We start from the raw sequence: 57,671 nt of genomic DNA, 5'->3' as shown, positions 1-57,671 counted from the left end.
GATTATCGGGAAAACCGTGTGAGAATCGCGCCTATGTTTCGGCCGTGTGACACAAGCGTTTCCGAGTGTCACCGATCACCGAAATCGGCGCGCGCGAGTGGTGAGGTGAGAGCGTCGCCACACAGCATGGCCCCCACCTCACGAGTCGGCAACTCGAGGCGCGGAATCAGTTCCAGGTGTCCTCGAGCATGCGCGGCTTGCACGCCTGCCACGCACCGACCAGCAGCACGAAGACCGCGACCACGAGGAAGCCGAACGGGGCCAGCCATCCTCCGGTCATCGAGTGCAGCGCGCCGAACAGCAACGGGCCCAGGCAGGCCACGGTGTAGCCGACGCCCTGGGTGAAACCGGACAGGGCGGCCGAACCCGCCGAGGTGCGGGTGCGCAGGTTGATCAGGGTCAGCGCCATCGGGAAGGTGGACGGGCCGAGGCCGACCGCGATCACCCACAGCAGCGGCGCGCTCATGGGAGCGAACAGCAGGCCCGCGAAGCCGATGAAAAAGAAAGCGGCGCAACCGATCACGATGGGGAACGGGTTGGCGATGCGGCCCACCACAATGGGTGCGGACAGTGCGGCCACCAGGCCGATGAGCGCGAAGATACCGACCATGGAACCACCGAAAGCAGCGCTCGCGCCGGCGTCGCCGAAGATCGTCGGCATCCACGCGAACAGCGAGTAGGTGATCAGCGAGGTCGTGCCGAACATGAGGGCCATGCCCCACGCCAGCGGGGACTTCCACGCCTTGCCGGTGGATTCGGCGGCGTCGGCGGGCAACTCGGTGGTGTCGGCCACCGCGGCCTGACGGCGTACCCGCAGCACACCCAGCCACGGCAGGGCGGCGGCGAAGGCCAGCAGCGCCCACAGGCCCAGCGAGATCCGCCAGCCGTGCGCTTCGGCGACGGGCACCGCGACCAGGGCGGGAATGACCGTGCCCAGCTGCACCATGACGATATAGACGGCCGAGAGCAAGGCGAGGCGATCGGAGAAGTACCGCTTGACCAGCGGCGGGATCACCACGTTGCCGATACCCATACCGGTCAGCGCCAGGGCCGAGAAGACCAGCAGCTCCCAGGTGTCCGGCACGAACGCGCGCACGGCCGACCCCACGCCGGTCATGAGCATCGCGAGCAATGCCGTCAGTTCGAGGCCGAAGCGGCGGGTCATGATCGGGGTCAGCAGACCCGCGACCGCGAACATGGCGGTCGGGATCATGCCGAAGATGCCGACGATCGCCGTGGAGTAGCCGATGTCCTGGCCGATCTGGGCGGCCAGGGGGGTGAATGCGGTCACCGCGACGCGCAGCGTGAGCGCGGACATGAGGATGGCCGCCAGAACAAGCAGCCGCCCCTCGGTGAGTGCCCGCTTGGTGCGGACCGGATGGGGGGCGGTGGCTTGCTGCTGGCCGGGATGGGTCGAGGGTCGATTCAGCGTCGCAGTCACCGCGAAATCATAGGATGACCCGATGATGTGATGCAACGAATGTGAGGCACGGTACGCTGGCAGACGTGCAACCCGTCCGGCGCACCAGCCTCATCGCCCAGGTGACAGAACAGCTGCGTGCCGAAATCCGTTCCGGCCGTTGGCCCGTCGGTTCCCGCATCCCCACCGAGCCGGAGCTCACCGAGCTCACCGGCACCGGCCGCAATACCGTCCGCGAGGCGGTCCAGGCGCTGGTGCACGCGGGCATGGTGGAAAGACGCCAGGGCTCCGGGACCTATGTCATCTCCACGTCGACGCTCGGTGGAGCGCTCACTGAGTACTTCGCCGAGTCGCAGCAGCGCGACATCCTCGAGCTACGCCAGGCGCTCGACACGACCGCCGCGTCCCTGGCCGCGCGCCGCCGCGACGATATCGACATCACCAATCTCGAACGGCTGCTGGAAGAACGCCGGGTCCAGTGGGACACCGACTTCGAGGCCGCCATCGACGCCGATGTGCAACTGCATCGGGCGATCGTGGTCGCCAGCCACAACGCGGTGTACCTCGAGTTCTACGACTCGCTGCTACCCGTCATCGAGGCCGGGATCCGGTCGCGGTCGGAGAAGGCGGGCGAGGCGTACCACGCCGAGCACACCGAGCTGGTGCGCGCGGTCATCGACGGCGACTCCGAGCGCGCGGCCCGCGCGGCCAACTGCTTCCTCGGCTCCCTCATCGCCGAATATCCTGACGCTCGCTAAGAATTCATCGGTAACCGAAAGGTCACCATGTGAATTCCCCCAAGGTGAGCCGGAATTACCCCCAACGTCACCGAAAGCGACGTCGGCGTAACCGTGCCTTCGTACGGTTGAGCGCGACCGCAAGGGACCCCTCCGGACCGAATTCATTGTCCGGAGAACACGATGAGGGGCGGTCGTCATCTCGAGAGGAAGCGCTCATGGCAACTGCAGCCGCGCCGGAAACGACCGACTTCAAGTACCAGAAACGCGGCCGGTGGCTCGACCACTGGGAGCCGGACAACAATGAATTCTGGGAAAACGGGGGTAAACAGACAGCCCGCAAGAACCTGATCTTCTCGGTATTCGCCGAGAATCTCGGATTCAGCGTCTGGGTTATCTGGGGCTCCATCGTCACCGCCATGGGAGCGGCCGGATTCGAGTTCCTGGCCGGGCTCGGCAAGGGCAATCCCACCGCCGTTTCCAACGCGCTGCTGCTCACCTCCACCCCGACCCTGGTCGGCGCGGCGCTGCGCATTCCCTACACCTTCGCCATCCCCAAGTTCGGCGGCCGGGCGTTCACCATGTTCAGCGCGGGCATGCTGCTGCTGCCGACGCTGGGCATCGCCTACTTCGTGAACCAGCCGAGTACGCCCATGTGGGTGTTCATGCTGCTGGCCGCCCTCGCCGGCGTCGGCGGCGGCAACTTCTCGTCCTCGATGGCGAATATCAACTTCTTCTTCCCCGAGGGGAAGAAGGGTGCGGCCCTGGGCATCAACGCCGCGGGCGGCAACCTCGGCGTGGCGCAGACCCAGCTGTTCGTACCGCTGATCATCACCCTGGGCACGTTCATCTTCGCCAAGGATCCGGGCGGCTACCGCTTCGGCATCACCCTCGCCGTGCTCGTGTGGATTCCGCTCATCCTGGTCTCCATGTTCGGCGCGCTGCGGTACATGGACTCCATCACCGGCGCGAAATCCGATGGCAAGTCCTACCGGCTGGCGCTCACCAACAGGCACACCTGGGTCATGTCGGTGCTCTACATCGGCACCTTCGGGTCCTTCATCGGCTTCTCCTTCGCCTTCCCGACCCTGCTCAAGGCCAACTTCCCGGACCTGGCCAAGATCGACTGGATGAGCACCATCGGCAACCTCGCCTTCCTCGGCGCGCTCGTGGGCTCCATGAGCCGGCCCTTCGGCGGCTTCATCTCCGACAAGGTCGGCGGCGCGAAGATCACCCTCTACGTGTTCGGCGGCATGTCCCTGGCCACGCTGATGATCATGGCGGCGCTGGCGGCCAAGAGCTTCCCGCTCTACCTGACCGCCTTCCTGATGCTGTTCATCCTCACCGGCATCGGCAACGGCTCCACCTACCGCATGATCCCGTCCATCTTCAGCGCCGAGGCCAAGCGCCGGGCATCGGAAACCGGCCAGGATCCCGCCGAGGCGCTCATCTCCGCCAAACGGCAGGCCGGTGCGGCCATCGGCGTCATCGGCGCGGTCGGCGCGTCCGGCGGCTGGCTGGTGCAGCAGGCACTTCGACTGTCCAACATCAACTTCGGCAGCATGAACCCCGCCTTCACCGCCTACGCCGTGGTCTTCCTCGGCATGGCCGCCGCCACCTGGTGGTTCTACCTGCGCGCCAGCTTCGCCACCGACCGCGTCCCCTCACTGGCCTACGCCAACGTGTAACCCCAAGACCTGGAAGGGTATTCGTCGCACCCGACCGGAAAAAGACTGTCGCGCCGAGGGATTACCCCACTCGGCGCGACAGTCGTTCCAGGACTCGGATCCTCAGAGCAGCAGGCGGATCATGTCGGTGGTGCGGGCCAGGCCGGGGAAGGCCTCGGGGGTGGAGCGGGGGTGCAGGGCGTGGACGGCCAGACGGAACATGACTGCGCGGACCAGCATTTGGGGCCATTCGGGGAGGTCGCGCCAGCGGTCGAGGAGGCCGTCGTCGGCGCCGCCCCAGGAGAGGGCGTCTACGACGATCACCGCTGCTGCCCAGGGGGCGGGACGCCAGTAGGGGGTGATGTCGGTGAGGCCGGGGGCCAGGGGGCCTGCGAAGAGGACTGTGCCGAACAGGTCGCCGTGTACGAGTTGGGCGGGGCTGGTCACCGGTTTGCGGAGAGTGGACAGTTGGGTGATCAGTTGCAGGCTGCGCTCGCCGTCGGGAGAGGTGGCGGGGAGCATGCCGCCCACTTTGAGGCTGCGCAGGGGGACCGCTTCCCAGGCGGCGCGGTCGGCGGCGGCGAAGACGTCCACGTCCACCCACGGGGCGATGGGGGCCTGCACCAGGAAGCGGGGGCGCTCCAGTTGCTGGGTCACCTGGTGTAGTCGCAGGGATACCGAGACCACCTCGTCGTGACGGGGTTCGGGGACGCCCTCCAGATAAGTGTCGGCGCGCCAACCGGATACGACGTAGCGGCCGTCGGTGGCGCGGACCGGGCGCGCCAGGCGGATGCCGTCCACCCGCAGCGTCTCGCGCACCTTGGCCGACCAGGCGGCCCGCGCGTGATCGGTCACGGGGCTGAGCACCACGTCACCGCACAGCCAGCCGCCGTCCCAGTTCCCCAGCGGAACCGGCACGACCTCGCGCAACCCGAAGGTCGAGCGCACATGCTCGGGAGGTTCCACAGCAGTCATGGTCACGCGCGTACGGTACCGCCGCAACAACTTACGGCCAGGCAGCCACACCGAGCGGGCGCTCGGTCGGAATAGTCCGGTTATCTGCCTGTACCCCGGCGCGGAGTACCCCGATCGCGCCGGAGCGATGTACCACCGGTGGGCGACCCCGGCCGCATTCACCTCCGGGCGAGATCGAGGCCTCGAGCGAGATCAGGTAGGGTTCCGGACATGCTCATCGAATTCATGCGCCTGCGCCTCGCCTGATCCGGCGCACTCCGCAGCCCGTCGCGGCTGCCAGCGTGGCCACGCAATCGGCGTCGCGCCACGCTCGTGCTGCCGAGGAATCCTTTTCTCCTCGACAGGAAAACGTATGAGCACCACCCATTCCGGCACGCCCACCTTCGTCTTCGTGCACGGCTCCGGATCCAGTTCGTTCATGTGGACGACCATCCAGCGTGAGCTGGCGCTGCGCGGGCAGCGCAGTCTCGCGGTCGATCTTCCGGGACACGGATTCGACGCCCAGTTCCCGGTGCCCTACCAGGCGCCGCAGCAACTCGACCGGCTCGCCGTCGAACCGTCCACCCTGGCCGGGGTCACCCTCGAGGACAATGCCGCCGCGGTGCGCACCGCGGTCGAACGCGTCGCCGAACACGGTCCGGTCGTCCTGGTCGGCTCCAGCCTCGGCGGAACGAGCATCAGCGTTGTCGCCAACCAGATCCCCGAACTCGTCGATCGGCTCGTGTACATCTCCGCCTGGGCGTGCACCACGCTGTCGAATCCGGTCGAGTACATGGGCGAACCCGAATTCGCGGACAGCCTGCTGCTCGAACTCGCCGGCATGAACATCGGCGATCCGATGACGCTCGGGGTCGGCCGGGCCAACTATCGCGGCGCCGACCGCGACCAGCTCACCCGGTTGCACACCGCCCTGATGGAAGACCGCAGCGAGACCGAGTTCCTCGCCTTCCTCAACACCCTGCAACCGGACGAATCACTGGCCGCCATGACCGGTGACGCCCGCCTGCATCCCGACAGCGGCGGCCGGGTCCGCCGCCGGTACGTGCGGCTGACCCGCGACCGATCCATCCCGCTCGCCATGCAGGACCGGCTCATCGCGGAGGCGGACGCCGCGACACCGGGCAACCCCTTCACGGTGCACACCCTCGACACCGGGCACGCGGGCTTCGTCTACCAGCCGGAGGCAGTGGCACAGCTGCTCCTCGAATGACGAAGAGCCCGGTGGGAATTCACATTCCCACCGGGCCCCGCGAATCGGGTGACCTCAGGCGCAGGCCGACCACACCTGGAGGTGACCCGGCACGTTGTACACCGTGCGGGACCGGTCGATCGCCTTCGACTCGGCCTCGGCGATGCCGCTGCCACCGGCCGGCACCGCACCGAACGAGATCGCCGAGGCCGCCGCGAGGACGGCGGCGGCCGTCGCACGGCGACGCGACGAGACAGCGGACCGAACCGGCCCCTGGACGCTCTTGTGGACTCCCCCCACGATCCATGGCGCGGCGATCCGTGCCGCCGAAACCTGAGCAAACGGCCGCGATCGGTCGGCGAGTTGACATCGCTGCAGGTCAGGAGCGTTCTCGGTGAGAGCGCGGGTGACGTCAACGCGAGTTGTCGTGGGCGATTCCGCAGGTGAGGCTGGAGGTATGGATTACCTCCAATACCTCCGGTTCCTGCCCCTCGAATATCAACAGCGCGCGACGCTCGCGCCGACGTCCACGTGGTGGTCGTGGCGGGACAGGCAGGTGCATGTGGCGCGGGCGGTTCGCCCTGAAGCGGCGGTGCGGGTGCTCGGGATTCACGGCGGCGGTGGGCATGCCGGGATCATCTGGCCGCTGGCCGCGCTCGCGGCGGAGGCGGGCGTGGAGGCCATGGCCATCGACCTGCCGCTCTACGGTGACACGATCGAACCCCGGCCGGAGGCCGTGCGGTACCGCGACTGGGTCGAGCTGCTATGCGAATTCGTTCGGGCGGAACACAATACCGACGGGCGGCCGCTGATCCTGTTCGGGGCCAGTATGGGCGGGATGCTCGCCTACGAAATCGCCGCGCGCACAGGGACTGTGGCGCATGTGGTGGCCACCTGCCTGCTGGATCCCGCCGATCCCGCGGCGCGCCGGGCCATGGTTCGCCTGCCGCTGCTCGGTGGTCCGGCCCCACGGCTGATGCGGTCGATCACGCCGATACTCGGGGATGTGCGGGTGCCGGTGCGGTGGCTCGCAGATATGAAGAACATGAGCCTGGATCCGGAACTGTCGCGGCTGTGCGGACGCGATCCGAAGGGCGGCGGGGTACGCCTGCCGCTCGGATTCCTTTCCGACTACCTCGATTTCGCGCACACGCCGCCGGAGACCTTCACCGCCGCACCGGTCACGCTGGTGCACCCGGCGGCGGACCGCTGGACCCCGCCGGAGCTGAGCCTGCGCTTCCTCGCACGGATTCCGGAGCGTACGCGGGCGGTGCTGCTGGAAGGCTGCGGGCACTTTCCCATCGAGGAACCGGGGCTGGGGCAACTGGCGACCACGCTGCGCGAGGTGCTGGCCACCACCGCCGACACCGCCCGGTGACGGTCATCCCGCCGGTTCGGCGGTGAGCCGGTGCACCAGCATCATGAGCCGGTCGACATCCGGGCGGTCGCGTGTCAGCACACGGTGCACCTGGGCGTCGACGGCATGGACCAGCGTGCGGGCCAGATAGTCCGGATCGCCGCCACCCCGGCCCAACCGGACGAGGTGGAACGAGATCTCCTGTGCCAGATGGTCTTCGAAGGCCCGCAGCGCCGCCAGCTCCACCGGCAAGCGGGGCGCGGCGCGGTGCATCAGGGCATGCAGGCCGGGACGGTCCCGATGCAGATCCACCACCGCCGCCAGGATCGCGCGCATGGTCTCATCGAAATCCGGTGTGGTCGAGCGCAATTCACTGAAGACCGCGCCGAGCCGCACGCCCGCCTCGCGCACATGACGTTCAGCCAGCGCGTGCAGCAGCGCGTTCTTGTCCGGAAAGTATTGGTACAGCGTGCCGATCGACAAACCGGCGCGTTCCGCGATCCGATTCGTGGTCGTCGACCAGCCCTCACGATCGAACATCTGTGCCGCCGCCTCCAACAGCGTGGCCACGGTTTCCCGGGACCGGCGCTGCCGGGGGCGTCGGCGCGGACTCTCGCTCACCGCCGTACGTCAGCCGTCAGTAGGTCGGCAAGGAGGTGTCGATCTGGTTGGCCCAGGCCGTGATTCCGCCCTGGACGTGGGTGGCGTCGGAGAAGCCCGCGTTCTTTAGGGCGGCCAGGCAGTCGGCGGAGCGGATGCCCGTCTTGCAGTACAGGACGATGGGGCGGTTCTGCGGGAGGGTGGACAGGGCCTCGCCGGTGAGGATGCGGTCCTTGGGGATCAGGGTCGCGCCCTCGATATTGACGATGTCCCACTCGACCGGTTCGCGGACGTCGATGAGGGCGATGTCCTTGCCCGCGTCGAGCATGTCCTTGAGTTCGCGGGCGGTGATGGTCGAGCCGATGGCGGCGGCCTGGCCCTCCTCGGAGACCACGCCGCAGAAGGCGTCGTAGTCGATGAGTTCGGTGATCGGCTGGCGCTCGGGATCGCGGCGGAGCTTGATGGTGCGGTAGGTCATGTCGAGTGCGTCGTACACCATGAGACGACCCAGCAGCGGGTCGCCGATGCCGGTCAGCAGCTTGATCGCCTCGGTGACCATGATCGAACCGATCGACGCGCACAGCACGCCCAGCACGCCGCCCTCGGCGCAGGAGGGAACCATGCCCGGCGGCGGGGCCTCCGGGTAGAGGTCGCGGTAGTTGATGCCGCGACCGTCGGGGGCGTCCTCCCAGAAGACCGAGACCTGACCCTCGAAGCGGTAGATGGAACCCCAGACGTACGGCTTGCCGGCCAGGACGGCGGCGTCGTTCACCAGGTAGCGGGTGGCGAAGTTGTCGGTGCCGTCGACGATCAGGTCGTACTGCCGGAACAGGTCGATGGCATTCTCGGGTTCGAGGCGAATCTTGTGCAGCTCCACCGTGATTCCGGAATTGATCTCCAGAATCGAGTCGCGGGCGCTGTCCGCCTTGGAACGGCCGATATCGGATTCGCCGTGAATGATCTGGCGCTGCAGGTTGGAGGCGTCCACCTCGTCGAATTCGACGATGCCGAGCGTGCCCACACCAGCGGCCGCCAGATACAGCAGCGCCGGGGAACCGAGCCCGCCCGCGCCGATCACCAGCACGCGCGCGTTCTTCAAACGTTTCTGCCCGTCCACCCCGAGGTCCGGGATGATCAGATGACGGCTGTAGCGGGCGACCTCGTCCTTGGTCAGCTCCGCGGCCGGCTCCACCAGGGGCGGCAGGGGCTTGTTCGTTGACACGTTTGCGGACTCCTCAGAATCGAATTCGCCGAGAACTCGCGGCGCATACGTGCAACACCACGACCCGGAGCGTTCTTCCCAAGCCTAGGCGGCGTCAGCCACGCGGATACGGCCAGGGGTTGAAGCGACAGGTCTTACCGTCCGAGGGCACCACGCCGTCCGGATCCAGCTTCGCGATGTCGTTGTTCTTCGTGCCGAAGGTCTGCTGCATCATGATCGGCGCCAGCCCGCCGTCGGCGTCGCACGGCTGATGCTGGTGGTAGCCGATCGCGTGCCCCACCTCGTGGTTCACCTGATACTGGCGGTAGGAGCCGATATCGCCCTCGAAGGCGAGCGCGCCACGCACCCAGCGCACCTCCGACAGCACCACGCGATCGAGATCGGAGTTGTAGCAGGAGGAGTCGATCGGGATCTCGAAACCGCACGCGGAACGGGTGGACTCCCGGGAGGTCAGGGAAATCCGGAAATCCGGGTCACCGGCGTCGAGCCGCTTGAAACCGAAACGCGAATCATGGGTCCAGCTCTTGGGATTGGCGAGGGTCGCGTCCACCATCTTGGCCACGGCCTCGTCACCGCCGTAACCGGAGGTGTCGACCCCGTCCTCGATTTCCACCGTGTAGGTGAAGACGTGATCCGAGCCGGTGCCGACCTGAGCGCTGGTGCCCGGCACCACATGCCAAGTCCCCTTGCCGGTTTCGGTGAAGGAACCCCCACCCGGAACCGCGCCCGTCGGCAGATCGACCGCGTATTTCCCACTCCCGGGCGGCGGCCCGCCGAGCACCGGCGTCGTATCGTCGCGAGCGCTGAGCGGACCGAAAGTCGGTAGCCCGGTGACACTTCCGCCATCACTGCGGACCGCGTCCACCGCCACCAGCACGGTGACCACCAGCAGCACCGGCAGCGCGTAGGCGCGCCAGCCGTAGGTGGAGACGAACCGGCCCAGGGCGCTCTGTTTCTTGGTCTCACGTTCGGGGCGCTTGCGGCCGCGGCCCTCGGGCGGGGCGGTGGGATCCCAGTGGGCGCGCAGCGGCTGATGCGGCAGCGGCAGGCGATCGTCGGTGGTGGCCAGAACGCCGCCCGGAGTGCCGGGACCTGCGCCCGGAGCGCCCGGACCTGCGCCGGGAGGCGTTCCGGCCGGGCCGGTGTACCCGGTTCCGGCAAGGCCGGTCGATCCTTCGGGGCCGGATATCCCGCCCGGACCCGCCGGTGGCTGACCGGCGTCGGTGTAGAGGCCCAAGGGGTCGTAGACCGGCCCCGTGGGTCTTCCGCGCCGCCGGGAACCGGCTGCGCGGGGCGCGGTGGCCCCGACCGGACGGCGTGAATCGCGGCCACCGGTATATCTGCCCCCATGGTCGGTCACGATCACCAGGTTCTCACAGAGTGAGCCCGGGCACCCACGGGCGGGGTCCGAGGGGGGTCCGGCTGGTCTTTGTCACCAGCCATCGGGTAAGAAAAGCGGCACATCTCACAAATCGGCACATGTGTTCCACTTCTGTGACCCGGCTCGCATAATCGACGAAACGTTCCGCGCATGCGGAGATATATCGACCTAGTGCAGTTGCCGGATTCGACGCGTCGAGATCGGGAACAACCAGCACACCAATATTCGGAACCTGGATCGGCATCGGGAGCCCGAGCGAGTATCGTTCGTGGGATACCCGGTGACATCCTTCCCGCCGGGAATCAACTGGGAGATCGGAATGACTGACCTCGTGGACCGGATGACCACGCACCGCTTGGCATCCGAGGCCATGGCGCCGACTAAGCGCGGCACCCGCCTGCCCCGCGAGGCTCGCCGCGCCCAACTACTCGCGGCCGCCGGCGAGGTATTCGTGCAACGCGGCTACCACTCGGCGGGCATGGACGAGATCTCACAGTGCGCGGGCGTCAGCAAACCCGTTCTCTACCAGCACTTCTCCAGCAAGCTCGAGCTCTACCTCGCGGTCCTGCAGAACTATGTCGACGCCCTGGTGTCGAGCGTGCGCCAGGCGCTGCGCTCCACCACCGACAACAAGCAGCGCGTCCGCGCCGCCGTGCAGGCCTACTTCGACTTCGTCGATCACGAAACCCAGGGCTTCCGGCTGGTTTTCGAATCCGATCTGACCAATGAGCCGCAGGTGCAGCGCCGCGTGGAACAGGCCACCGAAGCCTGCGTCGACGCGGTGTTCGACCTCGTCGCCCACGACTCCGGCCTCGACCCCTACCGGGCGCGGCTGCTGGCCGTCGGCCTGGTCGGCGCGAGCCAGCTCAGCGCGCGGTACTGGCTCGAGGCGGATCGGCCGATCCTCAAGGAGGACGCCGTGGAAACCACGGTGGATCTGTGCTGGGGCGGCCTGAAGCACGTGCCGCTGCACCCGATCGACTGAGCAGACCGACCGCGTAGACCAAAATTTCTGCCCCGCCGAATGATTCGGCGGGGCAGAAGTTTTTTGTCCGGATTCAGTCGGCCGATCCGGGTTTCCCGGTGCAGTCGGCCGGCGAAAATCAGACCGCGGCGAAGCCGACGCGGCCGGAGGTCGAGGTGCCGATCTCGACGTAGGCGACCTTGCTGGCCTGGATCAGGAATTTGCGGCCCTTCTCGTCGGTCAGCGTCACGACGCCGCCCTCACCCTGCAGCGCGCCGGTGACGATCGCCTCCACCTCGGCGGGGGTCTGCGAGCTGCTGATGACGAGCTCACGCGGGCTATCCGAAATGCCGATCTTGACCTCCACGGCCAACCTCCGAACCTAGAGTCCTGTGCTGTCCTCGCCAACGCTAGCGCAGCAGTCAACCGGTCCGGAGCCCAGCGCCCTGCGCTGTCAGCGAACAGCTAGCCCAGACCCAGCACCCGCATGCGCTCGGCATGACTGGCCTGCATGTGCTCGAACAGGGTCGCGATGCCGTTCAGGTCGCCGGTGGCGGTGAGCACCAGCTCGGTCAGATCGTCGCGCTGCGCCATCACGTACTGCGCCTGCGTGATGGCCTCGCCCAGCAGGCGGCGTCCCCACAGGGTCAGCCGGTCGCGCTCGGAGCGGTTCTGCGCGACGGCCGTACGCACCTCCTCGATGACGAACTCGGAGTGGTTGACCTCGGCCAGCACGTCACGCACCACGTCGGCGACCTCGGGAGCCAGGGCGCCGGCGATCTCGGTGTAGAAGTCCGCGGCGATACCGTCGCCGACATAGAACTTCACCATCGATTCCAGCCAGGTGGAGGGGTCGGTGGAGTCGTGATATGCGTCCAGGGCGCGCACGAACGGGGCCATGGCGTCGAACACGTCCACGCCGCGTTCGGCCAGCGCCTGCTCGAGGGTTTTGAAATGTTCCATCTCGTTCGCGGCCATCTTGGCGACCGCGACCTTCCCGCGCAGGGTCGGCGAGAGTTTGGCCTCTTCGGCCAGACGGTAGAAGGCGGAGATCTCACCGTAGGCGAGAACGGCGAACAGGTCGGTGACTCCGGGATGGGCGGCGGCGATGCGGCCGTCGGCCGAACCCTCTCCCAGGCCGAGCGCAGTGGACGAATTTGCTCCCATGACAGACCACCCTAGTCCGTGCCGACCCGGACCATTCACCCATCGGCGGGCACACTGCCGGCGTACCCTCGAGATGTTCGTAAGCGCTTGCGGCACAACATAGCTCATGATCGAACCGGAATCTCGGGGCGACCGGTACGAACTTTTCACCAGGCGGAGAAACCACCATGCCTACCGCAATCCAGAACCTCATCGTGCTCGGCGACAGCCTCTCCGACATCGGCATCAAACGCGAAGCGCCCAGCGGCATGTTCGCCCGCGCCGGCGGCATGATGCGCACCAACGAAGTCGGCCGCTACAGCGACGGCAAGAACTGGACCGATTTCGTCGTCGAATGGATGGGCGGCGAACCGCTCATCCGAGAAGACCAGACCACCACCGAACACGCGACCGCACCGCATCGCCGGCTGACCAAGGAATGCCTGGTCCTCGGAACCGACCGAGGCGCACTGGCACCCGTCCGCTACGCCAACTACGCCGAGGGCGGAGCCATCGCCACCTCGGATTGGAAGGTCCGTCCCAAGGCCGGGGCACTCGGCTTCCTGAAGGAACAGGTCGACCGATATCTCTCCGACCGCCAGAAGCTCGGCGCGAACTACACCGGCGACACCCTGCACATCGTGTGGATCGGCCTCAACGACATCATCACCGCCGGACGACCCGACGGCCTCGAACTCGAACCGCAGGCCGCCAGCACCCAGGAGCCGGTCAAGGTGCCCTCGCAGTCGACCAAGGGCACCGGCATCACACCGCTCGTCCAGGAGATCAACCACGAGATCAACCGCATCGCCGACGCGGTCGGCGCGGGACACGAGCACTTCATCCTCATCGACCTGCCCGATCCCCGGGTCTCGGTGCGATTCCAGGAGAAGGTCGCCGACAAGGGCGAGGGCGCGGCCGCCGCCGAAGCACGCCAGGTGTGGCGGTTCAACGACCTGCTCGCGCACCTCACCAAATACTGGCCGTCCACATCCACGCTGACGCCCCGGGTGAGCTCCGACCCCGCCGAACTGAAGAAGGGCGCGGTGTCGTCCTTCACCGCCGCCGACGTCACCCCGGTCGGCGGCGCCGATCAGGCCAAGATCACCCTGGTGCGAATGGCCGAGTGGATGAACGTCGTCTCCGGCAATCCGAAGAACTTCGAACTCCAGGCGCTACCGCAGGTGCACGGGCCGGTCCGCTACCTCGGCGCGGCCGAACCCATGCGGGATCCCGGCCTGCGCCGCGCCCTCACCACCAGCGATCTCGCCCACCCGACCGAAGCCGTCTACCAGCTCATCGGGCGGCAGATCATGGACACCGCGATCGCCAAGGGCTATCAGCTGGGCAAGCTCGACGCGCAGTCCTGGGCCCAGAAGCGGCCCTACCCAACGATTCCCGGGATCTGAGCTCAGGCCTGATCGCGCAGGAACTTGTCCAGATAGGTCCACGTGGTGTCGCGGGCGATGAGAATGCCGAGGTGCGAACCGGGTGCGGTCTCGTACCGCACCTCCGGCGAACCGGTCAGCGTCGTCAGACCGTGCTCGACCGCGGCGGCCGCGGTGATGGCGTCGTTCGGGCCACCGACCAGCAGCACGGGGACAGTCACATCGGCGAGGGCGATCCGCCGTTCACCCAGGTGGACGACGCCCTTGCCGATGTCGTTGTTGAGCATGAAGCGGCCCCACAGCTGGTTGTAGAAACGGCCGGGGTAGCCGGGCAGGGCGTTCTGGAAACGATCGGTCACCTGCATCCGCGCCAGCGTTTCGGTATTGCCGAGGTTGCTCGCGATGAAGAAGGGGCGCTTGAGTTCCCGATCCCAGGCGGTCGCGCGGTAGGCGAAGCGGGTGATCTGTGCGGAGACGCCGCCCATCGCGCGAATGGCGGCGGTGGCGGTGCGGCCGCCGTCGATCCGCATCAGCGCGCGCAGTTCCTTCACGCCGACCATGTGGTCGTAGCTCAGCGGCGAGCCGACCGCGGTGACCGAGCGGATCGGCAGCGTCTGATCCGCGGCCGCGGTCAGCAGCGCCAGGGTGCCGCCCAGCGACCAGCCCACCAGATCCACCGGCTTACCGCCGCGATCCGCGGAGACCTGACGGATCGCCTCGGGCAGGATGTCGTCGATCCAGGTCTCGAAACCCATGGCACGGTCGTCGAAGGTGATGTCGCCGTAGTCGACCAGGTAGGGGGCGCGGCCGGAGTCCACCAGGAACCTGGCCAGGCTCTGCTCCGGGCTCAGGTCGAAGCAGAAGGCGGGCGCGGCCAGCGGCGGCACCAGCAGCACGGCCGCATCGTCGTCGTTCGAGCCGTCGTAGCGGCGCAGTTCGCGGTGCGGCGCGTCCGACAGCACGGTCGCGGGGGTGGGTTCGGGGGCGCCGATCCCATCACCGAAGGTCAGGGCCCACGCATTACGGGCGGCGGTCGTCACGGTCTCAGCGAGGCTCACCCGCACAATTTCGCACATGCCGATACACGCTGTAACACTCATGTGAGCAATCCAACTGCGCGCACCCGGCGGCGTGCCCGTCCCGTGACCGAGTTCCGGTGCGCCGCAATCATTAACGCCGATGCGAAGCAGTGCGCACAACCGGTGCGAATCCCGGTAATCCCGCCGACCAGCGCAATAACGCCACTCGATAGCGGTGGCGGAAATAGGGGCGAAGACCGTATCACGCTACAATCACCGCGGACAGCGAAAATTCTGGCCCGAACGAGTTTGCCGGCGACACCGCGAACCCGGGTACGGGAGCCCGCAGTCCATGGAAAATGTGCGCGCACTCCGATCCTTCAGCAAATGCGCCGCGCCAGGTAGATGCCAAGAATCCGGCAGCGATCCGGACGGTATCCCGCAGCGGCGAGAGAACGGATCAAGTGGTCGTCGCGGACCGACCGGGTCCGCCCCACACCTCGTGCGCGCGAGACGCGATGACGAGGAAAGGCAAGAACCTGAGCAAGATCACCGTAGAGCAGGAACCGGGCGTGGCCGACACGCTGCTGACCGCGGAGCTCGACGAAACCCACACCCCGCCCACCTTCGCCGAGCTGGGCGTCCGCGACGAAATCGTCCGCGCACTCGCCGAGAAGGGCATCGAACGCACCTTCGCCATCCAGGAACTCACCCTGCCGCTCGCGCTGGCCGGTGAGGATCTCATCGGGCAGGCCCGCACCGGCATGGGCAAGACCTTCGGGTTCGGCGTGCCGCTGCTGCACCGCGTCGCCTCGGCCGGATCCGGCACCATTCCGCTGGACGGCACCCCGCGCGCGCTCATCATCGTGCCGACGCGCGAACTGTGCATGCAGGTGAACGAGGACCTCGAGAACGCCGCCAAGCACCTGAAGAACGCCGTCGGCAAACCGCTGCGCGTCACCGCCATCTACGGCGGACGGCCCTACGAGACCCAGATCGCCGCCCTGAAAGAAGGCGTCGACGTGGTCGTGGGCACGCCGGGGCGACTACTGGACCTGGCGGAGCAGGGACACCTGATCCTGGGCAAGGTGCAGGTGCTGGTGCTCGACGAGGCCGACGAAATGCTGGACCTCGGCTTCCTGCCCGATATCGAACGCATCCTCAACATGGTTCCCGAGCAGCGGCAGACGATGCTGTTCTCGGCCACCATGCCCGGGCCGATCATCACCCTGGCCCGCACCTTCCTCAACCGGCCCACGCACATCCGGGCCGAGGAACCGCACGACTCCGCCGTGCACGACCGCATCGCGCAGTTCGTCTACCGGGCGCACGCACTGGACAAGAGCGAACTGGTGGCGCGCATCCTGCAGGCCGAAACCCGCGGCGCGACAATGATTTTCGCGCGCACCAAGCGGACCGCGCAGAAGGTGGCCGACGATCTGGCCGACCGCGGCTTCGCCGTCGGCGCGGTACACGGCGACCTCGGGCAGATCGCACGCGAGAAGGCGCTCAAGAAGTTCCGCGAAGGCAAGATCGACGTGCTGGTCGCCACCGACGTGGCCGCCCGCGGCATCGACATCGACGATGTCACCCACGTCATCAACTACCAGTGCCCCGAGGACGAGAAGACCTACGTCCACCGCATCGGCCGCACCGGCCGCGCGGGGCGCACCGGCGTCGCCATCACCCTCGTCGACTGGGACGAACTGAACCGCTGGTCGAGCATCAATTCGGCCCTCGACCTCAGCATGCCCGAACCGGTCGAAACCTACTCCCGCTCACCGCACCTCTACGCCGAACTCGGCATCCCCGAGGGCGTCACCGGCACCGTCCGCGCCAAGAAGCCGCAGCGCGACGACGACGCGGTCGTGGTGGAACGCGAATCCCGCAGCCCCCGCAACCGCAACCGCCGCCGCACCCGCGGCGGACGCACGGTCGACGCGGACACCACGGTGAGCACCGAATCGACTGCCCCCGAAGCGGATTCGCCCGCCGCCGAGGGCGAGTCGGAGAAGTCCGGCCGCCGCCGGCGGCGACGTCGCCGGGGCAAGGGCAACGGCGAGCAGGCCGCGGCCACGCCGGTGGAAACCACCGAAACCACCGAAACCGCAACGGATTCCGCCGACTCGGACGCTCCCGCCGAGCGTTCGGGCCGCAACCGCCGTCGCAACCGCCGCAACCGCGGCGCGGACGCCACCGTCGAGTCCACCGCGAACGGCACCGCCGCGCCGACCGGCACCACGGCCCGTCCTGCGGACACCGGCACGGAAGCCACCGAAACCGTCACCACCGCAACGGATTCGGCCGTCGACGAGCAGCCCACCGGCCGCACCCGCACGCGGACCCGCCGCGGCAAGGGTTCGGGCGAGGCCCCAGCCAACGGCACCGCCGAGACGGCGAACACCGTGCGCGACACCGAATCCCGCACAACCGTCCCGAACGGCGTCCTGTTCTCGCATTCCGAGAACAACGGTGCGGCCGCGAACACCAACGGCACCGTGACCGCCACTCCGGCGAGCACGGCAACCGCAGAGACGGCTCCCACCACCGAGGCACCGGCCCGCACCCGCAAGCGCAAGGCTGACGCCGACACCGCGGTGGCCACGGAAAGCACTGCCGCCGTGGCGGATACCGCCACCTCGGACGCCTCCGAAGCCCCGCAGAAGGCAACCCGCACCCGCCGGGTGGCCAAGAAGTCCAGCGACGCCGCAGCCGAAACCGCCGAGGCGACTGCCGGTACGGCTCCGGCCGAGCCGACCACCGAAGCCGCGCCCCGCAAGCGGACCAGCCGGGCCAAGGCGTCGGACGAGGCCGCCACCGAGGCGAACGGCACCGCTCCCAAGCGGACGTCCCGAGCCAAGGCGTCGGGTGAGACCGCCGATGCGGACACATCGGCGAACGGCGCCGCACCCAAGCGAACCCGCCGCGCCAAGGCATCGGCGGAAGCGGATGCCGCACCCGAGGGCCTGTTCGAGGCCGCCGAGGTGTCGAACAGCGATGCGCCCAAGCGGACTCGCAAGGCCAAGGCGGCAACCGAGACCAGTACGACGGCCGAGGCTGCCGAGGTCTCGTCGGACGTTCCGGTCCGGCGGACCCGCAAGAAGGCGGCGGCCGAAGCCACCATCGCAGCCGAGGATTCGGCAGGCGCCGACGCCTCGTCCAACGACGTCGCTCCGAAGCGGACCGGCCGCACCACCAAGGCGGGCGGGGTGAGCACCGCTTCCGAAGGCGCAGCGAACGCATCGGCCGAGGCTGAGGTTGCTCCGGTCAAGCGGTCACGCCGCACCGCCAAGGCCGCGGCCGAGGTGAGCGCGGAGGACGGCGACTCTGCCGTGGTCGCCTCGGGCGCTCCGGCCGACGCGCCGAGCGCTCCTGCCAAGCGGGTCCGGAAGACCAAGGCGGCGGTCGACGCCTCCGAAGCGGCTGCCGTAGCGGACGGTTCAGGCGAGGCCGACGCCTCGTCCAACGGGACCGCCCCGAAGCGGGCACGCCGCACCACCAAGGCCGCGGCCGAGGTGAGCGCGGAGGACGGCGACTCTGCCGTGGTCGCCTCAGGCGCTCCGGCCGACGCGCCGAGCGCTCCCGTCAAGCGGGCCCGTAAGACCAAGGCGGGAACCGCCGCCACGGGCGAAGCGGCTGTCGCGGCACAGCGTTCGGTGGATGCCGACGCCTCGTCCGACGGCAGCGCGCCGAAGCGGGCGCGCCGGACCACCAAGGCGGCGGGCGAGACCGCTGTCGCCGAGGGTGAATCCGCGGCCGGCAGCACCGCTCGTGCGGCGAAGGCCGGCGCGGCCGATGCCGGGGCAGCGGAGACGCCGGTCAAGAAGGCGCGTGTCAGCCGAAAGAAGGCCGAAGCGGTTGCGGACGATGATGGTGCCCCGGCGGAGTCCGGCGCGGGCACCGGCGAGACGGCCGCGGCTCCGGGTCGTGGTCGACGGACGGCCAGCCGCAAGGCCGGTGCGCCGGAGGCCACCGAGAACGGCTCCGGTGCGGCAGCCGGGTCCGCCGCTGTCGCGGCCGAGGCCGCTGCGGGTAGCGGCCGTCCTCGGCGGACTGCTCGCCGGGCGGCGGGGGCGGCCGAAACTGCCGGGGCTGCCGTCGCGGCTTCGGTGTAGGCGCGGGAATCGGTTAGTCTCGCAATCGTGCTCGCACCCGAGCGGCGAACGCGCGCCGATGTTCTCACCGCTGTCGCGATCGCCGCTCTGGTGGCGATCGCGGCAGCGGTTGTCTGGTGGCACAGTGGGGTGCGCGGGACCCAGTCGGTCACCGCGGCCGAGACGCTGACGCCGCCACCCACGCCCGAGCAGTTGCCTACGGCGTACTCCGAGCTGTGGCATGCGGCCGATGGGGCCGCGTTCCGGGCCATCGGGGTCGGCGGGGTGGCTGTCACGGCGGAGGGGAATACCGTCACCGGGCGGAATCCGGTGAGCGGGGAACAGGTTTGGAAGTATCAGCGCGATATTCCGTTGTGCGGGGTGGAGTTCCAGTTCGGGACCGTCATCGCCACGTATCGGGATGATCGTGGATGCAGTCAGACGACACTGTTGAACGCGGAGACCGGCGCGCGGTTGACGGCTCGGTCCAGCTATATGGACGACAGTGTGAAGATGTCGGCCGATGGCACGTATGTGCTTGCGCTCGGCAAAGATCGGCTGGAGATGTGGCGGTCGGATCTCGTGCGCACCCTCGAATACGGGTATGTGGACGCGCCGGTGAATCCGCGGACCCAGCCGCGCAGCGGGTGCACATTGATCTCGGCGGCATCCGGGGCCAGCCGGCTCGCGGTGCTGGAGCAGTGCCCGAAAGAAACCGCCGACCGGCTCACCATTCTGAACCCGGCACCCAAGGACAGCACCACACCCGAGGAATACAGCTCGCATGTGCTGACCGAGCCGGGCGGCACCGTCAGCGGGGCGCGCGTATTGGCGGTGTCGGACAGTCGAGTCGTGCTCTATCTGCCCGGAACGCAAAGCAGTGCACCGCAATTCGCGGTATACGACCTTTCCGGCAATCGCATTGCCACACACCAGCTCTCGGGGCCGCTGAGCGACAACGCGGTGGTCTCGCACTTGAGTTCGGCGTATTACGTGTTCACCGGCGACAGCCTGGTCGCCTTGAACGCCACCACTTTCGACCCGCTGTGGGGTATCCCCCGGGTGCTGGGCACGCCCACCCTCATGTCGGGCAAACTGCTCGTGCCCGTGGTGGACGGGCTGGCCGCCCTGGATCCCACCACCGGCGCGCAGACCGCGCGAATTCCCATGCAGCGCACCAATTATCACAACGAGCCCATCACCCTGAACTCGGTGGGCCCGACCATTCTGGAGCGACGCGGCACCGAGCTCTACGCCCTCGGCCCCGGACAACGCACCTCCTGAGCCGCGCAGCGCTGATCCGCCACATGCCGATCCGCCACGTGAATCCGCCCTATGCGCGGTTCGCCCGGATCCGTCCGGCATGATCGATACATGAGCGCTCCCGAATTCCGGTTGGTTCTGCTCCGGCACGGTGAGACCGAATGGTCCCAGGCGCGCCGCCACACCGGCCGCACCGACCTCCCGCTCACCGCCGACGGCGAAGCCCAGGCCCGCGCCGCGGGCAAGGTGCTCGACGGACTGGCCCTGCGTGATCCCCTGGTGGTGAGCAGCCCCCGACAGCGCGCCACTCACACCGCCGAACTCACCGGGCTCACCGTCGACCGCACCGACGAGGACCTCTCGGAATGGGATTACGGCGACTACGAGGGCCTGACCACCCAGCAGATCCGCGAGACCGACCCGGACTGGACCATCTGGACCGGCGTCACCCCGGGCGGTGAAACCGCGGCGCAGATCACCGCGCGCGCCGACCGCGCCCTCGCGAGTATCGAACCGGCCCTGCGGAATCGGGACGTGGTGCTCATCGGGCACGGGCATTTCTCGCGCGCGCTGATCGCCCGCTGGCTGGAATTCGAGGTGCGTGAGGGCCGCCGGTTCTTCATGTCCACGGCCGGGGTGAGCGTGCTGGGTCATGATCACGACGCGCGTACGCTGCGGGCGCACAACCTGATTGCCCACCTGGACGACCTGTGAAAGGGGATCCATGATCCGCCGCGCCACCCCCGCCGACGTTCCGGCTCTCGTCGGACTCGTCTACGACCTCGCCGAGTACGAGAAGCTGCGGGAGGAGTGCCATCTCACCGCGGAGCAGTTGCACCTCGCGCTGTTCGGCCCGAAACCGGCGCTGTACGCGCATGTCGCGGAGGGGCCCGGCGACGAAGGCGTGGTGGGAATGGCGATCTGGTTCCTCAACTACTCGACCTGGGAGGGCGTGCACGGCATCTTCCTGGAGGACCTGTACGTGAAGCCGGAGGCGCGGGGCCGCGGGCTCGGCAAGACGCTGCTGGCCACCCTCGCCAAGGAGGCCGTCGATCAGGGCTACGCCCGTCTCGACTGGTCGGTCCTGAAGTGGAACACCCCGTCTATCGATTTCTACGAGTCCATCGGCGCGCGCCCCGAGGACGAGTGGGTGGGTTACCGCCTCACCGGCGCGGCCCTCCCCCGCCTGGCCGAGCACGCCGACGACTGAGCCCGCGCCGCCGCCCGCACCGCGAGGATGCGTCTCAGCGGCTCCCGCACGCCTGGGACGCATCCTTCATGGACATCTGACCAAAAGTCCGTCAGCAGGGCTTTCAGCGGCCACTAAGCCTCACACACGGCAGCGACCGGACCCTATTCCGAGGTGTCGTAGCCCGCGGCCATCCACTGACTCGACGCCGGCGCGAACAGCAGCCCCAGCGCGACCACGGCCGCGATACCCAGCGGAATGCCGAACACCGGCTGATGCGAGGTGAACATGTACCAGGCCGGCGGCAGCAACAGCAGGTTCGCCAGCACCGCGATCGCCCGCCCCCAGCGCTTGCCCAGATAGAGCGCGACGCCCGCGGCCAGCACGGCGCCGGCCAGGATCACCAGCCATGCGGCGGTCCCGTACCCGTTCACCACATGCTGGTCCGCACCGGTCAGACCACGCACGATCAGCACGATCGCCACGGTCACCCCGATCGCGCCCTCCAGGGCGACCAGCACTCCGGCCGCTCGCACGGTGCCCGGAACGCCTCCACTGTTCTGCTCAGCCACCCGGCCAGCCTACGACCGCTCGTCGTTCTCGGCCTCACCAGCACTGCCGCACGAGACCGATGCTCACCGCAAGTTCGCGGCAGGGCCGCGAACCCGCCGGAGCGAAGCGGAGGCAGAATAGGCACCGTGCGGACGCTGCTGATCGTGAATCCCAATGCCACCTCGACTACTCCGGCCACTCGCGATCTGCTCGCTCATGCGCTGGAGAGCCGGACGCAGCTGACGGTCATGCACACCGAGCACCGGGGACACGCGGCCGAATTGGCGCGGTGGGCGGCCGACACCCGGATGGATCTGATCGTGGTGCACGGCGGCGACGGCACCGTGAACGAGACCATCAACGGATTCCTGCCGCTGCCGGGGCAGCCCGCGCGGGAATGGCTGCCGCGGCTCGGGGTGATTCCGGGCGGATCGGCGAATGTGTTCGCGCGGTCGCTCGGCATTTCGCCGGATCCGGTGGACGCCACCAATCAGCTCGTCGATCTGCTCGCGCTCGACGGGGAACCGAATACCGGGCTCGGCGATCGGCGCATCGGGCTCGGGCTCGCCGACGACCGCTGGTTCTGCTTCAGCGCGGGCGTGGGACTCGACGCGGACGTGTGCGAGGCCATCGACGCCAAGCGCGCGAACGGCAAAGCCGCTACTCCCGCACGGTATCTGCGCACCACGGTGAAACAGTTCTTCCGCAACAAGCGGCGGGAACCGCAGGTGCGCTTGGAGATTCCAGGTCACGAACCGGTCACGGAGGTGCATTACGCATTCGTGACCAACGCCAGCCCGTGGACGTATCTCGACAACACGCCGGTGATCACCAACCCCGGCACCGCATTCGAAACCGGTCTCGGGGTGTTTGCCATGCGCACCATGAGCGTCTTCGCAACCCTCGACATCGCCCGCCAGTTGCTGTCCCCGAACGGAAATCCCAAGGGACACAATTTGTTTCGCGAAGACGACGTGCCCGCCGTCAAGATCACGAGTGAGCAGCCGATCGGGTTGCAAATCGACGGCGACTTCATCGGGCAGCGCAACATGGTGAATTTCACAGCGGTTCCGGATATCCTCGATGTGGTCGCGCCGAAGCCGTAGCGGGCCCGACACACCTGAGAACAATCGCTGTTGTGCTGCGAAAACCCGCTCGACCGAGTACAAATGACACGGCAGGCTCCCCATGTAGGGGCCTTACAGCGTGAGCTTCCCCACGGTGCACCGGACATCTATTGACATCTACGGTGTTCGTGAAAGCATTCACAAGCAACCGTGCGGAAACATTCGAGTCGCACAAGTGAACGGACCACAAACCCGAGGGGCAGCGCCATGCGCGCGCCCAAGCAAAGGAGCAGAGGAATGGACTGGCGCCACAAGGCCATCTGTCGCGACGAGGACCCCGAGCTGTTCTTCCCGGTGGGTAACAGTGGTCCTGCGCTCGCGCAGATTGCCGATGCCAAGCTGGTCTGCGCTCGCTGCCCCGTAACCGCCGATTGCCTGTCCTGGGCCCTCAAGTCGGGTCAGGATGCCGGCGTTTGGGGTGGTATGAGCGAAGACGAGCGTCGCGCGCTGAAGCGTCGCAACGCGCGCACCCGTACCCGCACCGTCGTCTAACCAGCTGACGACAGGCGTTCAGGCCGAATCCAGCCCTCGGCCCGAACGCAATTCGGCCCGGCACCACATGGTGCCGGGCTTCTGTGTGTAAAAGGGGACTCTCTCGAGTCTCTCAGGGGCTTCGCCCCCGAACCCCCAGGAACTCTCGGGGCTCCGCCCCGGACCCCGAACAACGGTCTTTCGCGGGTTCGCCTACGACCCCGAACAACGGCCTTTCGCGGGTTCGCCTACGACCCCGACAACGGTCTTTCGCGGGTTCGTCGGCGACCCCGACAACGGCCTTTCGCGGGTTGACCTCCGACCCCCGACAACGGCCTTTCGCGGGTTCGTCGGCGACGCCGACAAACCTTTCGGAGCGGCGAATAAGCGCTCCGGCTTATGGCCGAACCCGCAAGGATAAACGGTTTCGTGAGGTTTGTCTCGGCAAGAAAACAATTCCGTTGAACGGGATTGGGGTTTCGAACTAATGAGCGGGCGCAGAAATTCGGTGCGGTGGGGGCTGAATATCAGCGGGCGGAGCGGCGGCCGAGGGGGACTCGGAGTACGGCGTCGGTGCCTACGTCCGCGCCGGGGTGGAGGCCGATGGAGCCGCCCAGTTCGGCGGTTACCAGGGTTCGGACGATCTGCAGGCCGAGGCGGTCGGAGGCTTCGAGGGAGAAACCTTCGGGGAGACCGCGGCCGTCGTCGCTGATGATGACATCGAGCCAGCGGGCCGAGCGCTCGGAACGGATTGTGACCACACCGTTTTCGCCGGCGTCGAAGGCGTGCTCGATCGCATTCTGGACGAGTTCTGTGAGGACCATGACAAGGGGCGTGGCGCGTTCGGCGGAGAAGACGCCGAGGGAACCCGCGCGGCGGACCTTGATGCGGGCGGTGTGGACCGTCGCCACGTCGGCCATGATCGGGAGCAGGCGGTCGACCACCTCGTCGAGATCGACTTCCTCGTCCACCGACATGGAGAGCATTTCGTGGACCGAGGCGATGGAGGTGACCCGGCGCACCGATTCGGTCAGCGCCAGGCGGGCCTCTTCGTTCTCGGTGCGGCGGGCCTGCAACCGCAGCAGGGCCGCCACCGTTTGGAGGTTGTTCTTCACGCGGTGGTGGATCTCGCGGATGGTCGCGTCCTTGGAGAGCAGGGCGCGGTCGCGGCGCTTCACCTCGGTCACGTCGCGGACCAGCACCGCCGCGCCGCCGAGTTCACCGTGCGGGCGCAGGACCAGCGTGCGGAGCAGCACCGTCGCGCCACGGGCCTCGACTTCCATTCTGCGCCCGGCCTTTCCGGCCAGGGCGGCTTGGATGTCGCCGACCACCTCCTGCGCGTCGAAGGGGTCGGTGATGAGGGAGCGGGTGGTCAGGGCGAGGTCCTGGCCGACCAGATCGTTCTGCAGACCCATGCGGTGATAGGCCGATAAAGCGTTGGGGCTGGCGTAGACGACGGTGCCTTCGGTGTCGAGGCGGATGAAACCGTCGCCCGCGCGGGGGCTGGAGTGCGAGCCGGTGCGGTCCTCCAGGGCCGGCCAGGTGCCGTCGGCGACCATCTGGCAGAGGTCGTCGGCACACGACATGTAGGCGATCTCCAGGCTGGAGCGGCCCCGGCGACGCTGAATGTCGGTGTCGCGGCCCAGGATTGCGATCACGTCGTCGCCGACGCGGACCGGGATGGCCTCGCGGATGGCGTGCACCGGATGCGGGTGGTAGACGCCCGTGGTCTCGGTGTCGGTTTCCACGCGGACGATCTCGCCGGTGCGCAGGGCCTCGTAGATCTGCGGGAAGGCGTCGCGCGGGGCGAGGGAGCCGACGAGGTCCTCAGGGTGCACGGTGGGCGCGGTGGTGGGGCGGCACTGGGAGACGCAGACGATGTCCGCGCCGTCGGCGATGGGGCCGGTGCCCACCCAGAGCAGCAGGTCCGCGAAGGACAGATCGGCCAGTAGCTGCCAGTCCCCGACCACCCGCTGCAGATGATCGACGGCCGCACCCGGTAGATCGGTGTGTTCGGCCAGCAGATCACTCAATGTCGACATTCACCCACGCTCCTCTGCACCCACGTCGGGTGTATGTTCCCATGCTCGGGAGGGTGGCGCGCACACGCGCCGACCGGCAGGTCTGAATGTGGCGGGATCGGCGGATGATCCGGCGTGGATCAGCTGATGACGGCGATCAGGTCGTCCTTCTGGATCACGTCACCGGGCTTGACATTGATGGCGGTGACGGTGCCCGCGGTCTCGGCGAGCACGGGGATCTCCATCTTCATGGACTCGAGGATCACCAGCGGGTCGCCCTCCTTCACCTCGTCGCCCACGCTGGCGACGATCTGGAAGACGGTGGAGACCATCTCCGCGAGCACTTCCTCAGCCATGAGACCCCTAGCTTTCCGTTGACCTTGTACCGATGAAGGTACAGCCAACCACACGTGAAAGAATGCCTCGAAACGAGAAGGAGGATTACCTATGGGTAAGCGTGGACGTAAGAAGCGTAGCCGCCGCAAGAACGGCGCCAACCACGGCAAGCGGCCGAACGCCTGAGCTCAGCGAGTAGCTCCGAATGCACTGAGCGGCACGAGTTTCCGGATGGAAACTGTGCCGCTCGTGCAGTTCCGCCTCTCCGCGACTTCAGCGGGCGGCCGAGTGCCGTTATCGGTCTCGCACCCGTGCCACCGGCCAGGTGCCACACCGATTCTGGACGTACCCGGTGAGTTACCCGCACCTCACGAAATCAGTCGTCACGATCAGTCGGTCTCGACACTGGTGAAACTCGTTCGAATCTCCACAGTGAGCCGCGCCCGCAGCGAGTCGGGGGCGCGTTCCCCGCCGCACTTGCGGTTCAGCAGCGACTTGAGCTTCTCCTCCAGACCGTAGGCCTCGATGCACGGAGAGCACCGGTTGATGTGCTCCTCGAGCCGGGCCTTGGCATCCTGGTCGCACTCGTTGTCCAGCAGCAGCCACACATCGGCGAGGACCGCCGAGCAGTCCAGATCTTCCATGTCGTCGCTCACTGGGTTACCTCCTGACGCGCGCTGCCCGATCGGTTGAATCCGCGTTCCCGCGCCACGTCGGCCAGCAGCCCCTTGAGCTGCTTGCGGCCACGGTGCAACCGGGACATGACGGTGCCGATGGGAGTCCCCATGATCTCGGCGATTTCCTTGTAGGGGAAGCCCTCGACGTCGGCGTAGTACACCGCCATCCGGAACTCCTCGGGGAGTTCCTGCAGGGCCGCCTTGATGTCGTCGTCCGGCAGCGCTTCCAGGGCTTCCATCTCGGCCGAGCGCAGACCCGTGGAGGTGTGCTCGGCGGTGGAGGCCAGCTGCCAGTCGGTGATCTCGTCGGTCGGATACTGCGCGGGCTGGCGCTGCTTCTTCCGATACGAGTTGATGTAGGTGTTGGTGAGGATCCGGTACAGCCACGCGCGCAGGTTGGTGCCCTCGCGGAAGGAACGGAATCCCTGGTAGGCCTTGGCGAAGGTCTCCTGGACGAGATCCTCGGCGTCGGCCGGGTTGCGGGTCATGCGCAGGGCCGCGCCGTAGAGCTGGTCCAGTAGCGGCAGTGCGTCGCGCTCGAAGCGCGCGGCCAGTTCGGCGGCGGATTCGTTGCTGCGCGCACCTGTTTCGTCGGCCTCTCCGGCCTCGTACTCATCGGCTAGGTCGTCACCGGCGTCGATGCCCTCACTCGTGCCCGAGTTGTCGTCATCGCGCAGGCGATCGACTGCCATGTCGTCGTCGCTCGTCACGCTTATCCCTTCGATCGCCGTAGCAATTGAATCTACCGCGAAGGGACTACGCGCCAGGAAACCGGCGGTCGGGGCGACGGCGATGGGCGCCGGCATGGGCGGTCGTTCTTCGACCAGAACGGTCACCGGTTCCTCCTCGAGAATGTCTCCGTACTTGGTTGGCGCGCGCATCGCATGCAACAGACCGAACGCTCCCCCTGTTCCCGCCTCGACCCGAAAAGCGGTTGCGGCCGGTGTTTAAGGTGAGCTCATGGCAGCTGCTTCGACCCCGGCGATCAGGACGCTCGTGCAGGCGAAGGTTGATCATCGGGTGCACTCGTACACGCACGATCCGCGCAGTGATTCCTATGGCGTGGAGGCCGTGGAAGCGCTGGCCGAGGAGCTCGGGGTGACGGGTGCGCAGATCTTCAAGACGCTGGTGATCGAGCTCGGGTCGGGCGGGCTGGCCGTCGCGGTCCTGCCGGTGCCGACCACGCTGTCGTTGAAGGCGGCCGCCGCCGCGCTCGGGGGCGGGAAGGCCGCGATGGCGGACAAGGCGAAGGCCGAACGCACGACAGGCTATGTGCTGGGCGGGATTTCGCCGCTGGGGCAGAAGAAGCGGTTACCGACGGTGATCGACGAGTCGGCGTTGCAATGGGATCGGGTGCTGTGCAGCGCGGGTAAGCGCGGGCTGGAGATCGAGCTGGATCCGGCGGACCTGGTGCGGTTGACGGGTGCGGTGACCGCGGCTGTCGCGGTGGGCTGACCCGGGTTCGCGGTGAGCTGAGACACCACCTCCGGATAACTACTTGCCATAGATCAAGTATCTGGACATACTTGCGTCGTACAACTAGTTGATTGCTACAAGTAGTTGACCGATACAAGGAGATGTCCACCGTGACCGACGACCCGGCGACCAGCCCTATCGCCGAAGAACTGCTCGATCGCGTCGGCTACCAGATCGGGCGACTCGGCAAACTGCGCGACCGCACCACCGCGCAGATCGTCGCCGCCTCGCACGGCGAGATCGAACCCGCCGCCTTCTCGATCCTGTTCCAGCTGCTGCAGGCCGGGCCGATGCGGTCGGGCGCACTCGCGGACGCCCTCTACTCGGATGCCTCGACCATCAGCAGGCAGGCCGCCACCCTCGTCAAACGCGGCGTACTGGAACGCCGCGCCGACCCGGACGACGGCCGCGCCAGCGTGCTGGCCGTGACCGACTTCGGCCGCGAGGTCGCCGCCGAGATGCGCGTACGACGCAATCGCGGACTGCAGCAGATCCTGGCCGACTGGGCGCCCGCGGAACGCGAGGTCTTCGCCGGACTACTGCTCCGCTTCGTGGACGGCTACGAGATCACCCGGCAGCAACTGCTCGCCGATCTCACCGCCAACCCGCCCTTCTTCTCGAAAACCGATAAGGCAGAGAGCAATTCGTGACGACAACAGCACAGAACGACACAGATTCCCCGGCAGGCTTCACACACAGGCAGATCATGGTCGTGCTCAGCGGCCTGCTGCTCGGCATGCTGCTGGGCGCGCTCGACCAGACCATCGTGTCGACCTCCATCCGCACCATCGCCGATGACCTGCAGGGCTATTCGATGCAGGCATGGGTGACCACCGCCTACCTGATCACCGCGACCCTCTCCACGCCGCTGTACGGAAAACTCTCGGATATGTACGGCCGCAAGCCGTTCTATCTGACCGCCATCACACTGTTCGTGGTCGGCTCACTGCTGTGCACGTTCTCCCAGTCCATGTACCAGCTGGCGGCGTTCCGGGCCTTCCAGGGCCTGGGCGCGGGCGGTCTGATGTCGCTGGCGCTGACCATCCTCGGCGATATGGTGTCGCCGCGGGAACGCGCCCGCTACCAGGGGTACTTCCTGGCCGTGTTCGGCACCTCCAGCGTGGTCGGGCCGGTGCTCGGCGGTGTGCTCGCCGGGCAGGATCAGATCTTCGGCATCTCCGGCTGGCGCTGGGTGTTCCTGGTGAACGTGCCGCTGGGCATGATCGCGCTGGCCGTCGTGTCGAAGGTGCTGCGACTGCCCAAGCAGGACCGGCCCAAGCAGACCGTGGACTGGTTCGGCGTGCTGTTCATGGCCGTCGGCCTGGTGCCGCTGCTGGTGGTCGCCGAGCAGGGGCGCGAATGGGGTTGGGGCAGTGCGGCATCCCTGAGCTGCTACGTCGTCGGTGTGATCGGCCTGCTCGGCTTCGTGGCCGTGGAGGCGAAACTCGGTGACGCCGCGCTGATTCCGCTGCGCATGTTCAAGAACTCCACCTTCGCCCTGGGCGTGGTCATCTCGATCGTGGTGGGCGCGGCCATGTTCGGCGGCATCACCCTGCTGCCGCAGTACCTGCAGGTGGTGCGGGGCGCGAGCCCGACACTGGCCGGTATGCAGATGCTGCCGCTGGTGGTGGGCATGATGGTGGCCTCGGTGATCGCCGGTCAGCTCATCTCGCGCACCGGCCGGTACCGGGCGTTCCCGGTGATCGGTTCGGCGCTGGTGGTGCTGGGACTGTTCCTGCTGCACTTCATCACGCCGGATACACCGCTGGCGGTGACCATGCTGTACATGCTGATCACCGGTCTGGGCCTCGGCAACCTCATGCAGCCGCTGACCCTGGCCATCCAGAACGCGCTGCCGCCGCAGGACATGGGCGTGTCCACCGCGGCCGCCACCTTCTTCCGGCAGATCGGCGGCACGCTGGGCGTCGCGGTGTTCCTGTCCATCCTGTTCGCGCAGGTGACGCCGAACATCACCGGCGAACTGCAGGCGGCGGCGACACAGCCGGCGTTCCAGCAGGCCGTGGCGCAGGGCACGCACAGCTCGAATCCGGTGGACGCCGCGCTGGCCAACGGCCTGGTGGCGCAGGATCATTCGGCGGCGGAGAAGGTGCTGGCGGACAGTTCGGTCATCCAGCAGCTGAGCCCGGAACTGGCGCGGCCGTTCAAGGTCGGCTTCGCCGACGCCATGGGCACCGTGTTCCTGTCGGCGTCGCTGCTCGCGATCATCGCGTTCGTGCTGGTGCTGTTCTGGAAGGAAGTGCCGTTGCGCACCGCGGGCGGCATCCAGTCGCAGGCGGCCAAATCCGAGGCCGAGACCGAAGCCGAGACCTGGATCGGGGTCGAAACGAAGGCGTGACGCGGCCCGTCCGGCGCGGATCCGAGGGTTCGCGCCGGATGTGTGCGTTACTTGTCGGGCCTGATTCGTTCGACCCGAGGATGTGATGCGGTTATGTCCCCCCATCAGCGTTTTCGTATCGGTGTGGTCGCGGTGTCCGGAGCGTTGCTACTGGCGCTGGGATCCGGACCGCTGACGGTCGCCACCGCGAATGCGGCGCCGGAGGTGGTGTCGGTGGTCCCGGCGAAGAACCCGAACTACCCGCTCGCGCCTGACGCACCGGGTTCGGAGCAGAAGAAGGACAAGAACCAGGAGAAGGCCGAAAGCCTCGGTGGTGGGGTTGCCACCAAGGTGATCGACACTGTCGCGGGACTTCTCAAGTGCGGCTTGAACTTCGCCCTGCCGTCCGTGAAGTGCAGTGTGTGAGACTCTCCCGGCCTCTCAGGGGCTTCGCCCCCGAACCCCCCTGAAACCTGAAGTCCTGCAGACCAGTGCCCCGGTGCCCGCGCACCGGGGCACTGTCGTCGGTCGTCAGAGCAGGCTGATCTGCTCGGCCTCGTCCTTCACATGGTCCAGGAGCTCGGGGCCGTTGTTCTTGATGCTGTTCACCAGCGTGGGCACCGGGCGGAGCAGGATGTCCGAAACCGATTCGGGGGTGGGGGTTTCCAGGAGTTCCGCGGGGGCGGGGTGGTCGGGGTCGAGCCAGGCGTCCCAGTGCTCCTGGGGCATGGGTAGCGGCATACGGTCGTGGACCTTGGTGAGGTCGCCGACGGCATCGGTGGTGAGGATCGTGCAGGAGAGCAGCGGCTGGGCCGCGTCGCCCTGGCTACGGTCGCGCCAGACCGACCAGAGGCCGGCCATGTAGAGCCTGCCGCCGTCGGCGCGGGACATGAAATAGGGCTTCTTGACGGCTTTTCCATTGCCGTCGGTTTCGGTGATCCACTCGTACCAGCCGTCCATGGGGACCAGGCAGCGCCGCTTCTTCACCGCGTCGCGGAAGGACGCGGTGGTCGCGGCCTTGTCGGCGCGCGCGTTGAACAGGGGTTTGCCCTTCACGGGGACGCCGGGTTCGGCGGCCTTGGTCCAGACCGGGATGAGCCCCCAGCGCATGGCCCGGATACGCAGGGTCGCCGGATCTTCCGGGTGGTCGCGGTCGTGCCGCTCCACCACCGTGAGCACCTGGTTCGTGGGTGCCACGTTGTAGTTGGGGTTGAAGCCCGTATCGTCCGTCTCGTCGATGGCATCGAGTTCGACGGCCAGCTTGGCGGGATTCGTCGTGGTCGCATACCTACCGCACATGACGACCATGCTGCCACCGAGCACCGACAGAAGCCCGTTATGACCGAAGATATGGATAGTGGCCGAACATGTGAGGGCAATTGACTTCAGTTCGGCAGTGTGAGACGTTCGTCTCATCACACTCTCATTAGGGGATGCCGCCAACCATGTCTGCAACCGACACCGCCGCTTCCATCGAGCGGGACACACTGACCTCCGTCAATCCCGCCACCGGCGAGGTGCTCGCGACCTACACGATCGATGACGAGGACGCGGTGCGCGCGGCCGTGGCCAAGGCCCGGGTCGCGTCCGCCACCTGGGGTGCGCTGACCTTCGCCGAGCGCAAGCGGCATCTGCTGCGCTGGAGTTCGAAGCTGGTCGCCAAGTCCGACGAATTGTGCGAGCTCATCCACGCCGAGAACGGCAAGCCGGTCGACGACGCCTTCCTCGAACTCATGCTCGCGCTCGAGCACATCAAATGGGCCGCCTCCAATGCCGAGAAGGTGCTCAAGCCCAAGAAGATCGCGCCCGGCGCGCTGATGGCCAACTTCTCCGCGCATCTCGAACAGCGCCCGCTCGGTGTCGTCGGCATCATCGGGCCGTGGAACTACCCGGTCTACACGCCGAACGGCTCCATCGCCTACGCGCTCGCCGCCGGTAACGCCGTGGTGTTCAAGCCCAGCGAATTCTCCACGGGCATCGGCAATTTCGTGGCCAAGTGCTTCGCCGAGGCGAATCCGGAACTGCCGGACGGCGTGTTCATCACCATCAACGGCTTCGGCGCGACCGGTGCCGCGCTGGTGCGCGCGGGCGTGGACAAGGTGGCGTTCACCGGGTCCGCCGCGACCGGCAAGAAGATCATGGCCTCGGCCTCCGACACGCTCACCCCGGTGCTGCTGGAATGCGGCGGCAAGGACGCGGTGATCGTGGCCGCCGACGCCGACATCAAGGCCGCCGCCGACGCCGTGGCCTGGGGCGCGACCGCCAACAGCGGGCAGACCTGCGCGGGCGTCGAGCGCGTGTACGTCGACAAGTCGGTGGCCGACGCGTTCATCGCCGAGGTCAAGCGCATCCTCACCGATGTGAAGCCGGGCTCGGGCGACAAGGCCAGCTACGGCCCGATGACCATGCCCAGCCAGATCGACATCGTGCGCCGCCACATCGAGGACGCGCTGAAGAACGGCGGCAAGGCCGTGCTCGGCGGCGTGGAGTCGATCAAGGGCCCGTTCATCGAGCCGGTGATCATCGTGGACGCCGACGAGTCCTCGGCCGCGGTGACCGAGGAGACCTTCGGCCCGACCGTGACCATCAAGACCGTCAACGGCGTGGACGAGGCCGTGCAACTGGCCAACAACAGCACCTTCGGGCTGGGGTCGGCGGTGTACTCGAAGAAGAACGGCCTGGAGATCGCCCGCCGGCTGAAGGTCGGCGCGACGTCGGTGAACTCGGTGCTCGGCTTCGCCGCCATCTCCGGGCTGCCGTTCGGCGGCAGCCAGGATTCGGGCATCGGCCGCATCCACGGTGCGCCGGGCCTGCTGGAATTCTCGCGGCCGCATTCGATCGCGGTGCAGCGCTTCACGATTCCGGGTATGGCGCTGCTGTCGTACAGCCGCACCGACTCCACCATGAAGCTGCTGCGCAAGATCGTGCCGTTCCTGCACGGCCGCCACAAGTAGGGCGCCGCCCCTTCCGGCGGCCGCCGCAGGCACGGCACCGCCCCTTCCAGCGGCCCGCACAGATCTGAACCGCACCGCCCGCAACCCCTGCGGGCGGTGCGAATTCTTTTTCTCCGGCCCAGGTGAGGCATGGCCGCCCTACCGAGTCGGGTCATTTGGGATGATTGCCTGGTGACTTTCTGGCCCGCGCCCCATGTCCAAGCTCCCGTGACCGCGACCGTGACCCTGCCCGGGTCCAAATCGATTACCAACCGGGCGCTGATCCTCGCCGCTCTGGCCGATCAGCCGTCCACCATCAGCGGCGCGCTGCGCAGCCGCGACACCAATCTGATGATCGCGGCTCTGCAGGCGCTGGGCACCTCCATCGAAGGGGACGGCGACGAGCTCACCGTGACCCCGCCGAAGGAGTTCACCAGCGGGGTGGTGGACTGCGGGCTCGCGGGGACGGTCATGCGGTTCGTGCCGCCGGTGGCGGCGCTGGCGCGCGGGGACGTCGCCTTCGACGGTGACGAGCAGGCGCGGGTGCGGCCGCTGGGCACCATCCTGGGGGCGCTGCGCAATCTGGGCGTGGATATCGACGGGGACGCACTGCCTTTCGTCGTGCACGGCACCGGATCACTGCTGGGCGGGGCGGTCACCATCGACGCGTCCGGGTCCTCGCAGTTCGTGTCGGGCCTGCTGCTGTCGGCGGCGCGGTTCGAGCAGGGCATCACCGTGCATCACGAGGGCGCGCCGCTGCCGTCCATGCCGCATATCGAGATGACCGTGCAGATGCTGCGCCAGGCCGATGTGCGGGTGGACTCCCCCAGCGATCCGCGCAAGCCGCAGACCTGGACGGTGGCCCCCGGCGTCATCCGCGCGGTGGACTGGGAGGTCGAGCCGGATCTGTCGAACGCCACGCCGTTCCTGGCCGCGGCCGCGGTCACCGGCGGCGAGGTGAGCATCCCGCACTGGCCGCGCTACACCACCCAGCCCGGTGATGTGATCCGCGAGATCCTGGTGCGCATGGGCGCGGAGGCGCGCATCTTCGACGGCGTGCTCACCGTGCGCGGGCCGGAGCGCCTGGCGGGTATCGATATCGACCTGCACGATGTGGGCGAGCTGACCCCGACCGTGGCCGCGCTGGCCGCGCTCGCCGATTCGCCGTCGCGACTGCGCGGCATCGCGCACCTGCGCGGGCACGAGACCGACCGGCTCGCAGCGCTTTCCACCGAGATCAACCGGCTCGGCGGCAAGGTCACCGAGACCGAGGACGGGCTCATCATCGAGCCGTCGCCGCTGTCGGGCGGCAGGTGGCACTCCTACGCCGATCACCGGATGGCAACGGCCGGAGCGATTCTCGGGCTCGTCGTGCCGGGCGTGGAGATCGAGGACATCGGCACCACCGCCAAGACCCTCCCCGACTTCGTCGCCCTGTGGGAGGGAATGCTGGGAGCGGACCGCTGAGGCGCCGCGAGTACGACGAGTCCGATGTCCGGGTGCGCCCGGGCAAGGGCACGCGGCCCCGCACCAAGACCCGGCCCCAGCATCTGGATGCCGAACAGGCCATGGTGGTTTCGGTGGATCGCGGCCGCTGGGGCTGCGTGCTCGACGACGATCCGGAACGCCGCATCGTGGCCATGCGCGCCCGCGAACTCGGGCGCACCCCGATCGTGGTGGGCGATCAGGTGGATGTGGTCGGGGATCTGTCCGGAAAGCCGGACACCCTGGCCCGCATCGTCCGCGTCGCCGACCGCCGAACGGTGTTGCGCCGCACCGCCGATGACACCGATCCGTTCGAACGGGTCGTGGTCGCCAATGCCGAGAAACTGTTCATCGTGGTGGCCCTCGCCGATCCGCCGCCGCGCACCGGATTCGTGGAGCGCGCCATGGTGGCCGCGTATGTCGGTGGGCTGCAACCGATTCTGTGCCTCACCAAACACGATCTCGCCGCTGAATCCGAATTCGCCTCCGATTTCGAGGATTTGGATCTCACCATCGTCTACGGCGGTATCGACGATCCGCTCGAACCGGTGCTCGGCATTCTCGACGACAGTCTCACCGCGCTCATCGGGCACTCCGGTGTCGGCAAGTCCACGCTCGTGAATCGCCTTGTGCCCGAGGCGGATCGGGCCGTGGGCGATGTCTCCGGTGTCGGCAAGGGCCGGCACACCTCCACGCAGTCCGTGGCGCTGCATCTGCCCGACGGCGGCTGGGTGATCGACACCCCCGGCGTGCGCTCGTTCGGCCTGGCCCACATCACCGCCGACGATGTCATCAAGGCCTTCTCCGACCTCGCCGACGCCATCGAGGACTGCCCGCGCGGCTGCACCCACCTCGGCCCGCCCGCCGATCCGGAATGCGCGCTCGACAATCTCCCCGGCAAACAACGCCGCGTGGAGGCCATCCGCCGGCTGCTGGTGGCCGTGAATTCCAACGACCCCTGGTTCCGCGGGCAATCCACCACCGTCACCTGACCGGGATCGGAAGTGCTGCGGGAGCATCCGGAAATCGGTAATCTTCCGCCGTGGAAGACCATGAGCGCAGAGATTTTTCGCCGCTCCTCGATGACCTGCTCGGCCCCGGCGCACCGGTGACCCCCGAGGTGCGGATCGGCCGCAACGACGCCGGAGCCCCCCTGCCCGAATGCGTCCGCTGCGGCAGACCGGGCACCATGTACCTGCGGGCCGTATGGCTTTCGACGCGCGCCGTCCTCGACGGTGACGTCGATGTGGACAGTCACATCAATGTGAACTCCTGCGGCAGCTGCGCGGGCAGCGTGGCCGGGATGATCCTCATCAACTGGGATCCGCGCTACTGGGGCGAATCGGTCAACCTGGACTGAGTCCGGATCGGTTCGCGGCCGAAATGCGCACGGCCGCTCAGCGATTCGGGTCGTCGATGAAACGCTCCAGCCCGTCGAGCAGGCGGCGCAGGCCGAATTCGAAGGCGCGGGCGGGGTCCACGGCGCTGCCGTATTCCGCGCCCGCCGCACTGCCCACGCGGCTGGCGACCGGGAATCGCGCCGGGTCGGCCGCCTGCGCGAGCGCGGGCCCGATGGCCTCCCACCACTGCTGATCGGTGCTGCCGGTTTCGGCTTCGGCGCGGGCGGCGTCCACGGCGGTGCGGGCGGCGCCGCGCACATAATCGTTGATCAACGCGATGATCAGGTCCATATCGGTGTCCGCGAGGCCGAGCCCGTCGACGGCGGTGAGCTCGTAATCGTATTTCGCGGTGAGGTTGGGGCCGGGGACGGGACGGCTGGCCGCGATCTGCAGCAGCCACGGATGTGCCAGGTACAGCGACCAATTCGCGCGGGCGATGGATTCCAGGCGGGGTCGCCAGCCGACGGCGGGCGTCGCGTCGGAATCGGGCCCGGGATAGTTCCGCAGCACGCGGTCGGCGATGAGGTCGAGGAGTTCGGCCTTGCTGGGAACGTAGCCGTACAGGGACATGGCGGTGACGCCCAGCTCCTCGGCGACCCGGCGCAGCGTCACGGCGGCGAGTCCGTCGGTATCGGCCAGGCGGATGGCGGTCGCGGCGATGTCGTCCACGGTGAGTTTGGGTTTGGGGCCGCGCCGGGGCTTGGCCGGGAGTCCCCACAGCAGTTCGATGGTGCGCTGGGGGTCGCCGCTGCCGCTGTAGTCCATGCGGACATCCTCTCCGATTCGGTCGCAATTCGGGGTTGACAACTCTTTACAACGTATCCCATTCTCGAACTACTTACGTTGTAGAGAGTTTGGAGCCGCAGTGAGCGACGTGATCGTGTGCGATCGGGTGTACAAGCGTTACGGCAGCAAGGCGGCCCTGGCGGGATTCGACCTGACGGTCCCCGAGGGCATGGTCTACGGCCTGCTCGGACCCAACGGCGCGGGCAAGACCACGGCGGTGCGGATGCTGGCGACGCTGGCGCGGCCGGATTCCGGGCGGATCGAAGTGGCCGGATTCGACGCGGTGCGCGACGCCGCCCGCGTGCGGCAGCGCATCGGGCTGGTGGGGCAGTACGCGGCGGTGGACGAGGCGCTGTCGGGGCGGCAGAACCTGGTGCTGTTCGGGAAACTGCACCACCTCGGAGCCGCCCGCGCCCGGAAGCGGGCGGACGAACTGCTGGAGTGGTTCGGGCTCGCCGATACCGGCGACAAACCAATCGAGCAGTACTCCGGCGGCATGCGGCGGCGGCTGGACCTGGCCGCCGGATTCCTCACCGCACCGGCGGTGCTGTTCCTCGACGAGCCGACCACCGGACTCGACCCGCAGAACCGGAATCAGGTGTGGGATGCCGTGCGCGGACTGGTCGCCGCGGGGACCACCGTCCTGCTCACCACGCAGTATCTCGAAGAGGCGGACCAGCTTTCGGCCCGCGTCTCGGTGGTGGACCACGGCCGGGTGATCGCCACCGGCAGCCCGCACGAACTCAAATCCCGGCTGGGCGGGGACCGGATCGACGTGGTCGTGCGCGACAGCGCCGATCTGGCCGCCACGGCGGAGATGATGCGGACCAGGCTGCACGCGGAACCCACCGTCGACGCCGACACCCGACGGGTCGGGGCGCCGGCCGCGGATCCGGTCGCCGACCTGACCGATATCGCGAATACATTGCGCGACAGCGGCATTCCGGTCGAAGACCTGGCTCTGCGGCGGCCCACCCTGGACGAGGTCTTCCTGCACCTGACCGATGCGCGCCGCGACGTGGAGGCAATCGCCTGAGCACAAAGCCGGCCCCTCCCCCACCATCCGCACCGACGAACAGGACACCCATGACTGCCGCAGCCTCCGCCCCCTCGTACACCGGCACACCGATTCCATTGTCGGACACTCCCTCCCGACTCAGGCGGCTGCGCTGGGCCGTAGCCGACGCCTGCACCGTCGCGGGGCGCGATCTGGCGCACTGGCGGCGCAGGCCCGGGGCCGTCATCGCCAATACACTGCTCTTCCCGATCATGATCGTGCTCATGTTCGGGTATCTGCTCGGTGGCGCGATGAACGTGCCGGGCGGGGGTGACTATCGGGAGTTCCTGCTACCGGGGATGTTCGCCATGACCATGGTGTTCGGCATCGGCACCACCATGGTGGCGGTGAGTTCCGATGCGGCGCGGGGCATTACGGATCGATTCCGGTCGATGCCGATGTCGGCCTCGGCGGTGGTCGCGGGGCGGGCGCTGGCCGATATGCTCAATTCCGCTGTCGCCCTCGCCGTGCTCATCCTCTGCGGTCTGGCGATCGGCTGGGAGCCGGGACGCGGGCTCGGCGCGAGCGCCGCGGCGGTGGGGCTGCTTCTACTGCTGCGCTTCGCGTTTCTGTGGATCGGCGTCTATCTCGGACTGGTCTTCCACGCCGACCCGGAGGCCGTGACCGGCATCCGCACTCTCGAGTTCCCGATCGGCTTCCTGGCCAATCCGTTCATCCCGATCGCCACCATGCCCGCGTGGCTCGGAGTCATCGCGGCCTGGAATCCGTTGTCCTCCACCACCTCCGCCGTGCGTGAACTGTTCGGCAATCCGACCGGCGACGACGGCAGCTGGATCGCCGAGCACGCCATGCTCATGGCGGTCGTCTGGCCGCTGGCGCTGATCGCGGTATTTCTGCCGCTGTCCATCCACCGCTACCGGCACCTCGGCAAGTAAGCAGGGAAAGCCGCGGGAGGTGCGGGATTTCCACCCCTGCGGTGGGTGGGGAGCCGGGCCGCGGCTTCCTACCCTGAATGCATGACGCAGCCGCTGCCCTCCGCAGGCTGGTATCCGCACGGCGCCTGCCTGCGCTGGTGGGACGGGTACCGCTGGACCCATCTCACCCAGCCGCTGCCGGTGAGAACCTCACCGACACAGGAGGTTTCGGTCAACCCGAAACTGCTCACGGAACGAGCGCTGGTGTTCCGGCACAAGGCCGAACTCCTGGAACACCACCGGTGGACCGTTACCGACCACCACGACGTGGCACTCGGATCGGTGGTGCCCATCGACTACCGCTGGCTGGAACGCAAGACCGACCTGACCGTCGAATTTCGCGACGAGCACGACGCGCTGATCCACACGGTCACCGAACGCGTCGTCCGATTCAGGGGCGTCAGCCATATCGTGGGCGTCGGCAGGATCACCCAGGGCACGAGGACCAGGCCCACCTTCGCCCTGCACGACGAGAACGACCAGCTGCTGGCCACGATCGAATGCACCGGCACCTGGTCACACCGGTATGTGATCCGCGACGCCGAGAACTGGCAGATCGGCCGGATCGACTACGAGGTGGTGCCCGCCAAGCGCTTCGGGATGATCGACAGGTACGAGATGTGGACCCATCTCGACCACCCGATCCGCACTCCCCTGCCGGCTCCCCTCACCAGCCTGATCCTCGCGACGGTCCCCCGCGCCTACACCGCGATCTTCAGACGGGACAGGCCCAGCTGAAACACTGCGGGCACCCGGGCATTTCGCCCGGGTGCCCGCATCAGGTGCTCGAAATCAGCGGCGGCGCTTGGACTTCGGCGCGCGGTCCGGCTTGGCCTGGGAGCGGGCGGCCTCGCGACGCTCACGGCGGGTGGCGCCGGAGGCGTTGTCGGAGCCGTACTCCTCGGCATCGCTGTGGACGGCCGCGCGGCCGCCCTCGTCGGGGCCGGAGTAGGACAGGCCGCGCGGGCCGGACTCGTCGATTCCCTTGGCGCGCAACGCCGCCGGAGCGCCGTTGGCGACGGGGGCGTCTTCCTTGGTGAGCTGCGGGCGGTTGCCGACCGGCGACTGCAGACCGGCGGCCACCTGGACGCCGGCGGGCTGCGGCTGCTGCACCTCGACCTGCAGGTTGAACAGGAAGCCGACCGACTCCTCCTTCAGGCCGTCCAGCATGGCGGCGAACATGTCGAAGCCCTCGCGCTGGTATTCGACCAGCGGGTCGCGCTGGGCCATGGCGCGCAGGCCGATGCCCTCCTTGAGGTAGTCCATCTCGTAGAGGTGCTCACGCCACTTGCGGTCCAGCACGGACAGCAGGATCTGACGCTCGAGGTTGCGCATGCTGCCGTCGCCGGCGAGGCCGTCGATCTCGGATTCGCGGCCCTCGTAGCGGGCGTGCGCGTCGTCGAGGACGGCGTCGAGCAGATCCTCGCGGGTGAGCTCGCCGATCTCGCCGTCGTCGGTCTCGCCGGTGAGATCCTTGTAGTCCAGGCCGATCGGGTACAGGGTCTTGAGCGCGCCCCACAGCTTGGCGAGATCCCAGTCCTCGACGTAGCCCTCGGCGGTGGCGCCGTTGACGTAGGCGGTGATCACGTCGGTGATCATCTCCTGGACCTGGCCCTCCATATCCTCGCCCGCGAGGATGCGGCCGCGCTCGGCGTAGATCACCGTGCGCTGCTGGTTCATGACCTCGTCGTACTTGAGGACGTTCTTGCGGATCTCGAAGTTCTGCTGCTCGACCTGGGTCTGCGCGGACTTGATGGCGCGCGAGACCATCTTGGCTTCGATCGGCACATCGTCGGGCAGGTTCAGCCGGGTCATGATCGACTCGAGCGCCGCGCCGTTGAAGCGCCGCATGAGCTCGTCGCCCAGCGACAGGTAGAAGCGGGACTCGCCCGGATCGCCCTGACGGCCGGAACGACCGCGCAGCTGGTTGTCGATACGCCGCGACTCGTGACGCTCGGTGCCGAGCACGTAGAGGCCGCCGGCCTCGCGCACGGCCTCGGCGTCCTCCTCGGTCTGCTCCTTGACGCGCTCCAGGGTGGGCAGCCACTGCGCCTGGTACTCGTCGGGAGTGTTGACCGGGTCCAGGCCCTGCTTGCGCAGCACCAGGTCGGCGATGATGTCGGGGTTGCCGCCGAGCACGATGTCGGTACCACGACCGGCCATATTGGTGGCGACGGTGACCGCGCCGGGCCGACCGGCCTCGGCGACGATCTGCGCTTCCTGCTCGTGGAACTTGGCGTTGAGCACCGAGTGCGGGACGCCGCGCTTGGTCAGCTGCTTGGACAGGTACTCCGAGCGCTCGACCGAGGTGGTGCCGACCAGCACCGGCTGGCCCTTCTCGTGGCGTTCCACGATGTCGTCGGCGACCGCGGCGTACTTGGCCTCCTCGGTCTTGTAGATCAGGTCCGACTGGTCGGCGCGGATCATCGGCTTGTTGGTCGGGATCGGGACCACGCCGAGGCCGTAGGTCTGATGCAGTTCGGCGGCTTCCGTCTCGGCCGTACCGGTCATGCCGGACAGCTTGTCGTAGAGGCGGAAGTAGTTCTGCAGCGTGATGGTCGCGAGGGTCTGGTTCTCCGGCTGGATCTCCACGCCCTCTTTGGCCTCGATGGCCTGGTGCATGCCCTCGTTGTAGCGGCGGCCCACCAGGATGCGGCCGGTGAACTCGTCGACGATGATCACTTCACCGTCGCGGACGATGTAGTCCTTGTCGCGGGTGTAGAGCTCCTTGGCCTTGATGGCGTTGTTCAGGTAGCTGACCAGCGGCGAGTTCGCGGCCTCGTACAGGTTGTCGATGCCGAGCTGATCCTCGACGAATTCGACGCCCGCCTCGTGCACACCGATGGTGCGCTTCTTGATGTCGACCTCGTAGTGCAGGTCCTTCTTCAGCAGCGGTGCGATGCGCGCGAATTCGGCGTACCACTTCGAGGAGGCGTCGGCCGGACCCGAGATGATGAGCGGCGTACGCGCCTCGTCGATGAGGATGGAGTCGACCTCGTCGACGATGGCGAAGTTGTGCCCGCGCTGAACCAGATCGTCCAGCGAGTGGGTCATGTTGTCGCGCAGGTAGTCGAAGCCGAACTCGTTGTTCGTGCCGTAGGTGATGTCGGCGCTGTAGGCCACACGGCGCTCGGCCGGGGTCATACCGGACAGGATGGTGCCGACCTCGAGACCGAGGAAGCGGTGCACGCGGCCCATCCACTCGCCGTCGCGCTTGGCCAGGTAGTCGTTCACCGTGACCACGTGCACGCCCTCGCCGGAGAGGGCGTTCAGATAGGCGGGCAGCACACAGGTCAGGGTCTTGCCCTCACCGGTCTTCATCTCGGAGACGTTGCCGATGTGCAGGGCCGCGCCACCCATGATCTGCACCTTGTAGTGCTTCTGGTTCAGCACGCGCCAGGACGCCTCACGCGCCGTCGCGAACGCCTCCAGCAGCAGCTCGTCCAGGCTTTCGCCGTCGGCGTAGCGCTGCTTGAACTCGTCGGTCTTGGCCTGCAGCTCCGCGTCGGAGAGGGCCGCGAACTCCTCGTCCAGGGCAATGACTTCATCCGCCAGGTGCGCAAGCCGCTTGACCGTGCGACCCTCACCAATCCGTAGCAACCTCGAAAGCGTCAGCGCAGGCACGGGTCTTGTCAGTCCTCTGGTCGGTGGTCGTCTGTCGCACCCGCCTGGGCGGGCTGGGCGCGCGCGGGTGCGCAACCAATTGCCATGGTAGTGCGCAGCCCATCGTAGGTGCGTAGGTGCACAGGCAATGGGCCAGCTCACGCGGGTCGCAGAGTCTTCGCCCCCACGATCCTCCCGATCGCACTGTACCCATTGCGGCGGGTCCGCGCCGGGCCATCCGGGGGAGCGCGCAGCCCCTCAGCGAATCCGTTTGCTGGAGAACCTGTTTCACAACCCCTGAAGTACGATGTAGGGGGTTCGGCGCGCGGAGGCTTGCGCCCGCACTGCCGAGCCGCGGGGCACCGATGACGGTGCGAGTGCGGGCAGTGCCGCTCTGACTCATTCCCCGGGTGATCGGATTGCGATAGCTTGCCCTACAACCGGCGCTTGCCGCCGTACGCCGACGCTCGGCAGGGGATGTGTTGTTCAAACGCATGTGCGGGCCGCAGGCGAGGGATCAGGGAGTAGCAGGCAGCGTGATCACGAGACTGACGCCGCAGGACGCGTCGTTCTATCGGCTCGAGTCGAGCAGTAACCCGATGCACATCGGATCTCTGGCCATCCTGCGCAATCCCGTTCCGAAGGGGAATTCGGGGCGCGGGCCACTGGATTACGACCGGCTCATAGCGCTGGTCGAAGCACGATTGCCGCTGGTGCCGCGGTATCGGCACAAGGTGCGGGAGATCCCGTTCGCGCTGGGCCGCCCGGTCTGGGTGGACGACGCGCATTTCGACATCACCTATCACATCCGGCGGTCCGCGCTGCCCGAGCCGGGCAATGACGATCAGCTGCTCGACCTGGTCGCGCGGCTGGCGTCCAGGCCGCTCGACAGCAGCCGCCCGCTGTGGGAGATGTACCTCGTGGAAGGGCTCTCCGAAGGCCGGTGCGCGATCTTCACCAAGACGCATTCGGCGCTCGTGGACGGCGACTCCGCCCTCGAGATCGGGCATGTGATCCTGGACACGTCGGCCGCGCCGCGCGAGGTCGCCGACGACGCCTGGCGGGCGCATCGCGAACCCGCCGATGTGGAGTTGCTGGTGGGGGCGCTGCTGCATCTGGCGACCCAGCCGCGCGAGGCGCTGGAGGTGGCGCGGCAGCACAGCGCGGAGGCGTTCGCGCTCATCGACGCCACGGGCAAGGCCGTGCGCAAGATGGTGTCCATGGTGCGGGCGGCGGCCATCGGCGCGCCGGACAGCCCCCTGAACACCCGGACCTCGCGTAACCGGCGGTTCGAGGTGGTGCGCACCGACCTCGAGGACTACCGCAAGATCCGCAAGAGATTCGACTGCTCCATCAACGACGTGATCCTCGCCGTGGTCACCGGGGCGCTGCGCAACTGGCTGCTCTCGCGCGGCGAGATCCTCACCGAATCCGACACGCTGCGCGCGATCGTGCCCATGTCGGTGTACGCGGACGGGCCGCACGGGGAGCTGAAACCGGCCTCCGAAGTGCATTCGCTGATCTTGGATCTGCCTGTGGGCGAACCGAATCCGGTCATCCGCATCTCGCACATCAAACACGCCACCGAGGCGCACTCGCGGCATCAGCGCGGGGTGCGGGCGCGCACCCTGGTGCACATGGCCGGATTCGCTCCGGCGAGCCTGCATGCCATGAGCGTGCGATCTGCGAGTACCTTCGCAGAACACACGTTCAATCTGGTGATCACCAACGCGCCGGGTCCGCAGCAGCCGATGTTCATCGGCGGCGCGCGGATGCTGGAGATGTACCCGGTGTCGCCGCTGCTGCGCAATCAGGCATTGAGTTTCGGCCTCACGTCCTATGACGGGCGGGTGTTCTACGGGCTCAACGCCGATCGCGACGCGATGGCGGATATCGCGGTGCTGACCGCGTCGGTGCACGAGTCGATGGAGGAGATGCTCGGTGCCTGCGTCCAGTGAGTCGTCCGCCGTGTCGAAGAAGCTGCGCGTATATGTACCGGCGACGGTGCCGATGCTGCGGGAGCTCGTCGCCGAACGGGAGATCCGCGCGCTCAACGACACCGCGTTCGCGGTGACGCCGGCGCTGCGCGAGGCGTACGCCTCCGGGGACGACGAGGAGCTCGCGGAGGTCGCGATGGCGGAAGCCGCGCGGGCGTCGCTGCGGCTGCTGGCCGAGGAGCAGGCGGCGGTGGACGAATCCGCCGACGCCGGCGAATCCGATTCGGCCCCACGCGGACCCGTCTTCCGGCGCGCGGTCATCGCCGCCGATGTGGACGGGGTGACATTGCGGCCCGATCTGGACGACGCGGTGGTGCGGCTGTCCGCACCGATCCCCTACGACCGCATCGCCTCGGTGCACGTGGATCTCGCGGAGGCGGAGTCCGAGGTCTCCAAGGCAGTGGATGTCATCGACGCGGCGGATATGGGCGATCCCGACGCCGAATTCGTGCTGGGTGACGCGGAAGACCACCAGCTGGCCTGGTACGCGGCACAGGAACTACCGTTCCTGCTCGATCTGCTCTGAGAGCAGGAAAGAGGGGGTGGGGGCTAAGCCCCCAAACCCCCATAGGGCTGCGCCCGGCCCCCAGCGGGCTGTGGCTGCCCGGCCCCAAAAGGCTGTGGCTGCCCGGCCCCAAAGGCTGCGACTGCCCGGCCCCAAAGGCTGCGGCTGCCCGGCCCCAAAGGCTGCGACTGCCCGGCCCCAAAGGCTGCGACTGCCCGGCCCCAAAGGCTGCGACTGCCCGGCCCCAAAGGCTGCGACTGCCCGGCCCCAAAGGCTGCGACTGCCCGGCCCCAAGGGCTGCGGCTGCCCGACCATCGAAGGGCCGCGACCAGCCTCCAGCGCTGGTGGTAGGGGTAATAAATCAGCACCGACGGCACCGTAACCTACGATGCCGTAACCTGACTGTGACTACTGCGGCTACGACGACAGGAACAGGCTTCCGGATCATGGCATCGAACAAGGGTGGATTCTCCGTGCGTGGATTGCGGGATTGGCTGGAGGCACCTGTTGCCGACGGCACCACCGCCGGAAAGACCCGGTTGAATGCGCTACGGGGAGCTGCCGCGCGGGTGACCACGCCGTTGTTGCCGGACGACTATCTGCATCTGGTGAATCCGCTGTGGTCGGCCCGGGAGTTGCGGGGGCGGATCGTCGAGGTGCGCAAGGAGACGGCGGATTCGGCGACGCTGGTGATCAAGCCGGGCTGGGGGTTCGATTTCAAGTTCCAGCCGGGGCAGTACATCGGGATCGGGATCCTGGTGGACGGGCGCTGGCACTGGCGGTCGTATTCGCTGACCTGCCCGCCGGATTGGACCGATCCGGGCTCGCGGAGCAAGCGGTTGATCTCCATCGCTGTGAAGGCGATGCCGGAGGGGTTCCTGTCCAGCCACATCGTGAGCGGCGTGCCGGAGGGCGCCATCGTGCGGCTGGCCGCGCCGCAGGGCGGGTTCGTGCTGCCGGAGCCGCTGCCGTCGAAGGTCTTGTTCCTCACCGCGGGCTCGGGCATCACGCCCGTCATGGCCATGCTGCGCACCATGGACCGCCGCGGCTCGGTGCCCGACACCCTGCACGTGCATTCGGCGCGCAATCCGGAAGACGTCATGTTCGGTGACGAGCTGCGCGAACTGCACGACAAGCACCCGTCGTTCACCGCGCACCTGCATCTCACCGGCGAGAACGGCAAGTTCGCGCTCGCCGATCTGGACGAGATCTGCCCCGACTGGCGTGAGCGCGAGACCTGGGCCTGCGGTCCGCTCGGCATGCTCGACGATGTCGAGAAGCACTGGGCCGCAGCGGGTCTGAGCGACAAGCTGCACGTGGAGCGCTTCGAGGTGGCGCGTTCGGCCACGGCCGAGGGCGGCACCGTCACCTTCGCCAGGACCGGCCGCAGCGTCGAGGTCGACGGCGCGACCACCCTCATGCAGGCGGGCGAGGGCGCGGGCGTGCAGATGCCGTTCGGCTGCCGCATGGGCATCTGCCAGACCTGCGTGGTCACGGTGACCGACGGTCACGTGCGTGACCTGCGCAACGGCAACGAGCACCGCGCGGGCGACAAGGTGCAGACCTGCATCTCCGCTGCCGCGGGCGATTGCACCCTGGATGTCTGAGACAATCCGCTCGGTCTCAGGAACCGCATAACACTTTCGCAGCGATTACCCCGTACCCTCGATTCCGGGGACATCGCGAATCACGGAAGGACCGCCGGTGGCCATCACCGACATCAAAACGTTCGCTCATCTCACGGAAGCGGATATCGAGGCCCTGGGCCGGGAGCTCGACACCATCAAGAGGGATGTCGAACTCTCCCTGGGCGAACGCGATGCCAAGTACATCCGGCGCACCATCCGGGCGCAGCGCATGCTGGAGGCGGCGGCGCGCGCCACGCTCTTCGCGAGCAAGAACCGCTGGGCCTGGCTGGCCGGCACCGCCATGCTCTCGGTCGCCAAGATCATCGAGAACATGGAGCTCGGGCACAACATCAGCCACGGGCAGTGGGATTGGATGAACGACCCGGAGATCCACTCCACCACCTGGGAGTGGGACATGACCGGGGTGTCGGCGAACTGGAAACGCGCGCACAACTATTCGCATCACACCTACACCAACATCGTCGGCATGGACGACGACATCGGCTTCGGCATCATCCGGATGACGCGGGACGAGCCGTGGCGTCCGCTGCATCTGGCGCAGCCGCTGGCGAATGTGGTGCTGGCCGCGCTGTTCGAATGGGGCATCGCCCTGCACGATCTGAAGCTGGCCAAGGAGCAGGCGGGCATTTCGCCGCAGGACTGGTTCTCCGACGCCAACAAGGAGTTCTGGCGTAAGTCCGGCAGCCAGGTCGCCAAGGATTTCGTGATCTATCCGGCGCTCACCGGCCCGGCGTGGAAGTCGACGCTGAAGGCGAATGCCACCGCGAATCTGGTCCGCAATCTGTGGGCGTACGCGGTGATCTTCTGCGGGCATTTCCCGGACGGCGCGGAGAAGTTCACCGAGGAGCAGTTCAAGAACGAAACGCAGGGTGAGTGGTACCTGCGGCAGATGCTGGGCTCCGCGAATTTCGAGGCCGGCCCGGCCATGGGTTTCATGAGCGGCAATCTCAGCTACCAGATCGAGCATCACCTGTTCCCGGATATGCCGAGTAATCGGTACGCGCAGGTGTCGGTGAAGGTGCGGGAGCTGTGCGACAAGTACGACCTGCCCTATACGACCGGTTCGCTGGCCAAGCAGTACGGGCTGGCTTTCCGCACGATTCACAAGCTGGCGCTGCCGGACCGTTTCCTCAAGCGCACCGCCGACGATGCCCCCGAGACCTCCTCGGAGCGCAAGTTCGCGGGCATCACGCTGCCGTCGCTGCCGTCCCTGCCGAACAGCACCGAGTGGCTGGCCGAGCATCAGCCGCACTGGCCGGGCGTGGACCCGGATACGGGTGAGCGCCGCGGCCTGCGTTCGGCGCTGCTGGAGGCGAAGACCGCACTCAAGGAGAAGGCACAGCACGAGAAGGAAGTGCTGCGCGAAGCCAAGGCGGCGCTGCAGGAAAAGGCAAGGGCGGAAAAGGCTTTGCTGAAGGAGAAGGCCCGGCGGGAGGGCGCGCGGCGCGGTATTCTGCGGCGCAAGCGATAGCAGATGGAGGTCTCTCGCACAATGCGTTCTTCGACACGGTAGAGATTCAAACGGCCGTAACCTACGGAGCCGTAACCTACGGTACTGTAACCAGCATGGCGATCTCGGATGTCAAGGAATACGCACACCTCACCCCGGAAGATGTGGAAGCGATCGGCGCGGAGCTAGACGCCATCCGCCGTGAAATCGAATCCTCCCGGGGTGCGAGCGACGCCAAATACATCCGCAATGTGATCCGCCTGCAGCGCGGCCTGGAAATCAGCGCCCGCGGCGTGCTGTTCTTCAGCCTTTTCCCGCCCGCCTGGATCGCGGGCACGGCAATGCTCGGCGTGGCCAAGATCATCGAGAATATGGAGATCGGCCACAACGTCATGCACGGCCAGTGGGACTGGATGAACGATCCGGAAGTCCACTCCACCAAATGGGAATGGGACAACGCCGGCCCGTCCGAGCACTGGAAGATCACCCACAACTTCCTGCACCACAAGTACACCAACGTCCTGGGCATGGACGACGACATCGGCTACGGCCTGCTGCGCGTCACCCGCGACCAGCGCTGGTCCCCGTTCTACCTGGGCCAGCCGGTGTACAACCTGCTGCTGCAGATGTTCTTCGAATACGGCGTCGCCATCCAGCATCTGGAGCTCGGCAAGGTCGCCAAGAAGAAGTGGGCCCCGGGTTCGCCCGAGCGCATCCAGTTCGAGGAAGACCGCAAGCTGGTCCTGAAGAAGATCGGCAAGCAGGCCGCCAAAGACTACCTGCTCTTCCCGCTGCTCACCGGCCCCGCGTTCTTCGGCACGCTGACCGCCAACCTGACCGCCAATGTCATCCGCAATGTGTGGACCAACGCGGTCATCTTCTGCGGCCACTTCCCCGACGGCGCGGAGAAGTTCACCAAGGCCGATGTGGACGGCGAGACCCAGGCCGAGTGGTACCTGCGCCAGATGCTGGGCAGCGCCAACATCTCCGGCGGCCCGCTCATGCACTTCATGACCGGCAACCTCTCGCACCAGATCGAGCACCACCTGTTCCCCGATCTGCCGTCGAACCGCCTGGCCTCCATCGCGGTGCGGGTGCGCGCCATGTGCGACAAGTACGACCTGCCCTACACCACCGGGTCGCTGCCGGTGCAGTACGCCAAGTCGTGGCGCACCATCATGAAGCTGTCGCTGCCCAACAAGTACCTGCGCCGCGGCACCGACGACGCTCCGGAAACCAAGTCGGAGAAGGCGTTCGGCGGCGTCAGCACCATCGACCCGATGACCGGCCGCCGCCGCGGCCTGCGCACCGCGCTCGCCGCGGGCGGCCGCAAGCTGCGCCGCCGCGAACCCGCGCTGGTCGGATAGCACCCGCCGCCCTCGAACCCCGCGGCCGCCACCGGATTCCGGTGGCGGCCGCTGCCGTATCCGCCCAGGTGGTGGGGCTGCGGCTGACACCCGGTCGACAGGGTCGCCGCGGCAGCGTGACGGCCGCCTGGTTCACTGGAGCGCGTGTGTTCCGACGGTCCCCTCCTCTCCCCCGCTGCTGAACTGAACGTCTACGACGTGATCCGCCTGCGCCGCGATGTGCGCGCGGAGTTCACCGGGGAGGTGGTCGACGACGCCACCCTGCTGCGCATTCTCGATGCCGCACACCGCGCGCCGAGTGTCGGCAACTCCATGCCCTGGGATTTCGTGGTGGTACGCGACCCAGCGACCCTGAATACCTTCGCCGATCACGTGGCCGACAAGCGCCGCGAATTCCACGCCGACCTACCCGCCGACCGCGCCGAGACCTTCAACCCCATCAAGATCGAGGGCATCACCGAGAGCGGCACCGGCATCGTGGTCACACACAGTCAGTCGCGCGGCGGCACCCACGTTCTGGGCCGCGCTACGGTGCCCGAGACGGGCCTCTACTCGACGATCCTCGCCATCCAGAACCTCTGGCTCGCCGCGACCGCCGAGGGCGTAGGAGTGGGCTGGGTGAGCTTCTACGACACCCCGTTCCTGACCGAACTGATCGGCATCCCGGAGGACGTCCGCCCGGTCGCCTGGCTCTGCGTCGGCCCGGTCCGCGAGTTCCAGCAGATCCCCGACCTCGAGCGCTTCGGCTGGCGCGACCGCCGCCCCCTCGACGACGCCATCCACTGGGAACACTTCACCCACCGCTAGCCGTACACACCAGCTCCCGCCCCCTGAATGAGCGCCACTACATGTTCGCGGCCCGGCTCGGTCTGGACTGACGGAGCGGGGGAGCGAAGCGGAGGAGCGGAGGAGGGAAGACCGAGCTTGCAGGGCCGCGAACACGCCCGGAGCGAAGCGGAGGGCAATCAAACACAGCTTGACTCTCCGGTCGCTGGAGGGTCGAGAATCGGTCGCATGGACACACTGGACTTCAAGAAGGAGTACCGGGAGCTCTATGCGGCGCGGGCCGAGCCGCTACTGCTGACGGTGCCGGAGCTGCCGTATCTGATGATCGACGGCAAGGGCGATCCGGACGGGCCGGAGTACGCGACGGCGGTGAGTGCGCTGTACTCGGTGGCCTACGGGATTCGCGGCGTGCTGAAAACCGCTGGGACGGTGATCTATACGGTGCCGCCGCTGTCGGGGCAGTGGGATGGCGGGCCGAGCGCGGACCGGTCCGATTGGACCTGGACCATGATGTTGCAGCAGCCGCCGCAGGCGGATTCGGCGGTCGTGGACGAGGCGTTCGCGGTCACCCGGAAGAAGAAGGCGGAGCTGCCGATCGACCGGGTGCGGTTCGAGCGGTTCGACGAGGGCGAGTGCGGGCAGATCCTGCACATCGGACCGTATGCGACCGAGCCGCCGACCCGGGATCGGCTGCTGGAATTCCTTGCCGGGCAGGGCCGCACGATCAGTGGGCGGCATCACGAGATCTATCTGTCGGCGCCGGGCCGGGTAGCGCCGGAGAAGATGAAGACGCTGATTCGCTACCCGGTCCGGGCGCGCTGATCAGACTGCGGCCGCCCTGGCCGAGCCCGCTGCCGTCAAACCCGTTCGAGCACGGCCGATGCGCCGATGCCGCCGGCCGCGCAGATGCCCAGCAGCGCAGTGGATTTGCCGGTGCGGTGCAGTTCGTTGGCCATGGTGGTGACCATGCGGGCGCCGGTCGCGCCGAAGGGGTGGCCGAGGGAGACCGACCCGCCGTGCACGTTGAGCTTGTCCGGGTCGATGCGGCCGACGGCGGTGTCGCGGTCGAGGCGGGTCTTGGCCCAGTCGTCGCTGGCGAGGGCTTCGACCACGGACAGGGTCTGGGCGGCGAAGGCTTCGTGGATGTCGACGAAATCGATGTCGGCGAGCGACATTCCGGCCTTGTCGAGGGCGCGCGGCATGGAGATGGCCGGACCGATGAGCACCTGATCGCGCGGGTCGACGCTGACGAAGCTCCAGGAGCGGAAGGCGGCCAGCGGCGTGTAGCCGAGGGCGCGGGCCTTGTCCTCGCTCATGAGCAGCACGGCGGACGCGCCGTCGGTGAGCGGGCTGGCATTGCCCGCGGTGACGGTGCCGTTCTTGGCGAAAACCGGTGCGAGGGAGGCGAGTTTCTCGATGCTGGTGCCGGGCCGGACCAGGCCGTCGCGCACGATCCGCTTACCTTCGGGGGTGGTCACCGACAGCACTTCGTCGTCGAATCGGCCGGATTCGATGGCGGCGGCGGCGCGGTGGTGTGAGCGCGCGGCGAACTCGTCCTGCGCGGCGCGCGAAACCCCGTGGATGCCCGCCATTTTCTCGGCGGACTCGCCCATCACCTCGCCGGTGGTGCGCTCCTCGATCTTGGGACGGCGCGGCACCAGGTCGATGAACGGCGCGAGCTGCGCGGCCGCGCTGAGGTAGTCCTTGGCCTTGGGTTTGCCCAGCGCCAGTGGGGCGGCGGCGTGTACGACCTTCTGCGGCAGCTTTACCTCGGCATTGGAGGTGGAGTCGCTGCCGCCCGCGATCATGATGTCGTACTCGCCGCGTTCGATGGCCGCGGCGGCCGACACCACGGCCTGCAGCCCGGAGGCGCAGGCGCGGGTGACGGTGTACCCCTCGCACCCGGGGTCGAGCTGGAGGTCCAGCGCGATCTCGCGCGCGATATTGGGTGCGGCCGACGGCAGGATCACGCCACCCCACACGATGGCCTGCACGTCGGTCTTGGGCAGCCCGGTGCGTTCGAGCAGTCCGCGCACGGCGGTATCCGCCAGATCGATGGAATCCATCCGGGTGTAGTCGGTGAACGCGCGCACGAACGGGGTGCGGGCTCCGGCGACGATGACGGCTCGTTTACTCACGAGTCAGTTGTAACTGATACACGGTGTAACAACAAGTGTGCCCGCGTGATGAGTGCAAGCGACCGGGGTCCTGCGACCCCGGTCGAAGTGGACGGATTGCCCCTTACGCCAGCCGGATGAGGCCGTAGTCGAAGGCGTGGCGGCGATACACGACCGACGGTCGGTCGGTCTCCTTGTCCATGAACATGAAGAAATCGTGGCCGACGAGCTCCATCTGGTAGAGGGCGTCGTCGACGGTCATGGGAATCGCCGGGTGGGTTTTGGTGCGTACGACGTGACCGGGGCCCGCGTTCTCGGCGTCGGCGACGTCGGTGGAATGCGCGTGTTCACCGGAGGATCCATTGGTCGCCGCGAAGAGCGAATCGTCGATGAGCCCGGCCGTCGCCCGCGACACCGAGATGGGTGTCTTGTCGCCGTGATGGACGCTGCGGCGGTCCTTCATACGGCGGAGCCGGCTCGCCAGCTTCTCGACCGCCAGCTCGAGGGCGGCGTAGAAACTGTCCGCGCACGCTTCGGCGCGCACCACCGGGCCCTTACCGCGGGCGGTGATCTCTATCCGCTGGCAGTTCTTGCGTTGACGACGGTTGGGTTCGTGGGTGAGTTCCACATCGAACAGGTAGATGGTGGGATCGAATCGCTCCAAGCGAGAAAGCTTGTCGGAGACGTGGATTCGGAAATGATCGGGGACTCCACCCTCGCCGAGTGTTCGTCCCTTGACCACGACATCCGCGTGCATGCCCTTACTGGGTTCTTCCGTGGAATCGTCCAGCAGCACCGCGGTGTCTGCGTTCTTCGCTGAAGGTCGTGAAGTAGTCGTCACGCGTACCTCCCGGATCTGGCCGCACAAGCCGCTCGTGCGGCGGGATTGAAACGTGTGCCGATCGTCGGTGTGTCACCGAAAAGCCGCTCGGCACGTGATGTCCGAGGCGCCACCTCCAAACGTCGAGTTCGGGTGTCTGATCGCCAAGCTAGTACGCCAGCGACCTGTCCGCCAGTGTTCACGCAAATTTCGAAGAATCAAGCGTGGCAAGTTACCAACACCGAACAAACCTGCACACCCGTACCAGCCAGTGCCTGTACCGACTCACTCGCCGTCGTGCCGGTGGTCAACACGTCATCGATAAGGACTACCTGGGCATTTGCCGGAAACCACCCCCTCCGCGCCGGGCTCGGGACTACCATGATCCGCCCGCGTAGGTTGTGCTGACGATCGCTGCGGCCCAGACCGACCGAGTCCCGCACACCGGGCCGCATTCTCAGGATTCGTACCGGTTGGCTATCAGGCAGCCAACCGGCGGCGACGCGGGCCGCACGCACCACGGGATCCCCGCCGCGGCGGCGCGAGGCACTGCCGCGGGAGGGCGCGGGCACCAGCAGCAACGGCCGGGAAGTGTCCCGTAAACGGTCCAGCCCCCTGGCCAGCGCCGCGCCCAGCGGGACCGCCAGATCGCGGCGGTGCTGCTCCTTGGCGGCCAGCACGGCGCGTCGTGGTGCGCCCCGATAGGCGGCAAGCGCCCAGCACGGTACCCCGGGATCGGCGCGCGGGCGGATGCGGATCGGCGGGCCCGACAGCGATCCGGCGCAGTCGGCGCACCAGCTCGATCCACTCGCCCCGCACCCGCCACAGGTGCGCGGAAGGATCAGATCCAGCAGCTCCCCCATGTTCTTCAGTGTGCGCCGATGGCCTTGTCTACCGGCGCGTTTACGCCCAGAACAAGCGGAAATCGGTGTACAGCGGGCTAGATCCAACCGGCCGACCGATCAACAGGCGGGAAAGCCTGACGTGGGTGTCGGCCCGGGAGATGACGAGGGTGTCAGCCCGGCAGGACCGGAACGGCGTTGCCGCCCAGGCCCGGAACCTCACGCCAGTATTCGCCGCCTTCGGGGTTGCGGGTGAGTTCGAGGACGGCGCGGGAGTCGGCGACGTATTCGCGGTCCGGGGAGGCGCTGACGACCCGCACCGGGGGCGTGAGGTTCTGGGTGGTCTGGGCCTGGTAGCCGGAGCCGTCGACCAGGACCGACGCCACCGGGTCGATATTGCCCTCGCGGACCAGGACCACCTTCTCGTCGGTCTGCCAGTCCACCGAGACCACCGGCGTGGTGAGGCCGACAGCCAGCGGCAATGGCGAGGTGAGGGCGTATCTGCCGCCGGGGCGGGGCGTGACGACGGCCAGGTAGACCTTGCCGCCGGCGACCAGCGCGGCCCGTGCGCCGGACGGCGAGACGCGTAGCTCGGTGATGGGCGTGCGCGGCACGTTGCCGTTCGAATTGTTCTGCGCGGCCATCAGTTCGGAGATGTCGACGTCCTGCAGGGAGACGTTGCCGGTGACGCGGTCGTGCACGGCGCGCTTCACTTTCTCGCCGTCCACCACGGTCCACGCGGAGCTGCCGTCGGCGGGCCAGGAGGGGCGGGTGAAGGTGGCGCCGGTGTCGACCGGGAAGCCCTGTCCGTCGTAGGTGCCGATGATGAGGGTGCGGCCCGGTTCGGGTTCGGGCCGTCCGGAGTCGGCGACGGCGGCGACGAGCTGCCCGTCCGGCGAGACCGCCACCGACTGCAGGGTGTGGGTGCTGCCGAAGAAGCCGGGCGCGGCGGTGATGCCGTTCTCGCCGATGCTCATGAGCGAGCCGTCGCGCACCGCGTGCAGGCCGATGCGGTTGCGGGCCACGGTCTTCGGGCTCATGTCCTCGACGTCGGTGAGCTGCCAGCCGCTGGCGGCGTAGCGGTCGTCGAGCGGTTTGCCGTCGGCCAGCAGCACGTACGGGCCGATCACGTCGGCGCTGGCGAGGGTCAGCACGACCTGGGTGGCCAGCAGGTCCTTGGCCTTCGGGTCGAGGGTGGACGCGCCGGTGAAGTCCACCTGCACGCCGCCCGCGCCGACGCCGACATTGTCGGTTTCGCCGTTCGCCTTGGTGATGGGTCCGCGCAGGGTGACGGGCGCGGACAGCTGATTGCGCACGGCCGGGTCTAGCGCCTGCTGCGGCCCTTCGGCGAGCAGGCCGAGCAGCCGCTGCGGTAGCTGTTCCTTGCGGGCGGAGATCCATCGCAGGTCGGGCACCATGGCCGCGCCCGCCAGATTCGGGAAGTACAGCGGATACCGCTTGTAGGACTTGGCGAAGGCCTGCTGTTCGACGATGACGCCGGACGGTAGGTCGTCGACGCGCCATTCCCCGTCGACCTTCACCAGTTCGACCTTGTTCTCCAGCGTCCCGTCCGAGGCCCGATAGGCCCCGTCCGGCGACAGCTCACCGATCTTGCGAGCCCGGATCACATAGGTGGCGGTATCGGCGGTCCGCGATTCGCGCAGTGTGTCCGGCCGATCCACGATGGTCGTCCCCGCCGAGTCGTCCCACTTCACATCCGCGGCGGGCGACAGGAACTGCCGCGCCGCCTGATGCCGATTGGTGGGATCGGCTGTCGCGGTGAGGAAGTCCCGCAGCAGCTGATCCGGTTCCCGCCCGGATACCGGCGGTGTCGGCTCGGCACTGGTCGGCTGCCGATCCAGGGTCCCCAGCGCCTGCGGCGCGGAGGAATCGGGCAGGCTCGCGCACCCGGCGATACTCAGCAAGCAGCCGAGTACAGCCAGCACCCTTACCAGGCGCGAGGAGGGCCGCAGCCTCATGGCTTGCCGTCCCCGGCCGTGGGAGGTTGCGGCGCATCGGCCCGCGAGGCACTGTCACCGTTGCCGGTGTAGCTGTCTGTGGCGCTCGGATCCGCCGGGACTTCGCGGCTGTCCGCGACATCGGCGTCGATGCCGACGGACTCGTCGCCGGGGTTCTCCAGTCCGGCGAGGTTCGCAGAACGAGTTCCGGCGCTGGAGTTCTCAGGGTGGGCCGCGCTGTCGAAGCGGACGAAGCCCTCGAAGGGGATGTCGTCGTTCTTGGATGTGGTTGCGGACGTGCCGGATTCGGGTGCGACCGCAGAGCCGAGGGCGGTGCCGCTGACGACCGCGAAACCGGCCGGGGCCGTGGGGGGTCCGGCGAGAGTCGTGGATCCGTCTGCGGCCGAGGCGGATTCGGGCGTGGTTGCGCCGGTGGCGGGATCGCCGGTGCCGGTGCCGTTCTCGCCGCCGTTGTCGCCGACGACCTCGAGCAGCCGCTGCTTCTTGGGCGGTTCCAGGGACAGTGGGCTGACGCCGAGTTTGCGGCCGCGGACCAGGGGCAGGGTGAGGCGGAAGCTGGCGCCGACGCCGATTTCGCCCCAGGCTTCGAGTTTGCCCTCGTGCAGGTTGGCGTCCTCGACGCTGATGGACAGGCCGAGGCCGGTGCCGCCGGAGCGGCGCATGCGGGAGGGGTCGGAGCGCCAGAAGCGGTTGAAGACGAGTTTCTCCTCGCCCGGCCGCAGGCCCACGCCCTGATCGCGCACGACGATGGCGACGGCATTGGCGTCGGCGTCCCCGCGCATGCGCATGAGCACCGGTTTGCCTTCGCTGTGGTCGATGGCGTTGGCGAGCAGGTTGCGCAGCACGCGTTCGACGCGGCGCGGGTCCACTTCGGCCACCAGGGGTTCCTCGGGCATGTCCACCACGAGTTCGACGCCGGATTCCTTGGCGAGGTGCCGCACGGTGGAGACGGCGGCCCGCGCGCACATGCGTACGTCGAGCGATTCGACCTGCAGTTCGGCCACGCCCGCGTCGTGCCGGGAGATTTCGAGCAGGTCGTTGAGCAGGCCCTCGAACCGGTCGAGTTCGTTGACGAGCAGTTCGGCGGAGCGCGCCAGCGCCGGGTCCAGGTCGTCGCTGGATCCGTGGATGAGGTCGGCCGCCATGCGCACCGTGGTCAACGGTGTGCGCAGTTCGTGGCTGACGTCGGATGTGAAGCGGCGCTGCAGATTTCCGAACTCCTCCAGTTGCGTGATCTGCGTGGACAAGCTTTCGGCCATCTCGTTGAACGACATGGCCAGCCTGGCCATGTCGTCCTCGCCGCGCACCAGCATGCGTTCTTTCAAGCGCCCGTCGGCGAAGCGGCTCGCGATGC

General features: G+C 67.7%; 52 protein-coding genes and 1 pseudogene (1 of these 53 running past the window's edge). 31 read left to right on the top strand and 22 right to left on the bottom strand.

From position 1 onward, the window contains the following. Positions 1-166: 166 nt before the first annotated feature. Positions 167-1,441: an MFS transporter gene (locus JK358_RS18025; RefSeq protein ID WP_372440681.1), complete on the bottom strand. Its 1,275-nt coding sequence runs from the start codon at positions 1,439-1,441 to the stop codon at positions 167-169. Positions 1,442-1,506: 65 nt separating this feature from the next. Here JK358_RS18025 and JK358_RS18020 point away from each other — a divergent pair, with 65 nt between their 5' ends. Together JK358_RS18020 and JK358_RS18015 are read left to right on the top strand one after the other, a co-directional pair. Continuing rightward, positions 1,507-2,178, top strand: coding sequence for a FadR/GntR family transcriptional regulator (locus JK358_RS18020; protein WP_201948833.1), 672 nt, complete (start codon positions 1,507-1,509; stop codon positions 2,176-2,178). A 197-nt stretch (positions 2,179-2,375) separates the two neighbouring features. Then, positions 2,376-3,845, top strand: coding sequence for an MFS transporter (locus JK358_RS18015; protein WP_201948832.1), 1,470 nt, complete (start codon positions 2,376-2,378; stop codon positions 3,843-3,845). A gap of 102 nt (positions 3,846-3,947) precedes the next feature. On the opposite strand, the gene JK358_RS18010 is transcribed toward JK358_RS18015, so the two are convergent. Then, complete coding sequence (locus JK358_RS18010) at positions 3,948-4,799, bottom strand: TIGR02569 family protein (protein ID WP_201948961.1); 852 nt, start codon at positions 4,797-4,799, stop codon at positions 3,948-3,950. 352 nt (positions 4,800-5,151) lie between these two features. Here JK358_RS18010 and JK358_RS18005 point away from each other — a divergent pair, with 352 nt between their 5' ends. Continuing rightward, entirely contained in the window at positions 5,152-6,009 is an 858-nt protein-coding gene (locus JK358_RS18005) for an alpha/beta fold hydrolase (protein WP_201948831.1), read from the top strand. A gap of 54 nt (positions 6,010-6,063) precedes the next feature. On the opposite strand, the gene JK358_RS18000 is transcribed toward JK358_RS18005, so the two are convergent. After that, positions 6,064-6,288: a hypothetical protein gene (locus JK358_RS18000; protein ID WP_201948830.1), complete on the bottom strand. Its 225-nt coding sequence runs from the start codon at positions 6,286-6,288 to the stop codon at positions 6,064-6,066. Between the two features lie 157 nt (positions 6,289-6,445). Between JK358_RS18000 and JK358_RS17995 the strand changes: the two genes are divergently transcribed. Further along, complete coding sequence (locus tag JK358_RS17995; RefSeq protein ID WP_201948829.1) at positions 6,446-7,366, top strand: alpha/beta hydrolase; 921 nt, start codon at positions 6,446-6,448, stop codon at positions 7,364-7,366. A gap of 3 nt (positions 7,367-7,369) precedes the next feature. Here the strand turns inward: JK358_RS17995 and JK358_RS17990 are convergent, their stop codons facing one another. The 3 genes from JK358_RS17990 to JK358_RS17980 form a co-directional block, all read right to left on the bottom strand. Next, positions 7,370-7,966 carry a TetR/AcrR family transcriptional regulator gene (locus JK358_RS17990; RefSeq protein WP_201948828.1) on the bottom strand — a complete coding sequence of 199 codons (597 nt, stop codon included), beginning with the start codon at positions 7,964-7,966 and terminating at the stop codon, positions 7,370-7,372. 16 nt (positions 7,967-7,982) lie between these two features. Continuing rightward, positions 7,983-9,167, bottom strand: a complete 1,185-nt coding sequence (moeZ, locus tag JK358_RS17985) for an adenylyltransferase/sulfurtransferase MoeZ (RefSeq protein WP_201948827.1) — start codon at positions 9,165-9,167, stop codon at positions 7,983-7,985. A 94-nt stretch (positions 9,168-9,261) separates the two neighbouring features. Then, a complete protein-coding gene (locus tag JK358_RS17980; RefSeq protein ID WP_232851513.1) occupies positions 9,262-10,236 on the bottom strand; it encodes a DUF3152 domain-containing protein in 975 nt (324 codons plus the stop codon). A 631-nt stretch (positions 10,237-10,867) separates the two neighbouring features. Here JK358_RS17980 and fasR point away from each other — a divergent pair. Then, on the top strand, positions 10,868-11,533 hold the full coding sequence (gene fasR / locus JK358_RS17975) for an HTH-type transcriptional activator FasR (RefSeq protein ID WP_201948825.1): 666 nt from the start codon (positions 10,868-10,870) through the stop codon (positions 11,531-11,533). A 118-nt stretch (positions 11,534-11,651) separates the two neighbouring features. On the opposite strand, the gene JK358_RS17970 is transcribed toward fasR, so the two are convergent. Both JK358_RS17970 and JK358_RS17965 read right to left on the bottom strand, forming a co-directional pair. Further along, on the bottom strand, positions 11,652-11,879 hold the full coding sequence (locus tag JK358_RS17970) for a DUF3107 domain-containing protein (protein WP_201948824.1): 228 nt from the start codon (positions 11,877-11,879) through the stop codon (positions 11,652-11,654). 98 nt (positions 11,880-11,977) lie between these two features. Further along, complete coding sequence (locus JK358_RS17965) at positions 11,978-12,679, bottom strand: ferritin-like fold-containing protein (protein WP_201948823.1); 702 nt, start codon at positions 12,677-12,679, stop codon at positions 11,978-11,980. Positions 12,680-12,846: 167 nt separating this feature from the next. Between JK358_RS17965 and JK358_RS17960 the strand changes: the two genes are divergently transcribed. Continuing rightward, complete coding sequence (locus tag JK358_RS17960; RefSeq protein ID WP_201948822.1) at positions 12,847-14,067, top strand: SGNH/GDSL hydrolase family protein; 1,221 nt, start codon at positions 12,847-12,849, stop codon at positions 14,065-14,067. Between the two features lie 2 nt (positions 14,068-14,069). On the opposite strand, the gene JK358_RS17955 is transcribed toward JK358_RS17960, so the two are convergent. Further along, positions 14,070-15,104, bottom strand: coding sequence for an alpha/beta fold hydrolase (locus JK358_RS17955; protein ID WP_307817598.1), 1,035 nt, complete (start codon positions 15,102-15,104; stop codon positions 14,070-14,072). A 479-nt stretch (positions 15,105-15,583) separates the two neighbouring features. On the opposite strand from JK358_RS17955, the pseudogene JK358_RS39310 reads away from it, so the two are divergent. From JK358_RS39310 to JK358_RS17935, 4 genes and pseudogenes are all read left to right on the top strand, one after another. Further along, positions 15,584-17,188: pseudogene (locus JK358_RS39310) on the top strand (DEAD/DEAH box helicase); the annotation flags it as partial. A gap of 2,019 nt (positions 17,189-19,207) precedes the next feature. Continuing rightward, complete coding sequence (locus JK358_RS17945; RefSeq protein WP_201948819.1) at positions 19,208-20,443, top strand: Rv3212 family protein; 1,236 nt, start codon at positions 19,208-19,210, stop codon at positions 20,441-20,443. A gap of 90 nt (positions 20,444-20,533) precedes the next feature. Beyond that, entirely contained in the window at positions 20,534-21,136 is a 603-nt protein-coding gene (locus JK358_RS17940; protein ID WP_201948818.1) for an acid phosphatase, read from the top strand. Between the two features lie 10 nt (positions 21,137-21,146). Continuing rightward, on the top strand, positions 21,147-21,632 hold the full coding sequence (locus JK358_RS17935) for a GNAT family N-acetyltransferase (protein ID WP_201948817.1): 486 nt from the start codon (positions 21,147-21,149) through the stop codon (positions 21,630-21,632). Positions 21,633-21,775: 143 nt separating this feature from the next. Here the strand turns inward: JK358_RS17935 and JK358_RS17930 are convergent, their stop codons facing one another. Then, a complete protein-coding gene (locus JK358_RS17930; RefSeq protein ID WP_201948816.1) occupies positions 21,776-22,183 on the bottom strand; it encodes a hypothetical protein in 408 nt (135 codons plus the stop codon). Between the two features lie 126 nt (positions 22,184-22,309). On the opposite strand from JK358_RS17930, the gene JK358_RS17925 reads away from it, so the two are divergent. Both JK358_RS17925 and JK358_RS17920 read left to right on the top strand, forming a co-directional pair. Beyond that, on the top strand, positions 22,310-23,269 hold the full coding sequence (locus JK358_RS17925) for a diacylglycerol/lipid kinase family protein (protein ID WP_201948815.1): 960 nt from the start codon (positions 22,310-22,312) through the stop codon (positions 23,267-23,269). Positions 23,270-23,527: 258 nt separating this feature from the next. Next, complete coding sequence (locus tag JK358_RS17920; RefSeq protein WP_011211115.1) at positions 23,528-23,782, top strand: WhiB family transcriptional regulator; 255 nt, start codon at positions 23,528-23,530, stop codon at positions 23,780-23,782. A gap of 506 nt (positions 23,783-24,288) precedes the next feature. On the opposite strand, the gene JK358_RS17915 is transcribed toward JK358_RS17920, so the two are convergent. Then, positions 24,289-25,803 (bottom strand): sensor histidine kinase, encoded by a 1,515-nt coding sequence (locus JK358_RS17915; RefSeq protein ID WP_201948814.1) that lies wholly within the window; start codon positions 25,801-25,803, stop codon positions 24,289-24,291. A gap of 119 nt (positions 25,804-25,922) precedes the next feature. Continuing rightward, positions 25,923-26,138 (bottom strand): biotin/lipoyl-binding carrier protein, encoded by a 216-nt coding sequence (locus JK358_RS17910; RefSeq protein ID WP_201948813.1) that lies wholly within the window; start codon positions 26,136-26,138, stop codon positions 25,923-25,925. Positions 26,139-26,229: 91 nt separating this feature from the next. Between JK358_RS17910 and JK358_RS40670 the strand changes: the two genes are divergently transcribed. Further along, on the top strand, positions 26,230-26,304 hold the full coding sequence (locus tag JK358_RS40670; protein WP_115061593.1) for a 50S ribosomal protein bL37: 75 nt from the start codon (positions 26,230-26,232) through the stop codon (positions 26,302-26,304). A 203-nt stretch (positions 26,305-26,507) separates the two neighbouring features. Here JK358_RS40670 and rsrA read toward each other — a convergent pair whose 3' ends face one another. Together rsrA and JK358_RS17900 are read right to left on the bottom strand one after the other, a co-directional pair. Further along, the gene (gene rsrA, locus JK358_RS17905; protein WP_201948960.1) at positions 26,508-26,762 is read right to left on the bottom strand and encodes a mycothiol system anti-sigma-R factor; all 255 of its coding nucleotides are present in this window, start codon (positions 26,760-26,762) and stop codon (positions 26,508-26,510) included. 8 nt (positions 26,763-26,770) lie between these two features. Beyond that, a complete protein-coding gene (locus tag JK358_RS17900) occupies positions 26,771-27,511 on the bottom strand; it encodes a sigma-70 family RNA polymerase sigma factor (protein ID WP_372440684.1) in 741 nt (246 codons plus the stop codon). A gap of 244 nt (positions 27,512-27,755) precedes the next feature. Between JK358_RS17900 and ybaK the strand changes: the two genes are divergently transcribed. The 4 genes from ybaK to JK358_RS17880 all read left to right on the top strand — a co-directional run bounded on the left by ybaK (position 27,756) and on the right by JK358_RS17880 (position 31,032). Next, a complete protein-coding gene (gene ybaK / locus JK358_RS17895) occupies positions 27,756-28,250 on the top strand; it encodes a Cys-tRNA(Pro) deacylase (protein WP_201948812.1) in 495 nt (164 codons plus the stop codon). A 122-nt stretch (positions 28,251-28,372) separates the two neighbouring features. Further along, positions 28,373-28,921, top strand: coding sequence for a MarR family winged helix-turn-helix transcriptional regulator (locus JK358_RS17890; protein ID WP_201948811.1), 549 nt, complete (start codon positions 28,373-28,375; stop codon positions 28,919-28,921). 56 nt (positions 28,922-28,977) lie between these two features. After that, a complete protein-coding gene (locus JK358_RS17885; protein ID WP_201948958.1) occupies positions 28,978-30,627 on the top strand; it encodes an MDR family MFS transporter in 1,650 nt (549 codons plus the stop codon). A gap of 93 nt (positions 30,628-30,720) precedes the next feature. Next, positions 30,721-31,032: a hypothetical protein gene (locus tag JK358_RS17880; protein ID WP_201948810.1), complete on the top strand. Its 312-nt coding sequence runs from the start codon at positions 30,721-30,723 to the stop codon at positions 31,030-31,032. 105 nt (positions 31,033-31,137) lie between these two features. Here JK358_RS17880 and JK358_RS17875 read toward each other — a convergent pair whose 3' ends face one another. Then, a complete protein-coding gene (locus JK358_RS17875) occupies positions 31,138-31,905 on the bottom strand; it encodes an SOS response-associated peptidase (protein WP_201948809.1) in 768 nt (255 codons plus the stop codon). A gap of 146 nt (positions 31,906-32,051) precedes the next feature. On the opposite strand from JK358_RS17875, the gene JK358_RS17870 reads away from it, so the two are divergent. The 4 genes from JK358_RS17870 to JK358_RS17855 all read left to right on the top strand — a co-directional run bounded on the left by JK358_RS17870 (position 32,052) and on the right by JK358_RS17855 (position 36,384). Beyond that, positions 32,052-33,560, top strand: coding sequence for an aldehyde dehydrogenase family protein (locus JK358_RS17870; protein ID WP_201948808.1), 1,509 nt, complete (start codon positions 32,052-32,054; stop codon positions 33,558-33,560). A 129-nt stretch (positions 33,561-33,689) separates the two neighbouring features. After that, a complete protein-coding gene (aroA, locus tag JK358_RS17865) occupies positions 33,690-35,006 on the top strand; it encodes a 3-phosphoshikimate 1-carboxyvinyltransferase (RefSeq protein ID WP_201948807.1) in 1,317 nt (438 codons plus the stop codon). Continuing rightward, positions 34,976-36,016: a ribosome small subunit-dependent GTPase A gene (gene rsgA, locus JK358_RS17860; protein ID WP_201948806.1), complete on the top strand. Its 1,041-nt coding sequence runs from the start codon at positions 34,976-34,978 to the stop codon at positions 36,014-36,016. The genes aroA and rsgA overlap by 31 nt, the downstream gene beginning before the upstream one ends. Positions 36,017-36,066: 50 nt before the next feature. Next, positions 36,067-36,384, top strand: coding sequence for a hypothetical protein (locus tag JK358_RS17855; RefSeq protein WP_201948805.1), 318 nt, complete (start codon positions 36,067-36,069; stop codon positions 36,382-36,384). A 37-nt stretch (positions 36,385-36,421) separates the two neighbouring features. On the opposite strand, the gene JK358_RS17850 is transcribed toward JK358_RS17855, so the two are convergent. Further along, positions 36,422-37,189 (bottom strand): TetR/AcrR family transcriptional regulator, encoded by a 768-nt coding sequence (locus tag JK358_RS17850; protein ID WP_201948804.1) that lies wholly within the window; start codon positions 37,187-37,189, stop codon positions 36,422-36,424. A gap of 100 nt (positions 37,190-37,289) precedes the next feature. On the opposite strand from JK358_RS17850, the gene JK358_RS17845 reads away from it, so the two are divergent. The 3 genes from JK358_RS17845 (at position 37,290) to JK358_RS17835 (ending at position 39,940) form a co-directional block, all read left to right on the top strand. Continuing rightward, positions 37,290-38,246 (top strand): ATP-binding cassette domain-containing protein, encoded by a 957-nt coding sequence (locus tag JK358_RS17845; protein ID WP_307817595.1) that lies wholly within the window; start codon positions 37,290-37,292, stop codon positions 38,244-38,246. Positions 38,247-38,296: 50 nt separating this feature from the next. Beyond that, positions 38,297-39,163, top strand: a complete 867-nt coding sequence (locus JK358_RS17840) for an ABC transporter permease (RefSeq protein ID WP_201948802.1) — start codon at positions 38,297-38,299, stop codon at positions 39,161-39,163. Positions 39,164-39,244: 81 nt separating this feature from the next. Further along, on the top strand, positions 39,245-39,940 hold the full coding sequence (locus JK358_RS17835; protein ID WP_201948801.1) for a DUF2510 domain-containing protein: 696 nt from the start codon (positions 39,245-39,247) through the stop codon (positions 39,938-39,940). Between the two features lie 54 nt (positions 39,941-39,994). On the opposite strand, the gene secA is transcribed toward JK358_RS17835, so the two are convergent. Further along, on the bottom strand, positions 39,995-42,826 hold the full coding sequence (gene secA, locus JK358_RS17830) for a preprotein translocase subunit SecA (protein WP_201948800.1): 2,832 nt from the start codon (positions 42,824-42,826) through the stop codon (positions 39,995-39,997). A 515-nt stretch (positions 42,827-43,341) separates the two neighbouring features. Between secA and JK358_RS17825 the strand changes: the two genes are divergently transcribed. The 7 genes from JK358_RS17825 (at position 43,342) to JK358_RS17795 (ending at position 51,381) form a co-directional block, all read left to right on the top strand. Further along, positions 43,342-44,763, top strand: coding sequence for a WS/DGAT/MGAT family O-acyltransferase (locus JK358_RS17825; RefSeq protein WP_201948799.1), 1,422 nt, complete (start codon positions 43,342-43,344; stop codon positions 44,761-44,763). A 52-nt stretch (positions 44,764-44,815) separates the two neighbouring features. Beyond that, a complete protein-coding gene (locus JK358_RS17820) occupies positions 44,816-45,328 on the top strand; it encodes a DUF6912 family protein (protein WP_201948957.1) in 513 nt (170 codons plus the stop codon). A 425-nt stretch (positions 45,329-45,753) separates the two neighbouring features. Next, a complete protein-coding gene (locus JK358_RS17815; RefSeq protein ID WP_201948798.1) occupies positions 45,754-46,914 on the top strand; it encodes a ferredoxin reductase in 1,161 nt (386 codons plus the stop codon). Positions 46,915-47,011: 97 nt separating this feature from the next. After that, on the top strand, positions 47,012-48,427 hold the full coding sequence (locus tag JK358_RS17810) for a fatty acid desaturase family protein (RefSeq protein ID WP_201948797.1): 1,416 nt from the start codon (positions 47,012-47,014) through the stop codon (positions 48,425-48,427). Positions 48,428-48,522: 95 nt separating this feature from the next. After that, positions 48,523-49,773, top strand: coding sequence for a fatty acid desaturase family protein (locus JK358_RS17805; RefSeq protein ID WP_201948796.1), 1,251 nt, complete (start codon positions 48,523-48,525; stop codon positions 49,771-49,773). 144 nt (positions 49,774-49,917) lie between these two features. After that, the gene (bluB, locus tag JK358_RS17800; RefSeq protein WP_307817594.1) at positions 49,918-50,580 is read left to right on the top strand and encodes a 5,6-dimethylbenzimidazole synthase; all 663 of its coding nucleotides are present in this window, start codon (positions 49,918-49,920) and stop codon (positions 50,578-50,580) included. 207 nt (positions 50,581-50,787) lie between these two features. Beyond that, a complete protein-coding gene (locus JK358_RS17795; RefSeq protein WP_201948795.1) occupies positions 50,788-51,381 on the top strand; it encodes a GyrI-like domain-containing protein in 594 nt (197 codons plus the stop codon). Between the two features lie 35 nt (positions 51,382-51,416). Here JK358_RS17795 and JK358_RS17790 read toward each other — a convergent pair whose 3' ends face one another. The 5 genes from JK358_RS17790 to mtrB form a co-directional block, all read right to left on the bottom strand. Continuing rightward, a complete protein-coding gene (locus JK358_RS17790) occupies positions 51,417-52,697 on the bottom strand; it encodes an acetyl-CoA C-acyltransferase (protein ID WP_201948794.1) in 1,281 nt (426 codons plus the stop codon). 103 nt (positions 52,698-52,800) lie between these two features. Further along, positions 52,801-53,433 carry a ribosome hibernation-promoting factor, HPF/YfiA family gene (gene hpf, locus JK358_RS17785; RefSeq protein ID WP_201948955.1) on the bottom strand — a complete coding sequence of 211 codons (633 nt, stop codon included), beginning with the start codon at positions 53,431-53,433 and terminating at the stop codon, positions 52,801-52,803. Between the two features lie 281 nt (positions 53,434-53,714). After that, positions 53,715-54,359 (bottom strand): ComF family protein, encoded by a 645-nt coding sequence (locus JK358_RS17780; protein ID WP_201948793.1) that lies wholly within the window; start codon positions 54,357-54,359, stop codon positions 53,715-53,717. A gap of 152 nt (positions 54,360-54,511) precedes the next feature. Beyond that, a complete protein-coding gene (gene lpqB, locus JK358_RS17775) occupies positions 54,512-56,317 on the bottom strand; it encodes an MtrAB system accessory lipoprotein LpqB (RefSeq protein ID WP_201948792.1) in 1,806 nt (601 codons plus the stop codon). Then, positions 56,314-57,671, bottom strand: the 3' portion of a protein-coding gene (gene mtrB, locus JK358_RS17770) for an MtrAB system histidine kinase MtrB (protein ID WP_307817593.1). The gene runs 676 nt beyond the window's last position; 1,358 of the gene's 2,034 nt are visible here — the last part of the coding sequence; its start codon lies beyond the right edge, outside the window; it ends in the stop codon at positions 56,314-56,316. Before mtrB ends, lpqB begins: the two co-directional genes overlap by 4 nt.

Source organism: Nocardia acididurans, assembly GCF_016741815.1.
Classification (GTDB): Bacteria; Actinomycetota; Actinomycetes; order Mycobacteriales; family Mycobacteriaceae; genus Nocardia; species Nocardia acididurans.
This window is presented reverse-complemented; position numbering and strand designations above follow the sequence as displayed.

Coding starts and splice junctions, on each gene's coding strand:
- JK358_RS17850 (WP_201948804.1), bottom strand. CDS start 37,189: ATGGACTACAGCGGCAGCGGCGACCCCCAGCGCACCATCGAACTGCTG.
- JK358_RS18015 (WP_201948832.1), top strand. CDS start 2,376: ATGGCAACTGCAGCCGCGCCGGAAACGACCGACTTCAAGTACCAGAAA.
- JK358_RS17940 (WP_201948818.1), top strand. CDS start 20,534: ATGAGCGCTCCCGAATTCCGGTTGGTTCTGCTCCGGCACGGTGAGACC.
- JK358_RS18010 (WP_201948961.1), bottom strand. CDS start 4,799: ATGACTGCTGTGGAACCTCCCGAGCATGTGCGCTCGACCTTCGGGTTG.
- JK358_RS17880 (WP_201948810.1), top strand. CDS start 30,721: ATGTCCCCCCATCAGCGTTTTCGTATCGGTGTGGTCGCGGTGTCCGGA.
- JK358_RS17780 (WP_201948793.1), bottom strand. CDS start 54,359: ATGGGGGAGCTGCTGGATCTGATCCTTCCGCGCACCTGTGGCGGGTGC.
- JK358_RS17870 (WP_201948808.1), top strand. CDS start 32,052: ATGTCTGCAACCGACACCGCCGCTTCCATCGAGCGGGACACACTGACC.
- JK358_RS17885 (WP_201948958.1), top strand. CDS start 28,978: ATGGTCGTGCTCAGCGGCCTGCTGCTCGGCATGCTGCTGGGCGCGCTC.
- JK358_RS17915 (WP_201948814.1), bottom strand. CDS start 25,803: ATGTCGACATTGAGTGATCTGCTGGCCGAACACACCGATCTACCGGGT.
- ybaK (WP_201948812.1), top strand. CDS start 27,756: ATGGCAGCTGCTTCGACCCCGGCGATCAGGACGCTCGTGCAGGCGAAG.
- JK358_RS17805 (WP_201948796.1), top strand. CDS start 48,523: ATGGCGATCTCGGATGTCAAGGAATACGCACACCTCACCCCGGAAGAT.
- aroA (WP_201948807.1), top strand. CDS start 33,690: ATGGCCGCCCTACCGAGTCGGGTCATTTGGGATGATTGCCTGGTGACT.
- JK358_RS17935 (WP_201948817.1), top strand. CDS start 21,147: ATGATCCGCCGCGCCACCCCCGCCGACGTTCCGGCTCTCGTCGGACTC.
- fasR (WP_201948825.1), top strand. CDS start 10,868: ATGACTGACCTCGTGGACCGGATGACCACGCACCGCTTGGCATCCGAG.
- JK358_RS17840 (WP_201948802.1), top strand. CDS start 38,297: ATGACTGCCGCAGCCTCCGCCCCCTCGTACACCGGCACACCGATTCCA.
- hpf (WP_201948955.1), bottom strand. CDS start 53,433: ATGCACGCGGATGTCGTGGTCAAGGGACGAACACTCGGCGAGGGTGGA.
- JK358_RS17890 (WP_201948811.1), top strand. CDS start 28,373: ATGTCCACCGTGACCGACGACCCGGCGACCAGCCCTATCGCCGAAGAA.
- JK358_RS17875 (WP_201948809.1), bottom strand. CDS start 31,905: ATGTGCGGTAGGTATGCGACCACGACGAATCCCGCCAAGCTGGCCGTC.
- JK358_RS17960 (WP_201948822.1), top strand. CDS start 12,847: ATGCCTACCGCAATCCAGAACCTCATCGTGCTCGGCGACAGCCTCTCC.
- lpqB (WP_201948792.1), bottom strand. CDS start 56,317: ATGAGGCTGCGGCCCTCCTCGCGCCTGGTAAGGGTGCTGGCTGTACTC.
- JK358_RS17820 (WP_201948957.1), top strand. CDS start 44,816: ATGCTGCGGGAGCTCGTCGCCGAACGGGAGATCCGCGCGCTCAACGAC.
- JK358_RS17795 (WP_201948795.1), top strand. CDS start 50,788: ATGGACACACTGGACTTCAAGAAGGAGTACCGGGAGCTCTATGCGGCG.
- JK358_RS17995 (WP_201948829.1), top strand. CDS start 6,446: ATGGATTACCTCCAATACCTCCGGTTCCTGCCCCTCGAATATCAACAG.
- JK358_RS17965 (WP_201948823.1), bottom strand. CDS start 12,679: ATGGGAGCAAATTCGTCCACTGCGCTCGGCCTGGGAGAGGGTTCGGCC.
- JK358_RS18005 (WP_201948831.1), top strand. CDS start 5,152: ATGAGCACCACCCATTCCGGCACGCCCACCTTCGTCTTCGTGCACGGC.
- JK358_RS17920 (WP_011211115.1), top strand. CDS start 23,528: ATGGACTGGCGCCACAAGGCCATCTGTCGCGACGAGGACCCCGAGCTG.
- rsrA (WP_201948960.1), bottom strand. CDS start 26,762: ATGGAAGATCTGGACTGCTCGGCGGTCCTCGCCGATGTGTGGCTGCTG.
- JK358_RS17815 (WP_201948798.1), top strand. CDS start 45,754: ATGGCATCGAACAAGGGTGGATTCTCCGTGCGTGGATTGCGGGATTGG.
- JK358_RS17910 (WP_201948813.1), bottom strand. CDS start 26,138: ATGGCTGAGGAAGTGCTCGCGGAGATGGTCTCCACCGTCTTCCAGATC.
- JK358_RS17835 (WP_201948801.1), top strand. CDS start 39,245: ATGACGCAGCCGCTGCCCTCCGCAGGCTGGTATCCGCACGGCGCCTGC.